The sequence below is a fragment of the Neorhizobium descurainiae genome (assembly GCF_051400715.1).
Classification (GTDB): Bacteria; Pseudomonadota; Alphaproteobacteria; order Rhizobiales; family Rhizobiaceae; genus Neorhizobium.
In genome coordinates this window covers 221,323-277,637 of the sequence record NZ_JBLFFK010000006.1, presented here as the reverse complement: position 1 = coordinate 277,637, position 56,315 = coordinate 221,323, and the positions used below count along the sequence as shown (strand labels likewise).

The following is a 56,315-nucleotide window of genomic DNA, read 5'->3' as shown; positions in this document are numbered from 1 at the left end:
GCGCGGAACTCTCGCTTTCGAAGATGAACGACCTCGCTCTTGAAATTCAGAGCGCGATCCTGACGCTCGGCAATTCCACCGACGCGACGAGCCTCGCGACGGCACGCACGACGATGCAGAACTCGCTCGACGCCTTCACGAGTTTCGCCAACACCGCCGTCCAGGGCGAGTACATCTTTGCGGGCATCAATACCGACGTGAAGCCGATGCAGGATTATTTCGCGCCGGGATCGCCGGCGAAGGCCGCTTTCGACACCGAGCTCAACTATTATATGTCGTCGCACGTCCCGCCCATCCCGAGCATGTCGGCGATGACGGAAGACCAGATGAACGGCTTCCTCGACGACCTCGAGGCAAAGTTCAACGGCACCACGCCGCTCTCGGATCCGCCGCATCCGGGTTTGGGCGGAGAGGATCTCTGGACGACGTATTTCTCTTCCGCCAGCGACGAGAACATGAAGAGCCGCATCAGCCAGGTCGAGGTCGTCGACAGTTCCACCAACGCCAATAGCGCCGGCATGCGGAATTTCGCGTTCGCTTCGATCATCTCGCTGGAGCTCCTGCAGCCCAACATGGACGCCAAGGCTCGCGAGGCGGTGAGCTCGCGGACGAGGTCCGTGATCGCCGAGGCGATGAACGGTGTCGACAGTATTAACCAGCAACGGACTATGGTCGGTGTCTATACCGAACGCGTCTCCAAGGCTGAGGAAAGGCTGGAGGCGCAGAAGGATATTCTGGTGAAGGGTCTCGGAGACATGGAGAATGTCGATCCGGAGGAGGCCGCGACCCGCCTCAACACCATGAAGACGCTTCTCGAGACCGCATACACCGTAACGGCAAAAATTCAGCAGCTGAGTCTAGCCAACTTCCTTTGATGATTAAAGGAAGGCCGTGAAGATGAAGGATACATGAATGTACCAATTTTCATATGCCGAGATCATGGAGGACGGCGTCGCAAACGCCAAGGATCGTGAACGGCAGGCCCTTGATCGCTCCATCGAGATGCTGATCGCAGCTCGCGACGAGGGTAGTTACACGCGCACGACGGTCGAAGCTCTGTTTTACACCCGACGTGTCTGGATTCGCTTCATCGAGGACCTGAAGCAGCCGGATAACGAATTGGCCACCGAACTGCGTGCTGATCTGATCTCGATCGCCATCTGGATATTGAAGGAATGCGAGAAGGTCAGAAAACGCGAATCGACCAATTTCCAGGGCATCATTGACGTGACCACCATCATCAGGGATGGACTTAAATGAAAAGTACGCTTCGTATCTCCTTGAAATCCGGCGAGCGGATCTTCATCAACGGCGCCGTGTTGCGCGTTGATCGCAAGGTCGCGCTGGAATTCCTCAACGACGTCACGTTCCTTCTGGAAAACCATGTTCTTCAGCCGGAGGATGCGACCACGCCGCTTCGGCAGCTCTATTTCATCGCCCAGATGATGCTGATCAACCCCGATGGAAAGGAGCAGTCGATGGCGCTGTTCCGCAAGTCGGTCGCCATGCTGCTCACCTGCTTCCAGGACGACGAGGTGCTGGCGGAATTGAAGCGCATCGACGGCATGGTTGCATCCGGCCGCGCCTTCGACGCCCTCAAGACGATCCGCGCCCTTTATCCGGTGGAAGACCGCATTCTGAACAATCAGGAAATCGCGCCGGCCACCGTCGAGCGCATTCGCAAGGAGATCGCGCCATGGCGGTAGATCCTGTCACATCGGCGGCGGCCAACCCTTGGGCAAACGCCGGTGCATCGACCGATGCGTCCAACAAGGCAAACTTGAACTACAACAACTTCCTGCAGCTCCTCATCGCGCAGATGAAGCATCAGGATCCGACCGATCCGATGGATGCGACCGAGCAGATTTCGCAGCTTGCGACCTTTTCGCAGGTCGAGCAGTCGATCCAGACGAACAATCATCTGAAGAGCATGCTCCAGGCCGAGGCGCTGACCCGCGCCACCGATCTCGTCGGCAAATACATCAAGAGTGCCGACGATACGCTCACGGGCAAGGTCAAGGAAGTCGAGGTCTATGCGGACGGCGTCGTTGCCATTACGGAAAAGAACGACAAGATCCTGCTGCAGGCCGGCGTCGTGTTCTCGGACCAGCCGCTCTCGACCGGCGACGATGATGATGCAACGGACGGATCGACCGAGGGCGACAATAGCGGTACAGATAGTTAACGAATTTTCCGCGAATCGGAGCCAGCTCGATGAATGAAGCTGATGCCCTTGATATCATGCAGGCGGCGATCTGGACGATCCTGATCGCCTCCGGCCCCGCCGTGCTTGTGGCCATGGTGGTGGGCGTCGCCATCGCCTTTCTCCAGGCCCTGACGCAAGTTCAGGAAATGACGCTGACTTTCGTGCCGAAGATCGTCGCCATCATGGTGACGATCGGCATTACGGCGCCGTTCATCGGCGGCCAGATCAATCTTTTCGCCAATCTCGTCTTTTCGCGGGTGCAATCGGGCTTCTGACCCGGCTGCCCCGTTTGCCTTTCGCTCCCCCACTTTCGCGCAAGCTTCGACCGATACTCACGATGGTGAACTGGCAGGAGAACGTCCTGCCGCCATCTCATGAAGAGACGGGAAAGCCATGGCGCAACCACCTGCATTGTCCATACCTAAGGTAACTCCGAGCGGCCGCGATGTCGGTTTTGCGCTCGGCATCGTCGCCATCCTCTGCATCCTCTTTCTGCCGATACCGCCTTTCCTGATCGATATCGGCCTTGCCTTCTCGATCGCATTCTCGGTGTTGATCCTGATGGTGGCGCTGTGGATCCAGCGGCCGTTGGACTTCTCCTCCTTCCCGACCGTCCTGCTGATCGCGACCATGATACGATTGGCGCTCAATATCGCAACGACGCGTGTGATCCTGTCGCACGGCCACGAGGGGCATGGCGCGGCGGGCAACGTGATCCAGGGCTTTTCAAGCCTGGTCATGTCCGGCGATTTCGTGATCGGCGTGATCGTCTTCATGATCCTCGTCACGGTGAACTTCATCGTCATCACCAAGGGCGCCACCCGTATCGCCGAAGTCGGCGCTCGCTTCACCCTCGACGCGATCCCCGGCAAGCAGATGTCGATCGACGCCGACCTGTCGGCCGGCATCATCGACGAGAAGGAGGCGCAGCGCCGCCGCTCTGAGCTCGAAGAGGAAAGCTCCTTCTTCGGGGCCATGGACGGTGCGTCGAAATTCGTGCGCGGCGACGCCATCGCGGGCCTCATCATCACCGCGATCAACATCTTCGGCGGCATCATCATCGGCTATTTCCGCCACGACATGCCGATCGGCGAGGCGGCCGATGTCTTCGTCAAGCTCTCGGTCGGCGACGGTATCGTCTCGCAGATCCCGGCCCTCATCGTTTCGCTCGCGGCCGGCCTGCTTGTCACCCGCGGCGGCACGTCCGGTTCCACCGACAAGGCCGTCATCGATCAGCTCGGCGGTTATCCGCGCGCCCTTTCGGTCGCAGCCAGCCTCATGGGCCTGCTGGCGATCGTTCCCGGCCTGCCTTTCCTGCCCTTCATGGCGCTCGGCGGCTTGATGGGTTTCGGTGCCTGGCTCGTGCCGCGTCGCATCGAGGCGGAGAACAAGGCGCGCCGCGAGGACGAGGAAAAGAAGGTCGTCCAGAACAAGGAGGCGGAGAAGGATTCGGTCAAGTCGGTCCTCAAGACCGCCGAGATCGAGTTGGCGCTCGGCAAGCAGGTCTCGACCCGGCTGCTCGGCGCCCACCAGGAACTCGCCTTTCGGGTCGGCAAGATGCGCAAGAAGTTCGCGACCCAATACGGCTTCGTGGTGCCGGAAATCAAGGTTGCCGACGACATCGCCATTCCGGAAAAATCCTACCAGATCCGCATCCACGGCACGACGATCGCATCGAACGTCCTGCGGGTCGGCGACGTGCTTGTCGTGACGGGATCGGGCCGCAAGCCGAGCATCCCCGGCGACGAAATCCGCGAACCCGCCTTCGGCATGCCGGCGGTCTCTATCCTCGAAACTTTCGCAGAGGACCTGAAGCGCGAGGGATTCCATCCGATCGACAACGTTTCGGTCGTGCTGACCCATCTGTCGGAAGTCATCCGCAACAACCTGCCGCAGCTTCTCTCCTATAAGGACGTCAAGATCCTGATCGATCGGCTCGATCCGGAATACAAGAAGCTCGCCGACGAGATCTGCTCGTCGCACATGTCCTATTCGGGCCTGCAGGCGGTCCTGAAGCTGCTGCTCGCCGAACGTGTCTCGATCCGCAACCTGCATCTCATCCTCGAAGCCGTGGCGGAACTTGCGCCGCATGTCCGCAAGACGGAGCAGATCGTCGAACATGTGCGCGTGCGCATGGCGCAGCAGCTCTGCGGCGACCTTGCCGACAACGGGGTGCTCCGCGTGCTGCGTCTCGGCAACAAGTGGGACATGCTGTTCCACCAGGCGCTGAAGCGCGACAACAAGGGCGAAGTGGTCGAGTTCGACATCGATCCGCGCACGCTGGAAGAGTTCAGCGAGCAGGCGACCAAGGTCATCCGCGAGTTCATGGATCGCGGCCTGCCCTTCGTGCTCGTCACCTCGCCTGAGACGCGCTCCTATGTGCGGATGATCATCGAGCGCCTGTTCGCGACGCTTCCGGTTCTCTCCCACGTGGAGCTCGCCAAGGGCCTCGAAATCAAGATACTCGGCGCCATTTCGTAGTGGAGGGTTTCAGGACCGGATTTCATTCGGCTCTGAAACGCCCTACGGTGTCGGCAAAGGACGATTCTCCCATGATTACCGACCCGCAAGGGACCATTCTCGCGCTTTTCCTTGCGTTCTGCCGCATGGGCGGGTGCATGATGGTTCTCCCGGGTTTCGGAAGCGCCCGTATCCCCCCGCAGGTCAGGCTTTTCGCCGCCGTAGCCCTTTCCATGGCGATGCTGCCGATCCTCTGGGACATGATCTATCCCAAGGTATCCGCCCCCGGCGCCACCTATGTCGGACTTATCTTCACTGAAACCCTGATCGGCATCGTCTACGGTCTGATCGCCCGGCTCTATACGCTGGGCATGCAGTTTGCCGGCGCGATCCTGACCATGTCCATCGGCTTCACGGCGCCCGGCGGCCACGACATTCTGGAAGATACCTCGGAAAACCAGATGACCAACCTCCTGACCCTGAGCGGTCTTCTGCTGTTGTTCATGATGGACTTCCACCACATCGTCTTCCGCGCCCTCGTCGATTCCTATTCGGCGACGCCGGTCGGGGCGGTGATCGATTCGCAGAAGATACTGATCACGCTGACCGACACGTTGCGCGCGTCGACGATGATCATGCTGAGGCTGGCAAGCCCGTTCCTGATCTACGGCCTGATGTTCAACGTGGCGATCGGGCTCATCAACAAGCTTGCGCCGCAGATTCCAGTCTTCTTCATCTCGACGCCCTTCCTTCTGATGGGCGGGCTTTTCCTTCTCTATCTCTCGATCGCCGCGCTCATCCGCCAGTATGCGGACGGCTTCGCGCCGATCTTCATGTCCTTCTAGGGGGCGATCATGGCGGGGCCAGTCAAGCGGTCGGACAAGCTGAAGCGCCTGGTGACGGTGCAGCGGCATATCGAGAAGATGGCCGAGCACGAGCTCGCGGCGACGACCCGCCACCGCGCCGAGGTCAACCAGTCGATGGAGGAGGTCATCGATGCGATCGGCTCGATGGAACCGGTGCACCGGCAGTTCTCGCAGCATTATGCCGAGCGCTTCGGGCGGCTGACGACAAAGGAGCGGCAGCTTGCCGGCGTCCAGCAGCTCCAGGAAATGAAAGTCCTCAAGGAACGCACCAAGGGGGACCGCCTGGAGGAAAACATGAAGGAAGTCCGCGATCACGAAGACCGCGAGGCGGCCGACAATTCCATCTACGAGCTCATCGAGATCACTCTGGGCATCCAGTTGACCAAATAGCTGCGCCAGCCTCCAGCAAGCTTCGAACGGCATAGTTCCCTTCAACGCACTGACCGCCCGGCCGATCGACGCCGGATGGATCATCTGCCGGATTCAAACTGTTGCCGTGTGCCTTGCGTCTTTTGGATGCGGTTCATGGAAGTCATGAAAGGAGCTGACGTGGCGATTTCACCTCCGAGCGATCTGGTTCTGGACGTCGTTCGCGCCGCCGACCCCACTGCCGTTCAAGAGGCGCAGGCTAAGCTGAAGGCGCACAAGGCGGCCTTTGCCGCGACCAGCCTTGCGGATGCCGGCAAGGGTTTCGGCGCCGCCATGGATATCATCGACACGCCGGCCACCAAGGCAGGCCTCGGCAATCCGCAAGCGCCGAAGAAGGCTGCCGAAATGCCGGACGAATACCGGAAGTTCGAGGCCTCGGTACTGCAGACCTTCGTGAATTCCATGCTCCCCAAGGAGACCGAGGAGGTTTACGGCAAAGGATCGGCCGGCGAGTTCTGGAAAAGCATGATGGCCGAGCAGATCGCCGACGAGATGTCCAAGAAGGGCGGTGTCGGCATTGCCGAGCAGATGTATTCGCAGGCGCTCGCCCGGGCCGAACGGCATGGCATGGTCAACGCCAATACCGACGAGAATGACCGCAGCCGCGCAATGAGCATGATTACCGATTTCGAACGTCAGATTCTCGGCGTCGGCAAGAAGAGTGAGGCCTGACATGATTCAGACTGGGGCAGAAAATATGGAAGTCGTTTCGAATGATTATCGCATCAAGACCGTGCTCGGCCGGCTGGAGATGATAATCGACAACGAGAATCAGAGGCTTGGCCGCGATCCGGAATTCGACCTCAAGGTGTCGAACGCCCACAAGAGCCGTTGCCTTTATGAGTTGACCATGCTGTTCCGCGGCACCAATCCGAAGGAACTGGCCGTCGGCTACATCGACCAGATGCACGGCCTGAAGGCAAAGCTGGCCCTCAACGCCCGGCGGGTCGAGGCCCACCTGCATGCTGTACGCGCAGTCGCCGATCTCCTGAAGAGCGCTGCCCGCGACGCCGACGGCGACGGCACCTATACCCAGGAACAGTTCACTTACGGCGAGGCCTGATGGTCAAGCTCCTTCTCACGGGTCTATGGGTCTGCATCGTCACGCTCGGGGCAGTGTATTTCTCCGTGCAGATGTCCGCCGCGCCTGCGCCGGTGGATGAGGAGGCCAGGCGGAAAGAGATGCAGGAACTGGTGCGCGGCGAATCGATCACCATTCCGGTGATCTCGAACGGCGCGATCACCGGTTATTTCCTGAGCCGCGTCTCGTTCATGATGGACAAGGAAAAGATCAGGAACGTCAAGCTTCCCATCACCGAGCTGACGACCGACGGGCTTTTCACGCTGCTGATCGGCAACAAGATGGTCGATCTCAGCAAGCCGGGAGCCTTCGATCTCGAGAAGTTCCGCTCGAGCATCAAGGACGACATGAACAGCAAGCTTGGTGAAGGGCTGGTGGCGGAAGTGCTGGTCGAACAGCTCGACTACCTGTCGAAGGAGGACATCCGCAACAATGCCTCGCGCGGCAACAAGAATCCGAACCCGGGCCAGAAGATCGTCGAAGGCGTGAAGATCGATGCGCCGCAGCAGCCGGCAGCCCACTGAACGGCGTTCCCCAGTTTCGAAGTTCGCAGAGCCGGCCGTCATGGCCGGCTTTTTCATTTCAGCAGTCCCGGAAATACACGGATCGCCGGCATTTTAACGATCGGTTTAAATGAGGGTTCAGGGTGTCCTGCTAGAGGTATCGGGAGATTGCCGCCCCTCAGTGGAACGTATCGATGAACGCATCGGGAGAATTCCTAATTTCCGCGCCGCCCCGAACCCTGTTCGGCCTGCGCGTCTGCGATCTCGGATGGACCGCAACTCTCGGGCTCATTGAAGGTCTGATTTCGCTGCAGGGCAATCGCACGACGCTGGCATTCCTCGACGCGCGGACGGCTTTGCGCCAGGCGATCGATGCCGGCTATCGCGATGAATTGCGCCGCGGGATGCTGTTGCCATCCGGCGGGCGGGCGTTTGGCTTCCTGATGAAGGCGCTGCTGGAAAGGCCGGTGCCGATCCGCTTCTCGGTGAATACATTCGTGCCCGCTTTGCTCACTTTCCTTGAAAAGGGCCGTCGGATCGGCATCGCCGGCGAGGATATCGACCGTATCGAGGCGCTTCGGGATCATTTCGTCCGGCATGCGCCCTGGCACGACATCGTGGCGATCGCTCCGGATCAGGAAACCGGACAGCACTTCGATCTGGTCATCGTCGACGCGCCGCGCTTTGCGGAGGAAAGGCGGATCGGACGCCGGCTTGCGTCGGTCCGCGCCGGGCTAGTAGTGATGGCGGGAGCCGGCTTGTCCGGGTTCATCGCGAGCAAGCCCGCCCGCGCCGCCGAGAACGCGGGGATGACCTCGGTCGAGCCGTCCTTCGCCTGACGAGTTAACTCTTTCTTTGCCATAATAATTTAGACTGCCTTAATCAACAGGCTGTCTGCGGGATGCCGGCAGCCCGGGCTAGCGCGGTCATCCCATGTATCAATCGGCAAAAATCAGCGAAGACCGAAACCTCCAGCCGGCGGCGATGCGCGCCGGGTCCATGCTGGCCGGAATGCGGTCAGCTTTCCTCAAGGCGGGCGCTCTCACATTGGCCGGCGGCCTCCTGCCGCTCCTCTTCGTTGAAGCGGTGCCGCAGAAATTCGAGGCGGAAACCCGTCTGCAGATCGATGCGGCAAGCGAGAGCGCGGTGAGCGATGCCGTGGCGGCGCTGCGTTCGAAGGCGAGCCTCGACAATCTCATCCGCGCGCTCAATCTCGGGCGCGGCAGCGAGTTTTCCGTCGATCGACCGAGTGCGGCGCAGGTCATGTCGGATATCGTCTCCGGCGAGGAAACGACCGTGGCGCAGGCTGAGAGCCGGTTGCGGGATCGGCTTTCACAGGCGATCGCGGCCACCTATGACCGCCGCACCGGTCAGCTTGCCATTTCCGCGACGGCGTCGGAACCGGATATGGCGGCGCGGGTCGCCAACATGGTCGGCGACAGCTTCCACGATCGGATCGCCGCCGCAGGTGCCGGCACGTTTGATCCGTTGGTTGAGAAACTCCGTCAGACGCTTGAACGCGCCGAAGCGGCCCTTTCCGGCTTCATCGGGGAGACGGGCGAACAGAAGCTTTCGGAGCTGCGCCGGGCGGAAAACGAAGGCCGTCAGCTCGCGGCGGAGATCGCCGATGCGGAAGCTCAGCTTGCGGACCTGAAGCAGAAGGCGGCGCAGGCTTCCGCGATGAAGCTGGAGGACGTGCTGAACAAGCCGTTGCCGGATAGTTTGGAATATACCGGCCTCGACTATCAGCGGCAAAGGCATGTCGAGGCCAAGCTCGCGGTCGATCAACTTTCGGGCAATCTCGGCCCGCGCCATCCGCAGCTGCTTGCAGCCCAGGCGGCATTGGAAGCCGCGCGCTCTGATATCCAGACGGCCCTGAAACAGCTTGCGGCGTCGCTTCGCCAGCAGGAGGGCGCCGCCGCAAAGCATCTGGCCGAGCTCAAGGCGAAGCAGGCGAAGAAGCCGAACGACAAGGAGATCGCCGGATCCGCCGCAAGGCTTGCGGCACTCGAAGCCGCGGCCGACGAGGCGCGCCGGAACTATCTTGAAGCGCTTCATCGCTCCGAACCGGGGACCAAAGTGCCCGCCGCAAGGGTTGAAGTTCTGGCCCCGGCCGCCGCCGAAAGCGCGCGGGCGCTTGGTCCCTCGCTCGCCGACATATCCGGCGGCGGGGCGCTGATCGGCTTCTGCCTCGGCGTTGCGCTCGCTTTCTTCACGCGGCGCAAGCCGCTGCCGGCGGACATGGCCGATGAAGCGGAATCCGACCCGGCGGACGACGCGGACTTGGCCATCGACCAGCATTGGCCGGAAACCCTCTCAGAGCAGCAAGGCGCCTTTGCGGATGACGATCCGGTTTCTCGCGAACCGGCGTACAACGAGCCGCAATCGCCTTCGCGTCCGCGCTATCCGGCGCCGGCCAACGACAGCCCGCTTGCGGACCACATCCGGGAAATGCTGATGGCCAATCGCCGGCCTATTCCAGAGGCCGATCTGCCGCCGCTGGTTGCGGCCGCAATATCCGGCCGTTTTTCTGAGACGCCGTCCTACACGATGCCGCGCTTCTCCCATGAGGATAGCCGCAAGGCGGAGGAACTGGAGGAACTCCGCCGCGAGATGGCGGAGTTGCGCGAACGCGTGCAGTTGTATTCAGCCCGCCGAAGCGCGGCGAGAAGATAAGCGCCTGCGACATCGAATCCGCTTGCATTTGCCGTCTGCGACCAGCATAGGCGTTGGCGGGCAGATTTCATCCATGCCCGATGTATACATTGGCAACGGTTTCAAGCGGGAGGCGCGCGTGGCTGTGGTGATCGATGGAAAAGAGGCGGCGGCATCCGTTATCGCGGCCGTGACCGAGGCGGCGGGCACCTTGGAGAAGGAAACGGGCGTCAAGCCGGGTCTCGCGGTGGTCATCGTCGGTCACGATCCGGCAAGCCATGCATACGTCAATTCCAAGAGCAAGATGGCCAAGCAGTGCGGCTTCAACTCGATCCAGCACAGCCTGCCGGAAGAGACGACGCAGGAAGAGCTCGAAAAGCTCGTCGCCGAGCTTAACGCCGATCCCGCCGTGCACGGCATCCTGGTCCAGCTTCCCTTGCCGAAGCATCTGAACGCCGAGCCGGTCATCCTGTCGATCTCGCCGGAAAAGGACGTCGACGGTCTGCACGTCGTCAATGCCGGCAAGATCGCCACAGGTGACCTGGAAACCGGCCTCATTTCCTGCACGCCGGCGGGCGCCATGTTGCTCGTCAATCGTATACACGGCCGTGACCTCTCCGGCCTGAACGCCGTCGTCGTCGGCCGCTCCAATCTGTTCGGCAAGCCGATGGGCCTGCTGCTGCTTGCCGCCAACGCGACCGTCACCATGGCGCATTCGAAGACGAAGGACCTCGCCGCCGTCTGCCGCAACGCCGACATCCTCGTCGCCGCCGTCGGGCGTCCGCAGATGGTGAAGGGCGATTGGGTGAAGCCCGGCGCCACCGTGATCGACGTCGGCATCAACCGTGTCGCCGCCCCCGACAAGGGCGAGGGCAAGACCCGCCTCGTCGGCGACGTCGCCTATGCGGAGGCCGCCGAGGTCGCGGGTGCCATCACGCCCGTTCCGGGCGGCGTCGGTCCCATGACGATAGCCATGCTGATGGCCAATACGGTGATCGCCGCTTATCGCAGCGCTGGTAAGGCGCCGCCGAAATTCTGACGCCGAAGTGGCGCTTTTCCCTATCTTCTTATGACGCTTTCGGAGGGGTTGACTCCTCCGAGAGCGCGTTAAATCTCTTCCCATGTCTTGGAACTCTCGGCAGAGTAGCAAAAGCCGGGGCAATGGGAGGATTATTTCATGAAGACATCATTTTGGATCGGCACGGCGCTCGCGGTTTTGATAGCGGGCAGCGCCGGCGCCCAGGAGCTGAAATTTCCGCCGGGGCAGGACGCGCGTTTCAATTGGAAGAGCTATGAGGATTTCAAGGCCGCCCATGCGGATCTGAAAGGACAAGGCCTGACCCTGTTCGGCCCGTGGCGCGGCGAGGACGAGATCCTGTTCAACAGCGTGCTCGCCTATTTCAATGCCGCGACCGGCGTCGACGGCCGCTATTCCTCCTCGGAAAACTACGAACAGCAGATCGTCATCGATACCCAGGCCGGCTCGCCTCCGAATATCGCCATCATTCCGCAGCCCGGTCTTCTGACGGACCTCGCCGCCAAGGGGTTTCTCACGCCGCTTAGCGATGAGACCGCGAATTGGGTGAAGGAAAACTACGGCGCCGGCCAGTCCTGGGTCGATCTCGGCATGTATCCGGGCAAGGACGGCCAGACGGCCTATTTTGCATTCCCCTTCAAGGCCGACCTGAAATCACTCGTCTGGTATGTCCCCGAAAACTTCGAAGAGGCCGGTTACGAGGTCCCGAAGACCATGGAGGACCTGATCAAGCTCAGCGACCAGATCGTCGAGGATGGCGGGGTTCCGTGGTGCATCGGTCTCGGTTCGGGTGGCGCGACCGGCTGGCCGGCGACCGACTGGGTCGAGGACATGATGCTGCGCACGCAGTCTCCCGAGACCTATGACAAATGGGTGAAGAACGACATCAAATTCGACGACCCGGCTGTCGTCGGCGCCATTGAGGAATTCGGCAAGTTCGCCAAGAACGAGGAGTATGTGAGCGGTGGCGTTGCGGCCGTCGCCTCCACGGATTTCCGCGACAGCCCGAAAGGCCTCTTCGACATCCCGCCGAAATGCTACCTGCATCACCAGGCGTCCTTCATCTCGTCCTTCTTCCCGCCGGACAAGAAGCTGGGCACCGATGCGGACTTCTTCTACCTGCCGACCTATGCCTCCAAGCCGGAGCTCGGCACGCCGGTTCTCGGCGCGGGCACGCTCATCGCCATCACCAGGGATTCGCCTGCCGCAAAGGCGTTCATCGAATTCCTGAAGACGCCGATCGCCCATGAGGTCTGGATGGCGCAGGCCGCCTTCCTCACCCCATACAAAGGCGTCAATCTCGAAGCCTATGCCAACGAGCCGCTGAAGAAGCAGGGGGAAATCCTCACCTCCGCCACCACCTTCCGGTTCGACGCTTCGGACCTGATGCCTGGCAAGATCGGTGCCGGCGCCTTCTGGACGGGCATGATCGATTATGTCGGCGGCAAGGACGCCAAGACGGTCGCGTCCGATATCCAAAAGGCCTGGGACGGCTTGAAATAAGGCTCATTTCACCGCGCCGGGCAGCGCCGGCGCGGCTCTCGCCTACGGATTATTCTTCGATCACAATAGCGAGCGGCAAGCCGCCAACAACCAGCGTCCGATCGGGATAGCTGGACTTAAGGAGGGGACATGATATCGCAGATCGTCTCGGCCGTCGGCGTGGTGATCGCCGGCGTTTTTGCGTGCGCGCTGTATTACTGGCTCTCCGACAAGCTGCTCCAGATCGTCTTCCCGGTACCGAAGGAGAATGTCCGGGCGGCGTCGGTCAACCTCAATCGCCGGGCGGTCGTCCGCCCCTGGCTGTTCATGGGACCGGCGCTGATCCTGTTGGGTGTCTATCTGGTCTATCCGGTCGTCGCGACCTTCATCCTGTCCTTCTACGATCGAGGCGGTGTCAATTTCGTCGGCCTTGCGAATTACCGTTGGGCGATTTTCGACGGGCAGTTCCGCCAGTCGATCTTCAACAACATCCTCTGGCTTGCCGTCGTGCCGGCCGCCTGCACCTTCTTCGGCCTCGTCATCGCCGTGCTGACCGACCGCATCTGGTGGGGCAACATCGCCAAGAGCCTCGTCTTCATGCCGATGGCGATCTCCTTCGTCGGCGCTTCGGTCATCTGGAAATTCGTCTACGAGTACCGCGGCGGCAGCGAGACCCAGATCGGCCTTCTGAACGCTCTCGTGCAGTTCTTCGGTGGCGATCCGCAGGTCTGGATATCGATGCCCTTCTGGAACAACTTCTTCCTGATGGTCATCCTGATCTGGATCCAGACCGGTTTCGCCATGGTCATCCTGTCGGCGGCGCTGCGCGGTATTCCCGAAGAGACGATCGAGGCGGCCGTCATCGACGGCGCCAACGGCTGGCAGATCTTCTGGAAGATCATGGTGCCGCAGATCTGGGGGACGATCGCCGTCGTCTGGACGACCATCACCATCCTGGTTCTGAAGGTCTTCGACATCGTGCTGACCATGACCAACGGCCAATGGAACACGATGGTGCTCGCAAATCTCATGTTCGACTGGATGTTCCGCGGCGGGGGCGATTCCGGCCGAAGTGCCGTCATCGCTCTTGTCATCATGGCGGCCGTGACGCCGATCATGATCTGGAACATCCGCCAGGCGAACAAGGAAATGGGAGGCCATTGAGATGAATGCTGTCGCCAGTCTCCGCCGCGTCGGCCTTCCGCGCCTCATCGTCCATCTGTCGGTGCTGTTGATCTGCATCATCTGGCTGATCCCGACGCTCGGCATCCTCGTCACCTCTTTCCGCGATCCGGTGCAGATCACGTCCTCCGGCTGGTGGACCGCCTTCAGCAGTGCCTCCCAGACCACGGCTTCGCGATTGGCGGACCCCTCCGCCGCCCGGCAGGAGGGGGCGAACTACGTCATATCCGGTTCGGTTTTCGAGGAGGGGCAGGGCGGAACCGTCAGGGCTTTCGGCACCCGCGTCGCCGCACCTGCGGAGTTCGAGGCCGGCCAGGCGGCAGATCTCGGGGAAGGGGAGACGCTTACCGTCAACGAGGACGGCAGCTATACCTATACGAAGAACGGCCCGTTCGAAGGCGAGCGCGGCCGGCGCGTCTACCTGCAGGTCGCGACGCCGCCGACCTTCACCACTCAGAACTACAATACCGTGCTCACCTCGCAGGGGATCGGCCAGGCTTTCGTCAATTCGCTCACGGTTGCCATTCCCTCGACCATCATTCCCATCCTGATTGCCGCCTTCGCGGCCTATGCGCTCTCCTGGATGGAATTTCCCGGCCGCGCGCTGATCATCGCCATGGTGGTCGGGCTGATCGTCGTGCCGCTGCAGATGTCGCTCATCCCGCTGCTGCGCATGTACAACGAGATCGGCGCCTTCTTCGGCGTACCCTCGCGAAGTTACGCCGGTATCTGGCTGGCGCATTCCGCTTTCGGCATGCCGCTCGCCATCTATCTCCTGCGCAATTACATTGCCGGCCTGCCGAAGGAGATCATCGAATCCGCCCGCGTGGACGGCGCGAGCGATTTTGAGATTTTCGTCAAGATTATCCTCCCGCTGTCGTTCCCGGCTCTCGCGTCCTTTTCCATCTTCCAGTTCCTGTGGACCTGGAACGACCTCCTCGTTGCCATGGTCTTCCTCGGGACCAACAGGGAACAGCTCGTCCTCACCGGCGCCCTGAACGCGCTTCTGGGCTCGATGGGTGGAAGATGGGAAATTCTGACCGCTTCGGCCTTCATCTCCATTCTTGTGCCGCTTTTGGTGTTTTTTGGCTTGCAGCGATATCTCGTCCGCGGGCTGCTTGCCGGCTCGGTCAAGGGCGGCTGACCTCGAACAATAGGATTTTGAATGAGCATTTCCGCAGAAGCTTCCGCAGCGCCGGACAAGGACTGGTGGCGTGGAGCCGTTATTTATCAGATTTACCCGCGTTCTTTTCAGGATTCGAATGGCGACGGCATCGGCGATCTCAAAGGCATTACCGCGCGCCTGCCGCATGTGGCCGCACTGGGCGCCGACGCCATCTGGATTTCCCCCTTCTTCCCGTCGCCGATGCGGGATTTCGGCTACGACGTCTCGAACTACACCGATGTCGATCCGATGTTCGGCTCGCTCTCGGATTTCGACGGGCTGATCGCCGAGGCCCACCGGCTCGGCATCAAGGTGATGATCGACCTCGTGATGTCGCACAGCTCGGACCAGCACCCCTGGTTCATCGAAAGCCGCTCGAGCCGCTTCAATCCCAAGGCGGACTGGTATGTCTGGGCCGATGCCAAGCCGGACGGCACGCCGCCCAACAACTGGCTGTCGATCTTCGGCGGGTCCGCATGGGCGTGGGACCCCACCCGCATGCAGTATTTCATGCACAACTTCCTGACCTCGCAGCCGGACCTGAACCTCCATAATCCCGAGGTTCAGGACGCGTTGCTCGACATGACCCGCTTCTGGCTGAAGCGCGGCGTCGACGGCTTCCGGCTCGATACGATCAATTTCTATTTCCACGACAAGGAATTGCGCGACAACCCGGCGCTGGAACCTTCCCGGCGCAACGCCTCGACGGCCCCGGCAGTCAATCCCTACAATTTCCAGGAACATCTATACGACAAGAACCGGCCGGAGAACCTGGAATTCCTGCAGCGCTTTCGCGCCGTGCTGGACGAGTTTCCGGCGATCGCGGCGGTCGGCGAAGTGGGTGACAGCCAGCGCGGTCTTCAGATCGTCGGCGAATACACGTCCGGCAACGACAAGATGCACATGTGCTACGCCTTCGAGTTCCTGGCGCCGGATCCGCTGGTGCCGTCGCGCGTTGCCGACGTGCAGAATGCCTTCTCCGTTGCCGCTCCCGACGGCTGGGCCTGCTGGGCTTTCTCGAACCATGACGTGGTGCGCCACGTCAGCCGTTGGGGGCAGGACGTCCTTGATCGCGACAGTTACGCCAGGATGATCTCCGCCATCCTGATGACGCAGCGCGGGTCGGTCTGCATCTATCAGGGCGAGGAACTGGGGCTCACCGAAGCGGATATCGCCTATGCCGACCTGCAGGACCCTTACGGCATCCAGTTCTGGCCGGAATTCAAGGGACGAGACGGCTGCCGCACGCCGATGGTCTGGGACGCGCAGGCGCTGCAGGCGGGGTTCTCGACCGCTGAAAAGACCTGGCTGCCGATCCCGGTCGAGCACCAGCTCCGGGCGGTCAGCGCCCAATATGGCGATCCGGCCTCGGTGCTGGAGCAATATCGCCGCTTTCTGGCTTTCCGCAAGCAGCATCCGGCCTTCGCCAAAGGTGATATCCTGTTCCTGCCTGAGGACGGCGCGGTGTTGGGCTATAAGCGGCAATATGGCAACGAGACGGTGCTCTGCCTATTCAACATGAGCGCTGCGCCGGCCGTAGCCGATCTGCCGGTCGGCGATTGGGACGTGCTGACCGGCCACGGTTTCGAAAGCGGGCTGGAGGGCAGGCGCGTGGAGCTACCGGCCTGGGGGGCGTTCTTCGCCCGCCACGCATAGAGGAAAAAGGGGAGGAAGATCATGGCTGGCGTCGTTCTGAAGGATATCCGCAAGGCTTATGGCCAGGTGAAGGTGCTGCACGGCATCGATCTGGAAATCAGCCAGGGCGAGTTCGTGGTCTTCGTAGGCCCCTCGGGCTGCGGCAAGTCCACGCTTCTGCGCATGATTTCCGGGCTTGAGAGCATCACCAGCGGCGAGATGCATATCGACGGCCAGCTCGTGAACGAGGTGCCGCCCTCCCGGCGCGGCATCGCCATGGTCTTTCAGTCCTATGCGCTCTATCCGCATATGACGGTCTACGACAACATGGCCTTCGGCATGCGGATCGCCCGCGAGAGCAGGCAGGAGGTCGATCGCCGCGTCCGTTCGGCGGCCGAAATCCTCCAGCTCACGCCCTATCTCGACCGCCTGCCGAAGGCGCTTTCCGGCGGCCAGCGGCAGCGCGTCGCGATCGGCCGCGCCATCTGCCGCGATCCCAAGGTCTTCCTGTTCGATGAGCCGCTCTCGAACCTCGATGCGGCGCTACGCGTCGCGACCCGCATCGAGATCGCCAAGCTCAAGGAGCAGATGCCGGACACGACGATGATCTACGTAACCCACGATCAGGTGGAGGCAATGACGCTTGCCGATCGCATCGTCGTGCTTTCGGCCGGCCGCATCGAGCAGGTCGGCGCTCCGCTGGAGCTCTACGAACGCCCGCAGAACCTTTTCGTGGCCCGCTTCATAGGCTCGCCGGCGATGAACATCATCCCGGCGACGGTCACGGATACCGGCGAGGCGACCACGGTTTCGCTGAAGGGCGGCAAGTCGGTGCGCGTGCCGGTGGCGACCGGCGCCTCTGAAAAGGGCAAGGCGGCAAGCTTTGGCGTGCGCCCGGAAGACCTTTCGGTCGCGACCGGCGAGGATTACCTCTTCGAAGGGCGGATTTCCATCGTCGAGGCGCTCGGGGAGGTGACGCTGCTCTATATCGAGGGCCTCGCCGATCGCGAGCCGATCATCGCCAAGATCCCCGGCATTCTGAATGTAACGAAGGGCGAAACGATACGTTTTTCGGCCGATCCGAAGAAGCTGCATCTTTTCGATGCGGAAGGTAAGACTTTTCGCATCTGAAGGATAACCAACCGTTCACCATATTCGGGCAAGAGTTGGTCACAGTTTTTCCAAGGCTAGACTTCAAAACGCTCTGTTAAAGTTCGCCGGCTAGCCTTTTCTTATTAAGAGAAGGAGGGATGTCGTGGGTGCGGCTCCAGATAACAAAAAGCACTTTTTGAACAAGGAAGAGTCTTTCATGTACGACCGGGAAAACCGGTTCAAGATGGAAGACACGATGAATAACGCTCGTATCGAGTATACGGAGAAGGGCGTGATGAACATGGCGCAGCGCCGCTGCGACATACTGCGCATCTCCCGAAGCGGCGCCGTCATCGGCATCCTCACGCAGTACAACCTGCCGCAGCAGTTCTATCTCGACATCCCGGATGCGCGCATCACCAAGATCGGTTGTCTGCTGATGAAGACCTTCGCCAACAATACGATCGAGGTCCGTTTCCTCCGCTTGCTGTCGGAAAAGGAGATGAACCGCATCTTCGTCTTTTCCACCCACCCGAACCATCGCGACCGGACGATCGATATCCGGGCCTGGTAGGTATCGAACGATTTTCAAGAAGACGATGGGCGGCGAAAGCCGCCCTTTTTGCGTCAGGCAAACACGCTGGCGCCCTGGTCGGCATGGCCGACATTGCGGCGGAAAGCGGCGAAGAGCTCCCGGCCCATGCCGAACTCGTTCTCGGAAAGGTCGGCCGCGGCCGGTGTGCGGGCCGCGAATTCCGCGGCATCCACCAGCACTTCCAGCGTGCCGGCGACCGCGTCGAGCCGGATGATGTCGCCGTCCCTGATCTTGGCGATCGGCCCGCCGTCGGAGGCCTCCGGTGTGATGTGGATGGCCGCCGGCACCTTGCCCGAAGCGCCCGACATGCGCCCGTCGGTGACGAGCGCCACCTTGAAGCCGCGGTCCTGCAGCACGCCGAGGGGCGGGGTGAGACGATGGAGTTCCGGCATGCCGTTCGCCTTCGGGCCCTGGAAGCGCACGACGGCGATGAAATCGCGGTTGAGTTCGCCGCGCTTGAAGGCGTCCTGCAGCTCCTGCTGGCCGTGGAAGACGATGGCTGGCGCTTCGACGACATGGCGCTCCGGCTTGACGGCCGAGGTCTTGATGACGGCCTTGCCGATATTGCCCTTCAGCATCCTGAGCCCGCCGGTCGGCTGGAAAGGCGCGTCGATCGTGGCCAGGACCTTCGCGTCCCCGCTCTTGTCCGGCGCCGGTTCGCGCACTACTTGCCCGTTGGCGTCGAGCTTGGCCTCGACCGTGTAGGCTTCGAGCCCCTGTCCGAAGACGGTGCGGACGTCGTCGTGCAGGTAGCCCTTCTTGAGCAGCTGCTTGATGAGGAAACCCATGCCGCCGGCTGCATGGAAATGGTTCACGTCGGCAAGTCCGTTCGGATAGACGCGGGCGAGCAGCGGCACGACGTCGGAGAGCTCGGAAATATCCTGCCAGGTGAGGTGGATGCCGGCGGCGCGCGCCATGGCGACGATATGCATGGTGTGGTTGGTCGAGCCCCCGGTCGCATGCAGGCCGACGACGCCGTTGACGATCGAACGTTCGTCGATCATCTCGCCGGCCGGCGTGAATTCGTTGCCGAGCGCCGTGATCGCCAGCGCCCGCTTGGCGGCCTCGCGGGTCAGCGCCTCACGCAGCGGCGTGCCGGGATTGACGAAGGAGGCGCCGGGCATATGGAAGCCCATGATCTCCATCAGCATCTGGTTGGAGTTCGCGGTGCCGTAGAAGGTGCAGGTGCCCGGGCCGTGATAGGACTTGGATTCCGCCTCCAGCAGTTCGGCGCGGCCGACCTTGCCTTCCGCATAGAGCTGGCGGATGCGCGACTTTTCGTCGTTCGCAAGCCCGGACGTCATCGGCCCGGCCGGGATGAACACCGCCGGCAGGTGGCCGAAGCTCAGCGCGGCGATGACGAGCCCCGGCACGATCTTGTCGCAGATGCCGAGGAAGACGGCCGCATCGAACATGTTGTGCGACAGGCCGATGCCGGCCGCCATGGCGATCGCATCGCGGGAAAAGAGCGAAAGCTCCATGCCCGGCTGGCCCTGCGTGACGCCGTCGCACATGGCCGGCACGCCGCCGGCGACCTGCGCGATGCCGCCAGCCTCCCGCGCCGCTTCCCGGATGATCGGCGGAAAGGTCTCGTAGGGCTGGTGGGCCGAGAGCATGTCGTTATAGGCGGTGATGATGCCGAGGTTCGGGACGACGTCTCCGGCGAGGGCTTCCTTCTCGGCGGGGGAACAGACCGCGAAGCCATGCGCGAGATTGCCGCAGGAGAGGACGGAGCGGTGCGGACCTCGGGAGGCCGCCCGACGGACGCGGTCGAGATAGGCTTCGCGATGCGGTTTCGATCGTTCGACGATACGGGCGGTGATCGCCTCGATGCTGGGATGGGCGGCCATGGTCTTGTCCTCTCTGGTCAATCCCGGCCTGGGAGAGGCCGCGGACCTTCGAGAAGGCCTTCAAGCCACCGGGATTGCTCCTATTGAAACTCCGATGCCGGGGTCGCCGGCGGATATAGGGGCGTCACGGCGCCCAATAGATCTGAAGCGGCGAAGCGGCGCGGTTCAGCACAGCACGGATCGGCATTTCGGCCTCGTCGGCGCCGGCCTTCGCCTTTTCCAGCACATCCTTCTTGCCCTGGCCTTCGATATGGAGCGCCAGCAGGCGAGCATCCGAAAGGCTTGCGAAGGAGAAGGTGAGCCGCTCTTCGCCGGCCCCTTCCGCCTCCATCGTCAGCACGCCGCGCGGTCCGGAAAGGTCGAGCGCTCGCTGCAGATTGTTGCCGTGCGGAAAGAACGAGGCCGTGTGCCCGTCCGTTCCCATGCCGAGGATCGCCACGTCGAAAGGATTGCCGATATCGGCGGTCTTCTCCGTCGCTATTCTCGCCGCTTCCTCGATCGAGGAACAGTCGTAATAGAGCGGAATGAAGTTCGCCGCTGCCGCCTTGTCCTTCAAGAGATGCGTCGAAACGAGGAGATGGTTGGAGCGCGGGTTGTCGGCCGGCACGAAGCGCTCGTCGACCAGCGTCACGCTCACCCTCCTCCAGTCGATATCGCGGTTCGAAAGCGCCTCGAAGAATTTCTTCGGCGTCGAGCCGCCCGAGACGGCGAGCGAGGCGGTGCCCCGCTCCTCGATCGCGGCGGCAAGGCATTCCACGACCTCGTCCGCCAAGGCGGCGGCGAGTGCTGCGGCATCCGGGAATTCATGCATATTCGCGGTCATTGCCTGCTTTAACCTTCGTGCTCTTAGCCTTCATGCCAGGTGCGGCCGTCGCGCTCGATGAGGGCGATGGCCTGGCTCGGCCCCCAGGTGCCGGCGGTATAACCCTGCACCTGCTGGCCGGTCGCTTCCCAGCCCTTCAGGATCGGATCGACCCAGCGCCATGCGGCTTCCACTTCGTCGCGGCGCATGAACAGCGTCTGGTTGGAGCGGATCGTGTCAGTCAGCAGCCGCTCGTAGGCATCCGGATTGCGTACGGCGAAGGATTCCGCAAAGCTCATGTCGAGCGAGACTTCGCGCAGCCGCATGCCGCCCGGGCCGGGGTCCTTGATCATCAGCGATTGCTTGACGCCCTCATCCGGCTGCAGACGGATGATGAGCTGGTTCGCGGAGATGCGGCCCGCCCCGGAATCGAAGATATTGTGCGGGATCGGCTTGAAGGTGATGACGATCTCGGAGACCCGGTTGGTAAGCCGCTTGCCGGTGCGGATGTAGAATGGCACGCCTGCCCAGCGCCAGTTGCCGATCTCGGCCTTGATGGCGACGAAGGTCTCGGTGTTCGAGACGCCGCCCTCCAACTCGTCGAGATAGCCCTTGACCGGACCGCCGGCGGAAGCGCCAGCCCGGTATTGGCCGCGCACCGTCATCTGCTCGACATTGGCCTCGGTGATCGGCTTGAGGGCGCGCAGCACCTTGAGCTTTTCGTCGCGCACCGATTCCGAATTCATGGAGGAGGGCACTTCCATGGCGACAAGGCAGAGTAGCTGCAGGATGTGGTTCTGCACCATGTCGCGCAGCGCGCCCGCCGTGTCGTAATAACCGGCGCGGCCTTCCAATCCCACCGCTTCGGCGACGGTGATCTGCACATGGTCGATATGCTCGGCGTTCCAGAGCGGCTCGTAGAGGGCGTTGGCGAAGCGCAGCGCCATCAGGTTCTGCACCGTTTCCTTGCCGAGATAGTGGTCGATTCGGAAGATCTGCTCCTCCCGGAAGACCCTGCCGATCGTGTCGTTGAGTTCGAGCGCCGAGGCGAGGTCGCGGCCGATTGGCTTTTCGACGACGATGCGGGTCGATTTGGTGATCAGCTTGTGATCGCGGATCTTCTCCGAGATCGCGCCGAAAATGCCGGGCGCCACCGCGAGATAGAAGACGCGTACGTGGTCCTTGCCGTCGTCGATGATTTTCTTGAGTTCGTCCCAGCCCTGATCCGACTTGGCATCGACCGAGACGTAATAAAGCCGCTGGCAGAACTTCTTGACTTCCGCTTCGTCGAATTCGCCCTTCTTCAGGTGTTCCTTCAGGGCATCCTCCGCGAACTTGCGGTAGTCCTCATGCGAAAGCGCGCTGCGCGAGGCGCCGATGATGCGGGTGGGCTCGGTGAACTGACCCTCGATCTGGCGGTGATAGAGCGCGGGGAGGAGCTTGCGCTCGGCAAGATCGCCGGTACCGCCGAAGACGATACAATCAAAAGGTTCGACTGGGATGATCTGGCTGCTCATCGCTGTTCTTTCGTCCTGCATGGTTGGGGGCATGTTTATTCTAATCGATTTAAAAACGCTAGCCCAAATTGGGCGTTTGAATGGTGCGGCACCCCGTGGACCTCGTCAGAGCCTGTCGCGCAGCGCGAACCACGTGAGGGCAAGGAAAAGCAGCGGAGTCCGCATATGGCGCCCGCCCGGGAAGGCGGGAATTTTGAGCGCGGCGAGGTGATCGAGATCGGTTGCCTTGCCGGCGACCATATCAGCATAAAGCTTGCCACAATAATTTGACAGCATCACGCCGTGGCCGGAATAGCCGCCGATCGAAGTGACGCCCGGCATAACCTCGCGCACGAAAGGCTGGCGGGGCATGGTGATTCCCACATTGCCGCCCCAGGCATGGGTGATCTCCACGTCTTTCAGCGCCGGATAGGTATCGACGATCTGCCTGCGGATGGCGTTCGCCGTATCCTTGGGATCGCGCGAGGAATAGACCTCCCGACCGCCGAAGAGCAGCCGGTTGTCCTTGCTCTTGCGGAAGTAACGCACCACGAAACGCGAATCGGCAACGGCTTCGCCGCCGGGAATGACATGCGGAAAGGCATCGAGCGGTGCTGTGGCGGCGATGAAGGAACCGATCGGCATGATATGCGCGGCTGTTTTCGGCTCCAGATCGCCGATATAGGCGTTGGTGGCGATCAGCACCCGGTCGGCAGTCAGCGTGCCTGCGGGGGTGTCGACCAATGTCTTGCCGCCGGCCTGTCGGATGGCTGTCGCCTTCGTCATCTCATGGATCTGCGCGCCGGCGGAATGCGCGACGCGGGCAAGCCCGATAAGCAGCTTCAACGGGTGGATGTGGCCCGTGCCCATGTCGCGCACGCCGCAATAATACCCCTTCGTGCCGAGCCGCTCGGCGGTCTCCCGGGCATCCATGAAGGAGAGATGCGGATAGCCGTAGCGCTCCGCCGCGATCTCGGCATTCGCCCGGTAGTCCCTGTCGTGGCCCGGCTTATGGGAAACGTTCATCTGCCCCGGCATGTAATCCATGTCGATGCCGTGGGTTTCGGCGAAATCGAGGAGATGCCGCTTGGCGTCCTCCGCCATGTCGAACAGCGCCTTGGAGCGTTCGTAGCCGATTTCCTTCTCCAGGTCCTCGGGCCACCAGCGCTGGCCGGTGCCCATCTGCCCGCCGTTGCGACCGGAGGCGCCGTCGCCGAACCGGCTCGCCTCGATCAGTGCTACGGAAACGCCTGCCTTCGCCAGATTGTAGGCGGCCTGCAGGCCGGTATAGCCGCCCCCGATGATCGCCACATCGACCGTCTTCGAACCGTCGAGGGCCGGATAGGCCGGCCGCTCGCCGACGGTTGCCTGATACCAGGAGATTCCCGGCGCGATCGGGCTCTGCCACGAATCCAAGACACGGCCCTCACACGTTGAGAAGCAGGAATTCCCGCTCCCAGGGGCTGATCACCTGCATGAAGGTCTCGAACTCGCCGCGCTTGACCCCGGCATAGAGGCCGATGAATTCCGGGCTGAAGACATCTGCCAGCGCCGGATCGGATTCGAGCAGCGAGACGGCTTCGAGCAGGCCGCGCGGCAGGTCGATCGCGCCTTCATTCGCGGTATCCTCGGTCGCCGGTCCAGGCTCGACCCCTTTCATGATGCCGAGCAGGCCGCAGCCGAGCGAGGCGGCAAGCGCCAGATACGGATTGGCGTCCGAACTCGGCAGCCGGTTTTCGACGCGCCGGGCGGCGGCATCCGAAACCGGCACGCGGAAGGCGGTGGTGCGGTTGTCGTAACCCCAGGCGGTATTGACCGGCGCCGACATGTCCGGCGTCAGGCGGCGGTAGGAGTTCACATAGGGCGCCATCATCACGAGCGTCTTCGGCACATAGGCCTGCATACCCCCGATGAAGTGGAAGAACTCCTTGGACGGAGAGCCGTCCGGATTTGAGAAGATATTCTTGCCCGTCTTGATGTCGACGACCGACTGGTGGATGTGCATGGCCGATCCCGCCTGGCCCTGCATGGGTTTTGCCATGAAGGTGGCGTAGATGCCGTGCTTCATCGCCGCCTCGCGGATGGTGCGCTTGAACATGAAGACCTGATCGGCGAGCTCGATCGGATCGCCGTGCCGCAGGTTGATCTCGAGCTGCGCCGGGCCTTCCTCATGGATCAGCGTATCGATCTCGAGGCCCTGCTTTTCCGAGAAGTGGTAGATGTCGTCGATCAGTTCGTCGAACTCGTTGATGCCGGCGATCGAATAGCCCTGGCCGCCGAGGATGGAGCGCCCCGAGCGCCCCTTCGGCGGATGGAGGGGGTAATCCGGGTCGTCGTTCTTGGCAACGAGATAGAATTCGATCTCCGGCGCCACGACCGGTTTCCAGCCGCGCTCCCGATAGAGCTTCAGGACATTCTTCAAGACGTTGCGCGGCGTATAGGCGACTGCCTTGCCGTCCGTGTCGACGATGTCGCAGATCACCTGTGCGGTCGGATCGGTTTCCCAGGGCACGACCGACAAGGTCGATAGGTCCGGCATCAGCTTGAGATCGCTGTCGCGCGGCTCGTAGCGGAAATTGCCGGTCTCTTCAGGGTATTCGCCGGAGATCGTATGGCGATAGAGAGCGGACGGCAAAGCCAGCGAAGTGTTCGAGGTGAATTTCGACGATGGCATCATCTTGCCGCGCGGTACGCCCGCGAGATCGGGCGTGATGCATTCCACATCCTCGATCCCGCGCGCTCTCAGCCATGCCGTGGCCTCCCGCCAGTCCGTCACGCCTCGCAGCGAGGTGAGTGTCGGTTGGGCAACGGCAGCTTTCGCCACGGTGCCGATTGCGGGGGCGGGTTTGGATTTCTTCTGCGGCATGACACACCGGGGTGAGGTTGATCGGAACTCCCATCATAATCACGGATTGGCGATTGGCGAGGGGGGAGCAGCCATTGACTTTGACCGGCCGATCGAAAACAGCAACATCTCGGAAACAAGGAGCGCCGGGTGACGCGGAAATTCGATGTGGTGGTTCTGGGCGCCGGCGCGGCAGGCATGATGTGCGCCATTCGCGCCGGCGGGCGCGGGCGCTCCGTACTCGTGCTAGACCATGCGAAGGCACCGGGCGAGAAGATCCGCATCTCCGGCGGCGGACGCTGCAACTTCACCAATATCCATGCGGGCGCGAAGAATTTCCTGTCCGCCAATCCGCATTTCGCCAAGTCGGCACTCGCGCGCTATACGCCGCGGGATTTTCTCGACATGGTCGAGACGCATGGAATCGCCTGGCACGAGAAGACGCTTGGCCAGCTCTTCTGCGACGAAAGCGCCAAGGACATCATCGGGATGCTGCTTTCGGAGATGAGGGCGGCAAACGTCCTCCTCGAACTGCAGAAGCAGGTCACGACGGTGGAGAAAACGCCCGACGGTTTCCGCATAGGCACGTCCGACGGCCCGGTGGAGGCGCAGTCGCTGGTGATTGCCACCGGCGGAAAGTCGATCCCGAAAATGGGCGCAACCGGTTTCGCCTACGACATAGCCCGGCAATTCGGCATGCAGATCGTCGAGCCGCGGCCTGCACTGGTGCCGCTGACGCTCGATCCGAACCTTTTGGAAAAGCTTTCGGCCCTATCCGGCATCGGCGTGCCCGCCGAGGTCCGTCATGGCAAGACCGCCTTTCGCGAAGCCCTGCTCTTCACCCACCGAGGCCTGAGCGGCCCTTCCATCCTGCAGATTTCCTCCTATTGGCGGGAGGGGGACGACATCACGCTCGTCATCGAGCCGGATCTCGATATTGCGGCCGTACTCAAGGCCGGCCGCAAGGCGAACGGTCGGCAGGCGGCGCAGACCGTGCTTGCGGAAGTTTTGCCGAGGCGGCTCGCTCAGTTCTTTGTCGAGAACCGCGACGTCACGGGGCATCTCGCCGATCTTTCCGACAAGGCGATCGAGGGTCTGGCAGGGTCGATCCAGAACTGGACGGTCCGGCCTGCCGGCTCGGAAGGTTATCGCACGGCGGAGGTGACGCTGGGCGGAATCGACACCTCCGGGCTGGATTCCAAGACCATGCAGGCGAAGAGCGTACCCGGGCTTTATTTCATCGGCGAATGCGTGGATGTGACGGGCTGGCTCGGCGGCTATAATTTCCAGTGGGCCTGGGCCTCCGGCCATGTTTGCGGTGAGAATTTGTAAGGCAGGATGATTCAATACTTCTTAATGGGCGTCCGTCATCCTGCCTTAATGCCAGCCAAATCCCATGCTTTAAGGCTGGTATGCGCTGCCTGCCGGGTTGGCAGGGTGCCAAGAACGACAACAACGTGTTTAGGGTTCAAGAACGATGCAGAAAACCCGCCGTGCCCGTGCAATCGCCATCGCTCTCGTCAAGGACGACGCAAAACTGAGGCGGCTCAGGCTTTTGGCAATCGCAATCGGCGCCACGGCAGCGCTTCTTTCGGTTCCGGTCCTGTTCGGCTGAACTGAACTCTCGCCGCGAAGGTGATCTTCCTGATGCAGCGTTTCGCTGATCCAGCGCTGCCGGAATTCACGCACGTCCGCCATATGTCAGAAGATTGACGAGCCAACGCGGCGCCGGATAGGCGAAGCGCTCGTAGAAGCGGTCTTCGGCGCAACGGCCTCCAACTTTGTCCTTCCCTTCGAAATGCGTGAAGAGGATGGCGGCGACGATCTCATACATCGGAAATCTCCGTTTTTCGAAAAGCCATCTCCTCTATTAAACGTAAAAATCTGCTTCTTGTACGGGGTAATTCCGGCTATGCTTTTCACTCATGAAAAACATAGCCTGGGACGCCTACGAGCTTTTCATGCAGGTGGCGCGCCACGGCGGGCTCTCCGGCGCTGCCGGCGCGACCGGGTTGAGCCCCGCGACGATCGGCCGGCGCATGCTCGACCTGGAAGAAGCGATCGGCCGACCGCTCTTCCTCCGCAGCCGGACCGGTTATCGGCCCACCGCCGACGGCTCGGCACTGCTCGCGCAGATTCTGGAAATGGAGGGCGCTGCCCGCCGCATCGAGAGCTGGAAACAGCAAGGCACCGGTTCGCCGCTGGTCCGCGTCGCCTGCGGCACATGGCTCGCCTGGATGTTTACGCGCAATCTTCCGGTGATCCGCACCGATCGCGATGACTTCCGCCTGGATTTCTTCATCGCCGAACGGCGCGCCAGCCTCGCGCATCGGGAAAGCGATATCGGCATCCGCGCCTTCGAACCCGAGGAACCGAACCTCGCGACAACAAAACTGGGTGAGGTCGCCTACGCCGCCTATCGCGCCCGCAGCGCGCATCCCTCCGTTGCCGATCGCTGGCTTGCCGTTTCGGAGGAGGATGCGATCTCCGCCTATCTGCGCTGGCCGCATGAGGAGCGAATGGGTCGGATCGCCGTCACGGTCAACCGGCCGCGTTCGTTGCGCGACCTTGCGCTCGGCGGCGCCGGAACGGCGGTGCTGCCTTGTTTCGTCGGCGATCAGGACATGCGGCTGGAGCGTGTCGGCGAGGAAATTCAGAACCTTCGCCACAGCCAGTGGATCGTGATGAACAACGACGACCGCCACCGGCGGGAGATCCGCACGGTGGTCGATCGCATGGTGAAGTTCATCAAGGGGCACGCCGAGCTTTTTGCCGGCCGGCGGCCTTAGGGATGAACCTGCCGCCTACTGGATGCGGTTGGTGACCACGACCGGGATCATCAGGTCCCCCCAATGGCCGTCGCCGCCGTGGTGGCGGGCCGAGCGCATCAACTCGACCGAGACACCGGCATCCACTGCCTTCATGATGGCGTGGTTGAGGCGGTGCAGATCATTGGCGAGCGTACGGACTGCCGCCTGCTGCTCCTGCGTCATCGCGGTCGCCTGCTCCTCGGCGCGTTCCTTGACATGGGTCTGGATGTTCATGGCATTTCTCCTCTCTTTTAGTCGGGGTTCTTGAAGTTTTGTCCCCCGCATGCGGGGGGCGAATGGTTATTCCGCCGCCGGCCGGAATTGCGCGTGCTCGGTGGATTCCTTCATGGCCGTGGTGGAGGAAAGTCCTCCGGTGATCGCGAGCGAGACGGCATCGAAATAGCCGGTGCCCACCTCCCGCTGGTGTTTGGTCGCGGTATAGCCGCGGACCTCGGCTGCGAACTCCGCCTCCTGCAATTCCGAATAAGCGGCCATCTGCCGGTCCTTGTAGCCGCGGGCGAGTTCGAACATGCCGTAATTGAGCTGATGGAAGCCGGCGAGCGTGATGAACTGGAACTTGTAGCCCATGGCGCCGAGTTCCCGCTGGAACCTGGCGATCGTCGCGTCGTCCAGGTTCTTCTTCCAGTTGAACGATGGCGAGCAATTGTAGGCGAGCATCTTGCCCGGATGCGCCTTGTGGACGCCTTCGGCGAACTTGCGTGCCTGTTCGAGATCGGGCTTCGACGTCTCGCACCAGATGAGGTCGGAATAGGGCGCATAGGCGATCGCGCGGGCGATGCACGGTTCCAGCCCGTTCCTCACCTGATAGAAGCCCTCGACCGTGCGGCCTGCATCGTAGTCGACGAAGGGCCGATCGCGGTCGTCGATGTCGGAGGTGAGCAGCTTTGCCGCTTCCGCGTCAGTGCGGGCGATGACCAGCGTCGGCGTGCCCATCACGTCGGCTGCAAGCCGTGCGGCGGTCAGGTTGCGGATATGCGCGGCGGTCGGGATCAGCACCTTGCCGCCCAGATGTCCGCATTTCTTCTCCGATGCGAGCTGGTCCTCGTAGTGAACGCCGGCCGCACCCGCCTCGATGAAGGCCTTCATGATCTCGAATGCATTGAGCGGTCCGCCGAAGCCTGCCTCCGCATCGGCGACGATCGGCGCGAACCAGGTCTCCACGGAAAGCCCCTTGCCCTCGGCGGTTTCGATCTGGTCGGCACGCTGGAGTGTGCGGTTGATACGCCGGGCAAGTTCCGGCGCGGCATTGGCCGGATAGAGAGACTGGTCCGGATACATGGCGGAGGCCGTGTTGGCGTCGGCCGCGACCTGCCAGCCGGAAAGATAGATCGCCTTGAGGCCCGCGCGGACCTGCTGCATGGCCTGATTGCCGGTCATTGCGCCAAGCGCGTTGACGAAGTTTTCCTTGTGCAGCAGCGACCAGAGCCGGTTGGCGCCCATTTCGGCAAGCGAATAGCGGATATCGGCGGACCCTCGCAGGCGCTTGACGTCCACGGCCGAATAGGGGCGTTCGATGCCTTCGAAACGGTCTTCCGGCGCGCTTGGAACCATTTTGTAAAAATCTGTCATCGCCATCTCTCCCATGGGCTTTTGCTCTCCGCATCGGTGCGGTTTTCATGTGACTGGTTTTACAGGTGGAAATGCTGCAGCGCCACAAAAGATGCGATTTCGGGAAACTGAAAAGGGTTATGATGTCTTGTCTTTCACAAGGGCTTCTGTGAAGATGTCAAAGTAGTAAAAATCGGAACTTGTAAAATTGGTGACAAATGGCGGAGAGGAAGATATTTGCAGGCCCTCGCGTGCGGCGCGTGCGACTGGGGCTCGGGCTGACGCAGACGGCCATGGCCGAGGCGCTCGGCATCTCGCCGTCCTATCTCAATCTCATCGAGCGCAACCAGCGGCCGCTGACCGTCCAGCTCTTGCTGAAGCTGGCCTCCGTCTACAAGGTCGATCTCGATGCGCTGCAGGGCGAGGGCGGCGGCCTGGCAAGCCAGCTCCGCGAGGTGTTTGCCGATCCGCTCCTGTCCGGCGAAATTCCGGGAGATCAGGAAATCATCGAAGTGGCGGAAGCGGCTCCCAACGCGGCGCTGGGGCTGATGAAGCTCTACCGGGCCTATCGCGAACAGGCCGGGCGGCTCTCCGATCTTGCCGATCTTCTGGCGCGGGAGGGGCACGAAACCTCGATCGCCGGCACGCGCCTGCCGATCGACGAGGTGCGCGAGACGCTGGAACGGCGCCCGAATTTCTTTGCGCGCATCGAGGATGCGGCGGAGGTTCTCGCCGCCAGGTTCGGCGCGGGCGATGAGCTTCCGGGCGCGCTGAAGGCATGGCTGAAGAGCGAACACGGCATCGTCGTCCGCACGCTTCCTGTCCATGTCATGCCGAATCTGCGCCGCCGTTACGACCGCCATTCGATGCGGCTGTTTCTGTCGGAACGGCTGTCGCCTTTCGATCGCACGCGCGAACTGGCCATGGAAGTCACGCTCCTGGCATTTGGGGCCGAAATCGCCGCGGAGCTTGAAGAACTCGTCTTCTCCACCAACGAAGCAAGACGTATCGGTCGCTTCGAACTCGCCCGCTATGCCGCCCATGCGCTGATGATGCCTTACGGCGATTTCCTGTCCGCCGCCCAGCGGACCCGTTACGATCTCGATGTGCTTCGCTCCCGTTTCGAGGTCTCGTTCGAACAGGCGGCGAGCCGGTTGACTTCGCTCGCGCGTCCGGGCGCCGCAGGCATTCCGTTTTTCCTGATGGAGCTCGATCATGCCGGCAATGTCATCCGCCGGGCAGGCACGCAGGGTTTCCCGCAGGCCCGGTTCGGCGGGCACTGTCCCAAGCTCGGCATCCACACGGCCTTCACCCAGCCGGGACAGATCCTCGTCGATCGGGTCGAGATGCCCGATGGCGGCGCGTTTCTCACGCTGTCGCGGACGCTCGAAGGACCGCAGGCGGGTTTCGGCGAGCGCGTCCGCCGCACGGGCCTGCTTCTCGGCTGTGATCTGAGCAATGCGGGTGAAACTGTCTATGGGGAGGCGCTGCCGGGTCCGCCCGGCGCCGTGCTCGCCGGCACGGCCTGTCGCCTTTGCGAGCGGCAGGGCTGTCTCTCGCGTGCCGAACCGCCCGTCACGCGCCCGCTCGGACTTGACGAAATGGTGACGGGTCTCAGCGCGTTTGATTTTCAATAGCTTTTGTGGCGGCGCACATTACCTCTTGTGGCGAGAAAAATTCCTTCTTACTCTGCCGGAAAGATAAGGGAACTTATACGCAGGCTCCCCGCTTGCGTAGAAAAACTGGAACAGGAGAGATCATGAAAACCCATTTGCTCCGTCTTGCCGCCGCCGTTGCCGCGACGGTGGTCGCCACCGCTGCCATGGCTCAGGAACGGGTGGTGCATGTCTATAACTGGTCCGATTACATCGACGAGTCGATCCTGGCGGACTTCACCAAGGAAACCGGCATCAAGGTTGTCTACGACGTCTTCGACAACAACGAAATTGTCGAGACAAAGCTGCTCGCCGGCGGCTCCGGCTACGATGTCGTGGTTCCGACCGGTCCTTTCCTCGCCCGCCAGATCCAGGCCGGCGTCTTCCAGAAGCTCGACAAGTCGAAGCTGCCGAACCTTTCCAATCTCTGGCCGGAAATTTCCGAGCGGCTCGCCAAATACGATCCCGGCAACGAATATGCCGTCAACTACATGTGGGGCACCACCGGCATCGGCTATAACGTCGACAAGGTGAAGGCCGCGCTCGGCGATGTGCCGATCGATAGCTGGGACGTGCTCTTCAAGCCGGAAAATGCCGAAAAGCTGAAGGCGTGCGGCATCAACATCCTCGATGCTTCGGACGAGACCTTCGCCATCGCCATGAACTATATCGGCAAGGACCCCGACAGCAAGGAAACCGCCGATCTCGAAGCCGGCGGTGAGGTCTACCAGAAAATCCGCCCCTTCGTGCGCACGTTCAACTCATCCTCTTATATCGATGAGCTTGCCAATGGCGACACCTGCATCACCATCGGCTGGTCGGGCGACGTGCTGCAGGCCAAGACCCGCGCCGAGGAGGCCAATAACGGCGTTCACGTTGAGTTCGTGATCCCGAAGGAAGGCACGTACATGTGGTTCGACAACCTCGCGATCCCGGCGGATGCGAAGAATGTCGAAGAGGCGCATGCTTTCATCAATTATCTGATGAAGCCGGAAGTGATCGCCAAGGCGTCGAACTATGTCCAATACGCCAACGGCAACCTTGCATCGCAGGAGTTCATCGACAAGGAAGTGCTGGAAAATCCCTCCGTCTATCCGCCGGCGGATGTCGTCGGCAAGCTCTTCACCATCTCGCCTTACGGACCGCGCGAGCAGCGGGTGCTGAACCGGGTCTGGACGCAGATCAAGACCGGCAGCTGATTGGAAAGACGGGGCAGGCGGAAGCGTCTGCCCCGAACGCTTGCAGTCTACGATGGGCGAAGTGGGGTAGGGCATGGCGAAATCACTTGGACCGGTAAAGCGCAAATTCTCTCCCTGGACCGATCCATCGGCCGTCCCTTTCATCCGTTTCGAAAACATTACCAAACGCTTCGGCGATTTCACCGCCGTCGACAACCTGACGCTGGACATCTACGAGCGGGAATTCTTCTCGCTGCTCGGCCCCTCCGGTTGCGGCAAGACGACGTTGATGCGCATGCTGGCGGGGTTCGAGGAGCCGACCGAAGGCCGCATCCTTTTGCAGGGCAAGGACATTTCCGGCGTGCCGCCCTATCGCCGGCCGACCAACATGATGTTCCAGAGCTATGCGCTCTTCCCACATATGACGGTGGAGAAGAACATTGCTTTCGGCCTCGAGCAGGACAATCTCCCGAGGGGAGAAATCTCGGCCCGCGTCGAGGAGATGCTGAAGCTCGTCAAGCTCGAGCCTTTCGCCAAGCGCAAGCCGAATCAGCTTTCCGGCGGTCAGCGCCAGCGCGTGGCGCTCGCCCGCTCGCTCGCCAAGCGGCCGAAGGTGCTGCTGCTCGACGAGCCGCTCGGGGCGCTCGACAAGAAGCTGCGCGAGGAAACGCAATTCGAGCTGATGGACATCCAGACCAATCTCGGCCTCACGTTCCTGATCGTCACCCATGACCAGGAAGAGGCGATGACGGTCTCGGACCGTATCGCGGTCATGGACAGGGGCGTCATCGTACAGGTGGCGACGCCGGCGGAAATCTACGAGGCGCCGAACAGCCGTTATGTCGCGGACTTCATCGGCGACATCAACATCCTCGAAGGCACGGTCGTCTCGACCGAGAGCGCTCTTGGCGCGCCGGGCGCCGTGCGGATCGATTGCGATGGCATTGCCGTTGCGGTCGAACAGGAATGCCAGGCGGTGAAGGGCGACAGGGTCGCTTTCGCGGTGCGGCCGGAAAAGGTGCGTATCTCTCCCGACCAGCCGGCCGAGACCTCCGTCAATGCGGTCTATGGCGAGGTCTGGGATATCGGCTATCTCGGCGACTTCTCGGTCTTCCTCGTCAAGCTTGCCGACGATCGCATCGTTCGCGCTGCGCAGGCCAACGTCTCCCGCCTCGTCGACCGGCCGATCACCTTCGGCGACATGGTTTGGCTCACCTGGCCGCTCGATGCCGGCCTCGTGCTCACACGCTAGGGCGGAGGGGAAATGGCGACCGTTTCCGAAACCCACACCGCCAATAAGCCGAGCCCCGCCCGCTGGCTTGTCGTTGCGGTGCCCTATGTCTGGCTGCTGCTCTTCTTTGCCGCGCCCTTCCTGATCATCCTGAAGATATCGCTGTCGGACACGGCGATCGCCATGCCGCCCTATATACCGCTTTTCCAGGGCTTCGGCGCGATCGGCGACTTCGTCTCGAAGCTCGACTTCGAGAACTACCTCTTTCTCACGGATGACCCGCTCTATATCAGGTCCTATCTGTCGTCGCTCAGGATTGCGGTGATCTCCACCTTTCTGCTGCTGCTGATCGGTTATCCGATGGCGCTCGCCATGGCGCGCGCCCCGACGTCGCTCCGGCCGACGCTCGTCATGCTGGTCATCCTGCCGTTCTGGACGTCGTTCCTGATCCGCGTCTACGCCTGGATCGGCATTCTGAAGCCGGACGGTCTTCTGACGCTGCTCCTCCAGACGATCGGTCTTCTGGGGCCGGACGAGCAGGTGCAGATATTCAGGACCGATATCGCCGTCTTCATCGGCATCGTCTATTCCTACCTGCCCTTCATGGTCCTGCCGCTCTATGCGGCGCTGGAGAAGATGGACAACACGCTGCTGGAGGCCGCAAGCGATCTCGGCTGCCCGCCGCTGAAAGCCTTCTGGAAGATCACCTTCCCGCTGTCGCTGCCGGGCGTTGTCGCCGGCTCGATGATCTGCTTCATCCCGATCACCGGCGAATTCGTCATCCCCGATCTTCTGGGCGGCGCCGACACGCTGATGATCGGCAAGACGCTCTGGACGGAATTCTTCGGCAACCGCGACTGGCCGCTCGCCTCCGCCGTGGCGGTGATCCTGCTCGTCATGCTGGTCGTGCCGATCGCCATCTTCCAGAACCAGCAGAAGAAGGTGGCCTGAGATGAGAGCCTCCCGCTTCGACGCCACCGTCCTGACGCTCGGTTTCGCCTTCCTCTACATTCCGATCATCATCCTGGTGGTCTACTCGTTCAACGCGTCCAGGCTGGTCACGGTCTGGGGCGGGTTTTCGCTGAACTGGTACCGCACCATGTGGTCGAACCAGGGGCTGATGGACGCCGCCTGGGTCACGGCGCGTGTCGGCGTCATCAGCGCCACGCTCGGCACGGTGCTCGGCACGCTTGCTGCGCTGGCTCTCGTGCGTTTCTCCCGCTTCCCGGGGCGGATGCTGTTTTCGGGCATGATCTATGCGCCGCTGGTCATGCCCGAGGTTATTACCGGCCTGTCGATGCTGCTTCTTTTCGTGGCGCTCAACATCGACCGCGGTTTCTGGACGGTCATCATCGCGCATACGACCTTCACCATGTGCTACGTGGCGATCGTCGTGCAGTCGCGGCTGCTCACCTTCGACCGGAGCCTGGAGGAGGCAGCGCTCGATCTCGGCTGCCCGCCGGTCAAGACCTTCTTCAAGATCACCCTGCCGCTGATCATGCCGGCCGTCATCGCCGGCTGGATGCTGGCCTTCACGTTGTCGCTGGACGACCTCGTGATCGCGAGCTTCAACACGGGTCCGGGAGCCACGACGCTGCCGATCAAGATCTATTCGCAGGTCCGGCTCGGCGTGACGCCGGAGATCAACGCCATCTGCACCATATTGATCGGGCTCGTGACGATCGGCGTCATCATCGCCTCGATCGGTACGAAGCGCGCCGAAATGCGCCGCATCCGCGACGAGCATGTCGCCGCGCGCGGCACGACGTGACAGCCGCGCCGGAACTACTTATTCCGCGACCTTTGGCGGCGGAGCTTGCGAAACCGACCATATGACCGGGTTCGGCCAGGAGCCGCCGATGAAGACCATCAGTGGTGGTGCAGCACCCGTGACTTCCGCCGGCGGCTGAATGCTGGCGGATAGTGCCAGGCTGTTGTTGACATAGGAAACGAGGCCGGAGAGCGCGATCGTTTCGGCGGGGCCGACGAGCTTGCCTTCGCGGATGTCCACCGAACCGCCCTTCAGATCGGCCGATATGTCGATGCTGTCGAATTCGAGATTGCCGCCGCCGGCTTCGCTCAAGGGAAAATAAGGTTTCTGTGTTGCAAGTTGCCGTATGCCGGCCAGATTGACGCCTGACAGGGAACCCCGCTCCGTTCGAAAGCGGATGGTTCCCTTCGCATTCCGCCATGCCTCGGTCGTCAAGGACCGGTCGGTATCGAGCGACAGCTCCAGTGATCCGCGCGCGGCGGGCAGGGGCCCGGCCAGTCCGAGCTCCTTGACGATGTCGCCGAAATCGGCATTCTGAACGGAAAGGTGCAGGGCAATTCCTCCGGAGGCTCCGCCTTTCGTCGTGGCGATCCGGCCGGTCAGGCGGCCCGTTTCGAAATCGCTGTCGAGAATGTCGATGCGCGATTGTTCCGCCGTGTTCATCACGCTCATCGCAGCTTCCGCAAGCTGGAAGGGGCCAAGCGTCGCCTGTTGCGCGGAAAGCCTCAGATCGAGTTCCGGCCGGTTGCGCGACCCGTTGCGCCGCTCCGCATTGTCGCCGCTGCGCGGCGCGATCGCGGCAAGGACTCCCGAAAAATCCATCCGGTCGAAGGCGAGCGTGCCGGTCAGCCTCGGCAGCCGGTTCGGCGGAAAAACGAGATCCAGAATGCCGGTTGCCCTGGCGTCGTTGAGGCTGAGCGACAGGTTTTCGAAACGAAGGGCTTCGTCATTCGTGGTGAGACGGGCGCTTAAGGAAAGGCTTTTCAACCGTTCCGTGCCATCGAAGTGCACGCCGGACCAGGCCATGGCCGCGGAAAGATCGGGAATCGTAAGTTCGGCATCGCCGGAAAGAAACGCATGCGCCGCAAGGTTGGCAGTGCCGTTGAAGCGCCCGCGCAGAAGGTCCGATTCGACGGAGCCGGAGGCATTTCCGCTTTTGCCCGAGAGCAGCAGAAGAGGTTGCGACGTGCTGATGTCGATTGCCAGCCTGCGGCCGTTCATCTCCCCGTCGGCTCTTATGTTCAGGCCGCGGGAAAGCCAGGGCCAGTGGAGTTCGCCGTTGATCGCGACGAACCGCGTGACACGGCCACTCGCGACATCGGAGACTTCCAGGGTTCCGTTGCTGATCTTGACGTCGCCCATCCGCGCGTCGTCGTCGGCGGATAGGGATTGGCCGCCGCCGTCGGCTTTTGCCTCCCGCACGGCACGGCTGAGCAATCCGTCATTCGCCCAGTCCAGCCGGCCGCTTGCGTCCCGCAGAACATATATTTCCGGGTCCGTGAGGTGAAAATCCTCGAATTCCGGCCGGCCCAGCAGGGCCTCGAAAAGATCGAAGGAGGCGGAAAGCCGCGAGACGCGTCCGAGCATCCGTTCGCTCCCATCGGCCTGTTTGCGGATGGTGATCTCCTTGAGCGTGATCCTGGGTTCCGGCCAGAAGCGGATATCCGGCGTGCCCTCGATCGTCACGTCATGGCCGGTCCATTGGGCGACCGCGCGCTCCATGCTTTCCCGCACCACGGCAGAGGAGATGAGGAACGGCGCGACGATCTGATAGAGCGCGAAGAGGACCAGGGCAACGAGGATGCCGATCAGCAGTCCCCGCCGCCGCCTGCCAAGCGGGCGGCTTGAGATTTTCCGCAGATTTCCGATCCCGTTGCTCAGCATGGTCCACGCGAATATAGGAAATGACAGGTCTGTGCAAATCCGTGCTCCCGTCCTCTGGCTGTCCCCTTTCTCATGCAATGCAACATGCTATACAGGCCGACGTGCCACGGCCTTGTAGCCGAATGCGGACGGATATGTTGGGAGGCCTTCTTCCGGTCGGGATAGGCCTCTTTGGGGTGGAGGAGGAATGGGAATGGGCAACGAACAGCCGCTATGGAGCCCGTCGAAGGAAGCGCAGCAGAAGACGCCGCTGTTTCAGTTCAGCGAATGGTGCGCCGAGCGCTACGGCCGGAAGGCGGACAAGCGATTTCCGGACTACGACGCCTTCTACGCCTGGTCGATCGCCGAGCGCGGTGATTTCTGGTCGGCGGTCTGGGACTTCTGCGGCGTCAAGGGGGAGCGCGGCGTCCGTGCTCTGATCGATGGCGACGACATGCTCGCCGCCCGCTTCTTCCCCGATGCGGCCCTGAACTTCGCCGAGAACCTTTTGAGCGGAACCGGCGCGGGCGATGCACTGATCTTCCGCGGCGAGGACAAGGTGAGCTATCGCTGGTCCTGGGACAGGCTGCGCGAGGAAGTCTCCCGCCTGCAGCAGGCGTTCAGGGAGCTCGGGATCGGCAAGGGTGACCGTGTCGCCGCCATGATGCCCAACATGCCGGAAACCATCGCCTGCATGCTCGCCACCGCTTCGATCGGCGCCATCTGGTCCTCCTGCTCTCCCGATTTCGGCGAGCAGGGCGTGCTCGACCGTTTCGGCCAGATCGGCCCGAAGCTCTTCATCACCTGCGATGCCTACTGGTACAGCGGCAAGCTCCAGGACGTCTCCGCCAAGGTGAAGGCCGTTTCGGAAGTGTTGAAGGCGCCGGTCCTGGTCGTACCCTATGCGGGCGATGCGAAAGCGCTTGCCGCCTCGCTTGCCGGCGGCCGCACGCTTGCGGATTTCACGGCACCCTTTGAGGCGAAGGCGCTGAAGTTCGAGCGTCTGCCCTTTTCGCACCCGCTCTATATCCTCTTCTCCTCCGGCACCACGGGCGTGCCGAAATGCATCGTCCATTCCGCCGGCGGCACGTTGCTGCAGCACCTGAAGGAGCACCGGTTCCATTGCAGCCTTCAGCCTGGCGAGAAGCTTTTCTACTTCACCACCTGCGGCTGGATGATGTGGAACTGGCTGGTCTCGGGGCTTGCGGTCGGCGCGACGCTCTGCCTGTTCGACGGCTCGCCCTTCGCCCCGGACGGCAATGTCCTGTTCGACTATGCGCAGGACGAGAAATTCGCGGTCTTCGGCACCTCGGCGAAATATATCGATGCGGTGCGCAAAGGCGGCATCGTGCCGAAGCAGAGCCACGACCTTTCGGCGCTGCGGCTGATCACCTCCACCGGCTCGCCGCTCTCTCCCGAGGGCTTCTCCTTCGTCTATGAAGGCGTCAAGAGCGACGTGCATCTCGCCTCGATCTCCGGCGGCACGGATATCGTCTCCTGCTTCGTGCTCGGCAATCCGCTGAAACCCGTCTGGCGCGGCGAGATCCAGGGGCCCGGCCTGGGCTTGGCCGTCGATGTCTGGGACGATGACGGCAGGCCGATACGCGGCGAAAAGGGGGAGCTCGTTTGCACCAAGGCTTTCCCGTCCATGCCGGTCATGTTCTGGAACGATCCCGAGGGCCGGAAATATCGCGCCGCCTATTTCGAGCGCTTCGACAACATCTGGTGCCATGGCGACTTCGCCGAATGGACCGAGCATGACGGCATCGTCATCCACGGACGTTCGGACGCGACGCTCAATCCGGGCGGCGTGCGCATCGGCACCGCCGAGATTTACAATCAGGTGGAGCAGATGGAGGAAGTCGCCGAGGCGATCTGCATCGGCCAGGACTGGGACGACGACGTGCGCGTCATTCTCTTCGTGCGCCTTGCCAGCGGCTTGATGCTCGACGACGATCTCGTCAAGGCGATCAAGACGCGCATCCGCATCGGCGCCTCGCCGCGTCACGTGCCGGCCAAGGTGATCCAAGTGGCCGATATCCCGCGCACCAAGTCCGGCAAGATCGTCGAGCTTGCGGTGCGCGATGTCGTGCATGGCCGGCCGGTCAAGAACAAGGAGGCGCTCGCCAACCCGGAAGCGCTCGACCTCTTCGCCGGGCTTGCGGAGCTGAGGAGTTAGTTCCGGCTTCCAGCCTGTGTCGCGACGATACGTTTTCGGCGCAGATTCCAGAAATTGGGCGCCGTTAACTTCGCATTAAGCCGCATTGGTCAAAAGTGGAGCAACATGGTTCCGTCTCGTGTATGGAAGCGCGTAGCCGCGAGCTTTCATAGACATGACGTCTCCACCGACCCTCGTTGGACAGCATTAAACTTCAAAGGCAGCTTCGGCTGCCTTTCTTTTGATCTGGTCTAAAACCAGTGGTTGACGAAGAAAATCTACCGCAATCTGTCCAGCGACCGCGAAACCAGCATGACCGGGGCGAGGCCCGCCAGGATGATGATGATCGCTGCGACGGACGAATCCTCGATCTTCGCGCGCGAGGCATCCTCGTAGACGAGTGTCGCCAACGTGTTGAAGTTGAACGGCCGAAGCAGGATCGTCGCCGACAGTTCCTTCATCGTTTCGATGAAGACGAAGAGTGCCGCGACCAGCAGGGCGGGGCGCATGTTGGGCAACAGAACAGACCGCAGCGTCTGGCGGCGGTTGCGGCCGAGCGCGCGGGCGGCCATGTCGAGATGCGGCGAAAGCTTCTGAAAGCCAGCATCGAGATTGCCCTCCGCCATCGTCATGAACCGCACCGTGCAGGCATAGACGATTGCAAAGCCGGTGCCGGAAAGCAGCAGGCCCGTCGAAATCCCGAGATTGGCGCGCAGAAAACCATCGAGTGCATTGTCGAAGCCGGCGAGCGGGATCAGCACGCCGATTGCCAGCACCGTGCCCGGCACGCCGTAACCGAGCGAGGCGATGCGGACTGCGAATGTCGCAAGCGCCGAATGCTCGCTGCGGGCGGCATAGGAGAGGATGAACCCGAGCGAGACCGCGCAAAGCGCCGCCGCGGCCGAGACGGCGATGCTGCTCCAGAGTGCATCGAGAAGCCGCGGATCGGCAAAGTTCTCGATACGCGCCAAGGCGAAGCGGCCCAGAACCAGGAATGGGATGAGGAACCCGACCGCCACCGGCAGCACGCAGAAGACGGCCGCAAGCCAGCCCCTTGCCCCGGAAAGCCCCGGCCGAGCGCTGGCGTTGACCATCGCCGTCGTCCTGTTGCCGGCAAAACGCTGTTGCCGGCGGGCGGCGCGCTCGACGAGGATCAGGATGGCGACGACGAGCAGCATGACGGCCGCGATCTGTGCCGCACCTGAAAGGCTGCCGCGGTTGAGCCAGGTGTCGTAGATCGAGAAGGTCAGCGTGTTGACGCCCAGGAATTCCACCGCGCCGATATCGTTCAGCACCTCCATCATGACCAGCGTCAGGCCGATCGTGATCGCCGGCCGCGCCATGGGTATCTGGATCCTGAGGAACACCCGAAGCGGTCCGGCGCCGAGCGTGCGGGCGACATCCGCCGCGGCGCGTCCCTGCATCATGAACATCGAACGGCAGGCAAGATAGACATAGGGGTAAAGCACGGAGGAGAGCACGAGCACCGCGCCGCCGAGCGAGCGGATATCCGGAAATGAATAGTCGCGCGCCGTCCTGTAGCCGAAGACCTGCCGGTACCAGGTCTGCACCGGCCCGGTGAAATCGAGAAACTCCCCGAAAGCGTAGGCGGCCAGATACGAGGGGATCGCAAGCGGCAGTACCAGCGCGGCCGAGAGCAGCCGGCGGCCCGGGAATTCGAAGCTCGCCACCAGCCATGCGGTGACGATGCCGAAGAGGGCGGTCACCAGACCGGTGAAGAAAAGCAGCGAAATTGTCCTGCCCGTGGCGCGTGGCACGACATTGGCGATGATATGACGCCAGGTGTCGTCCCCGCCGGAAGCCGCAATCCAGAAGATCGCCAGGATCGGCAGGGCGACCACGGCCGCGATGCCGGCCGCCAGCCAGGAAAGCGACCGGCGCGGCTGACGCGCTCTCGGCGCCGGCATATCGGATGTCGAAACCTGCAAATCCACTCCTCTTTATGGGAGGAGTGCTAACCGCCGCGAAGTCAGTTCGCAAGCACCCGCGGCGAGGGGAAGGTGATTTCCACCAGCGTGCCTTCGTTCGGCGCCGAGGTGATCGCGAAGGAGGCGCGGTTCGCGTCCACCATCGCCTTGGTGAGCGGCAGGCCGAGGCCGGTCCCGTCGCCGCGCTTGCGGGCGCTGCCTGCCACCTGCCGGAACGGTTTCATGGCGAGCTCGAGTTCCGAACGGGTCATGCCGATGCCCGTGTCGCGGACGCGGAGCACCACATTGCCGTTCGTCTCGTAAGCCGTCGAGACGACGATCTGTCCGCCGGACGGCGTGAAGCGGATGGCGTTCGACAGGATGTTCAGCACGATCTGCTTGATGGAGCGGAGATCGGCGACGACCGGCGGCACGGCATGCGAAAGCGCGGTGCGGATAATCACCCGCTGGCTGTTCGCCTGCGGCTGCACCAGTGACACGGCCTCCGACACGGTCTCGTTCAAACCGACGGCGATGAAATCGAGCTCCATCTCGCCCGCCTCGATCTTGGAAATGTCGAGCAGGTCGTTGACGATGTCGAGCACGTGCCGGCCGGAGCGGCCGATGTCATTGGCATATTCCACGTAGCGCGGATGGCCGATCTGTCCGAAGCGTTCGGTCGCCATCATGTCCGCGAAGCCGATGATCGCGTTGAGCGGCGTGCGAATCTCATGGCTCACATGCGCCAGGAACTCGCTCTTGTGGGCATTCGCCGTTTCGGCGGCGCGCTTGGCGGTGCGCAACTCCTCCTCGGTCCGCTTCCACTGGGTGATGTCGCGGATGACGGCGCAATAGCCGTTCGAGGAGGTGAGCTTGCCGATCGTCATGAAGAGCGGCAGGAAGCCGCCGGATGCCTCGCGGCCGATCACTTCGCGGCCGTCGTTCAGCACGCTCGCGACGCCGTGGCCGGAAAGCCCGCTGAGATAATCGAGGATCGCCCGCTGGCTCTCGTGGGCGAAGAGCATGACGAAGGGTTGTCCGTTGATCTCCTCGTTGTCGTAGTTGAAGAGCGCGCTCGCTGCACGGTTCATGGAACGGATGTCGCCTTCCGCCCCGATGATCACGACGCCGTCGGTCGCCGTTTCCAGTATGGCGCGCAGTTCCTCCACCTCGACCTGCAGCCGGGCGAGCTGATCGGCCGGGCGCAGGGCGCGGAGCGGGATGACCTCCGCCGCCCCGCCGCCTTCGGACGATGCCGGGGTTTCGGGTGCAATCGGCATCAAGGCCAGCATCAGCGCGGTCGAATCGTCCCAGCGGACCGATTGCAGGCGCGCCGTCACCGGCACGACGGCGTCGTCGGCGCGCACCACGACCATGCCGCCTGCTTCCGTCGTCTTGCCTTCGAGGTCCTGGCGCTGCAGGAGCGCATCGAGCCCGCCCAGTTTCGCGAGTTCTTCGATGGACGAATAGCCGGTGAGCCGCAGGAATTCCGGGTTGCCGTGGATGAGAGCGTCACCATTGTGGACAAGCAGCGCGATCGGCATCTGGTCGATGATCTCGGTGGAAAGGCCGATCCGTTCGCGCACGGGGATCATCTGGCTCAGGAGCTCGCGATCGGAAAGTCCCGGGGAAGGGCCGGCAGGTTCTTCCGCAGATGCTACGGTATCGCTAGCCGGCTCGACCGGAGCATCGTCGGAAAGCTCCTCCGCCTCTTGTCCGGAAGCTTCGGGAACGTCGCCTTCCGTTTCGGACGTCGGCTCGGAGTCGGTCGCTTCCGCTGCCGGCGCGCTTTCCGCGAGGGCCTCGTCAGTCTCCCCGGATGCCGAGGGCTCCACTTGATCGCCTGGCAATGCTTGCGGACCCTGGCCGGGATCGATCGAGACCTGGTCCAGCGGTTCGGCCTGTTCGGTAACGGACGTTTCGGGCTCGGACGGGTTCTCCGGCGTTGCTTCCTCTTCGCGGCGGCCGACGAAGGTGTCGAGCTGCCGGGCGATCTCGCGGAAGGCGGCCTGTTCTCCCGGCGTCAGGCCGTCGCGCCGGCCGGACCTGCGTTCCTCGAGCTGGATCACCTTGTCGGAATGGCGGCGGCCGGGATTGCCGACGATCTTGAGCGCCGGCCGCTCGCCCTCCGGCCAATCGAGCAGCGAAGGCATCTGTCCGTTTGATACAGGGACCCCTGTCCCTTCCGGCGAGGGCTCTTCCGGGGGCATGTCTTCGGACGTGGCCGCGCCGGAAGCGGCGTCCTCGGCGGCAGCCGGCCGACCGGCCTCGTCGGCGGCCTGCCGGTCTTCGGCAATGGCGGGCTCTTCCTGCTGCTCGGCCGAACTTTCTTCCGACGCCTGCTCCAGCACGTCATCGGGTTCTGATGCGGTCTCCGCTTCCGGCGCGGCGACATCCTCCGGCACGGATCGGGACAGCGTAAGGCCGGCGGCATTCGGGTCTTCCGTCGCATCGCCGATGCGCACGATGCCGAAGCCGCGGAAGCCGTCGAATTCGCGGGTTCGCGTATAGGTGGGCAATGCGGCAAGATCGACCGGCACCATGAGCGAGGTGCCTTCGACGGGCCACCAGATGGTCTTGCCGGACCACGTGTCGCGCTTGTTGAGCAGTTCGGTGATCTTTCCGTCGGGATCGAGATGGAAGAGGGCGGCAAGATCGGTGAAGGCCATGCCGTTGATATCGGCGGCATGCGGGCCGACCGCATCGGCAAATTCGCTCGAAACCTCGCTGAACCGTCCCTCCGCATCGATCTTCCAGACGAAGCGGATGGCGCGCCCGTCGGGGCGGAAGGTAAAGCCCGCAGGCTCCGGCGCGGCATCTTCCGGTGCGGGTGCCAAGGCTTCGGTAGTCTCGGTTCCCGTGTCGTCCCCAGTTTTGCCTTCCTGCGGTTCGGCAGCAAGAGCCTCGGCGTCGGGAATAGCCTCTTCGACAGGTTCTGCCGGCTCTTCAGCGGCAGGCGCAAGCTGGAGGGCTTCGAAGGCTTCGCCGGTTTCGAGCGAGACTTCCTCCTCCGGCTCTTCCGTGTCCTCGATTTCGGAGACGGCGGTGATCACATCGGCATAATCGTCGGGTACGGCCTCGACCGCGAAATCCTGGTTTTCCTGGCCGAAGGCGGGCGCGACGGGTTCCTCTTGGATTACTGCTCCGGCCTGATCGGCATCCGATGCCTTATCTCGAGGCTCAAAACTCTGTTCCGCGGCATTGCGCCCTTGTGCGGTCTCGACCGTGAACAGGAGATGCAGGGCGGGATCGTCGGAAAGCTTGCCGATCGCGGCCGGCAGATAACCCTTGACGGTGGGGATCGGCCGCTTGGCGAGGCGGCTCGGATCGCTGCCGGCCATGGTCGCCAGCATCTTCGCCGTCTGCGAGGTGATGCCCAGATCGGCGAACTCTGCAGAGGCGGCGAGCACGTCACCATCGCCGTCGATCACCGCCATATGCGTATCGGGATCGTCGAACCCTTCGATCATGCGCGCAGCGCAGGCGGTCGGCGATAGCCGGCCTTTTTCCACCGGCGCGCTGAACAGGACGGCCGCTTCCCCCTGGACCTTGATGAGCTCGCAGACCGCCTGCACCGGAATGCGCTGGAAGCCCGAAGCGACACGGATGGTGAAATGCCGGACGTCGCCGTTGGCGCCGAGCTGGCGGGCCGCCGCTTCCGTCTGGCGGAAGGCGATGTCGACGCGGTTCGGTCCCTGATCGAGGAAGTCGTAGATGGAATCGAAGCCGAAGAGATCGGCGCCGCGGCCGTTGGCCCAGAGCGGGCTCCTCATGTCCGGCGAAAACAGCACGATCGCTTCGCCAGCCGCGAAACGGTCGCGTACGCGCTCGTGCACGGCGATGTCGATGAACGGGTACTGGACTGCGGACATGGACGAAACCTACAAGGCCTTTGTAACCGTATTTCTGCGGTTTAACGGATTGTTAATACCCTTCGCGCGCCCTCGGGTCGAGACCGGCGGCACCCCAAACCTGCGATAGGGTTAATTCCGAGACTTGCTTATTGTGCAGCGCACAATGATATTGCAATGCACAATAGGATGGATTATATAACAGGCATGAGGTCTTCGGTACTGCCGAAGAAAACGCCAACGAGGACTTGAACGATGGCATACAAGACCGACGATATCTTTTCCTTTTCCGCTTTCGATCCGGCCAAGCTGACCGAAAGCTTTCGTGAATTCGCCGAAAAGGGCGCCACCCAGTCTCGCGACGCCTATGCTAAGATGAAAGTCGCTGCAGAGGAAGCCACAAAGACGGTGGAAACCACGATGCAGTCGGCCCAGGCCGGTTCCGTCGAGCTCGGATTGAAGGCAATCGACGCCCTGCGCACCAATGCCGACATGTCGCTTTCCCACATGGAAGCGCTGCTCGGCGTGAAGTCCGTTTCCGAACTCCTGGAATTGCAGACCGCCTTCATCCGCAAGCAGACCGAAGTGACCGTCGAGCAGGCCAAGTCCATGCAGGATGCCGCCCGCAAGCTCGCCGAAGAGCTCACGAAGCCGGGCAAGGAAGCTGCCGAAAAGGCCATGGCGACCTTCAAGGCCGCCTGATTCCCGCAGCCTTGTTTTTAGGAGACGGCTGGAGTGCGCTCCGGCCTCTTCTATTTGCGGGAAGGGGCTTGCAAAAAATGTCCGATCGCCGTATGTGACCCGAAATACCGCTTAGGCGGATCCCGTGCGGTTGTAGCTCAGTTGGTTAGAGCGCAGGTTTGTGGCACCTGAGGTCAGTGGTTCGACCCCACTCAACCGTACCATTTTCCACAACATTATACCTCGATCTTGACGCTTTCGCAGGCCTTGCCATCTTTCGACCTGAAATCGAACACATTTTTGTGCACTGCACTATGCGATCTTGTCAGGATCGTTAACATGCCTATCTTTGGCGCAGCGGGTGCCTAAATTTTTGGACTCCTGCGTCTTTTGGGCAACCGCCCCCTTCACCTGTCCGGTTCTCCGGCAGGCCTTTCCAGAAGGAGAGTCATGAGCATGACCATTTCTATCAATAATTTCGCATCCGCGAACGGAACCAAGCTTTCTCCGCAGAATATCGCCGCTGCCGTCGCCGAAGCGCGCCGTGCCGTGGGCTATAGTATCGAGGAGCTTGCTATTACGACTGGCCTCGTCAATGACGAGATCGTTCGCATCGAAAACGGTACGGATGCCGATCCGGCCAAGCTGAAGCGCATCGCGGCAGCCTTGCAGGTCCCGGTTTCGACATTTCTTCCTTCCTGATTTCTCAGGTTTCCGGCCGCTTCGGCGGCCGGTCCCTTCCCCAGCGCCGTTAAGGCTGACAATCCCTTAAATTTCAATGTCCCGCTGCAGGCTCGGTCACGAAGCTCGAGGCTCCGCGCCTCAGGACGAGCTGAAAGGCCAGGTGAAAATCCCGCCTTCCTCGGCCACCAGTTCTTTCAGGAACTCGACAACGGCTCTGAGCCGCATCAGGTCGCGCGTCGTCTCGTGATAGGTGGTCCAGTAGGACCGGCGGATGACGATCTCCGGCAGCACGCGGACGAGTTCCGGATATTGACGAGCCACATAATCGTGCAGGATGCCGATGCCCGCGCCGGAGCGCACCGCCTCGGTCTGGCCGATCGCGCTCGATATCTCGAAGCTCGCATCCCAGTTGCGCATCACTTCGCCGGTGAAGTTGAGGGAAGGGGAGAAGATCAGGTCTTCGACATAGCCGATCCGCGGATGTCCTCTCAGCGCTTCCACCGTCTGTGGGGCTCCGGCCCGGTCGAGATAGGCTTCCGAGGTATAGAGCCCGAGCGTATAGTCGGTGAGCTTGGATGAGACGAGCCGGCCTTGTTCCGGCCGCTCGATGGTGATGGCGACATCGGCCTCGCGCTGGGAAAGCGAGAAGGATCGCGGCACCGGCACGAGCTGAAGCTTCAGTTCCGGATGCCGGCGTGTCAGCCGGCCGAGCCGCGAGGCAAGGAAGGAGACGCCGAACCCGTCCGGCGCGCCGATCCGGACCGTGCCGGCGATCGCCGTGTCGATCCGGCCGGTGCTTGCCTGCGCGGCCAGCATTTCCGTTTCCATCCGCTCGGCGGCACGGAAGAAGACCTCGCCCTCGGCGGTCAGCTCGCAGCCGTTCGTGCGGCGGACGAGGAGGCGCGTGCGCAGATCCTCCTCCAGCGCCGTGATCCGGCGCCCGAGAGTGGCGTGATTGATGCCGAGCCGCCGCGAGGCAGCCAAGATCTGGCCGCTTCGGGCAACGGCGAGGAACATGCGCACATCGTCCCAGTTCATGGGAAACTCCAATGTCGAATTCTGCACAACGGATGCGTAAACTATGGCGTTGCCCTGTGCAATTCTGAGAGTATCCTCGGCTATCCAGAAAAGAGCGCCGCAAAGGCAGGAGGAGCATACCCATGCGTGAGATCGGGCATTTCATCGGCGGCAAGCGCGTCGCCGGCACAAGCGGCCGTACGTCGGACGTCTTCAACCCCGCAACCGGCGAAGTGCAGGCGAAGCTTTCGCTGGCGGGCGTCTCGGAAATCCGCGCCGCAGTGGAAAACGCCAAGGAAGCCCAGCCGAAATGGGCGGCCACCAACCCGCAGCGCCGCGCCCGCGTGTTCATGAAGTTCGTCGACCTGCTCAACCAGAACATGGACGAACTCGCCACGCTTCTCTCCAGCGAGCACGGCAAGACGGTCGAGGATTCCAAGGGCGATATCGTCCGCGGCCTGGAAGTGTGCGAATTCGTGATCGGCATCCCGCATCTGTCGAAGGGAGAGTTCACCGAAGGCGCGGGTCCCGCGATCGACATGTATTCGCTTCGCCAGCCGGTCGGCATCGGCGCCGGCATCACGCCGTTCAACTTCCCGGCCATGATCCCGATGTGGATGTTCGCCCCGGCGATCGCCTGCGGCAATGCCTTCATCCTGAAGCCGTCCGAACGCGATCCGTCCGTGCCGCTTCGCCTTGCCGAACTGATGATCGAAGCCGGCCTGCCCGCCGGCATCCTCAACGTCGTCAACGGCGACAAGGCGGCCGTGGATGCGATCCTGACCGATCCGGATATCGGAGCCGTATCCTTCGTCGGTTCGACGCCGATCGCCCGTTACGTCTATGGAACGGCAGCGATGAACGGCAAGCGCGCCCAGTGCTTCGGCGGCGCCAAGAACCACATGATCATCATGCCGGATGCCGATCTGGATCAGGCCGTCAACGCCCTGATGGGCGCCGGTTACGGTTCTGCCGGCGAGCGCTGCATGGCGGTGTCGGTTGCCGTCCCGGTCGGCGAGGAGACCGCCAACCTCTTGGTCGAAAAGCTGACGCCGAAGATCGAGGCGCTGCGCATCGGTCCCTATACGGACGAGAAGGCCGATATGGGCCCGGTCGTCACCAAGGAGGCGCATGCCCGCATCGAGGGCCTGATCGGCCGGGGCGTCGAGGAAGGCGCCAAGCTCGTGGTCGATGGCCGCGGCTTCAGGCTGCAGGGCTACGAGAACGGCTATTTCGTCGGCGGCACGCTGTTCGACCACGTCACGCCGGAGATGGATATCTACAAGCAGGAAATCTTCGGTCCGGTCCTTTCGGTCGTTCGCGCCCATAACTACGAGGAGGCGCTCTCTCTGCCGATGAAGCACGAATACGGCAACGGCGTCGCGATCTTCACCCGCGACGGCGATGCCGCCCGTGACTTCGCAAGCCGCGTCAATATCGGCATGATCGGCATCAACGTGCCGATCCCGGTACCGCTCGCCTACCACTCCTTCGGCGGCTGGAAGGCTTCCAGCTTCGGCGATCTCAACCAGCACGGCACGGATTCGATCAAGTTCTGGACCAAGACCAAGACGATCACCGCCCGCTGGCCGTCCGGCATCAAGGACGGCGCCGAGTTCGTGATGCCGGTGATGAAATAAACAGCACCATGGCGGAAGGGGCCTCTCTATAGGCCCTTTTCTTTTACTCATTGTCAATTTTTGTGGGTTGCCACAATTGAAAGATGAGTCCTTCGCGCTAGAATTTCCCTGGGCTCTGATCAAGCCGACCATGGCATTTCGGATAGGGGAATTCATTTATGGCAATGTTGGACACGGCGCCTCCGGCACCGGTGGCGGGAAAGTTTGAGCGCGCGTCATTCACCGGCAGCGCGGCGGAATATTTCGGGATCTGGATCGTCAACGTACTTCTGACGATCATCACGCTCGGCATTTATTCGGCCTGGGCGAAAGTTCGGCGCAATCGCTATTTCTACGGCAACACCGTCATTCTCGGCCGTTCCTTCGAATACCATGCCAAGGGCATGCAGATATTCCTCGGGCGGCTGATCGTCATCGGCTGCCTTGTCGCCATCAACATCCTGTCGCTGATCCACCCGTTGTTCTCGGCGCTCACGACGGTTCTCATCCTCGTGGGTCTGCCCTTTCTTTTGAAGCGGGGCATACGCTTCAGCGCCCGGGTGACGAGCTATCGCAACGTGCGCTTCGATTTCGTCGGCTCCGCATGGGGCGCCTTCGTCGCGGTCATGATCGGCAGCTTCGTCGCCGTCATTTCATTGGGCATTCTGGCGCCGCTCGCCAGCCGTTGGCTGTGGCGGTACATCTTCAACAACATGCGTTATGGTGACCGGGAGTTCGTGACCGAAGCCCGGTTGAAGTCGCTTTACGGTGTCTGGTGGCTTCCCGCTCTGATGGTCGTGCTGGGCGCGGCATTGATGGGCATCGTCGCTGCGGGGATTGCCGCCTCGGTAAATGACGTGGAAGGTTCCTCCATGGCATTCAGCCCGATCCATTTCCTCTTCGTCCTGGTCTTCGTCGTTTATGGCGCCGCCGCCCTGATCTACCGCATCGGCGTGCGCAACGTCGTCTGGTCTGCCGCCAAGCTCGACGGCCGTCATCAGCTGTTCAGCGACGTCCCGCGCTGGACCTATGTCTGGATCGCCGTCACGAACGTCATCGTGACGATCATCACGCTCGGCCTGATGCGGCCCTGGGCGGCGGTGCGCATGGCGCGCTTCATCACCGGGCATACCGGCATCACTGTCATCGGCGACCTCGGCGAGGTCCTGTCGTCGATCGAGGCCACCGGCGCGGCGATCAGCGCGGAATATATGGACATGGAAGGGTTCGATTTTGGCTTCTGATGATGGGGTGATTGCGAGAGGCGAATGGCATCCAGCCAATTCCAGCCGCTCCGTTCCCGCCGAGTTGAAGCAGGACGGCCAGAGGATCCTCGCTGCGGAGGCGGCCTTCGTGCTTGCCTCCGCGGTGCCCGAAAGGATCGAATTCAGCCCGCGCGTCGGCTCGATCCCCCGCCGCGTGACGTTCCCCGACGGCTCGGTCTTCGAAACGCGCGAAAACGATGCCGTCGACGCCTACCTTCGGGCGCGGCACGGCGCCCGAAGCGGTTTCATTCACAGCCTCGAGCGTTTTCATCCCCGGCTGATCGTCTTCGCGCTTGCCGTCATTTTGCTGGCGGCGTCCATCTATCGGTTCGCCCTGCCTGTGCTGGTCGAGGTCGCCGTGCTGGTCACGCCACCCTTCGTGCCGCAGATGATCGGTTCGGGCGCACTCGCTTCGCTGGACCGCACGGTCCTCAACCCCTCCCAGCTGCCGGAGGCGCAGCGTAACGAGATTTCCAAGAACTTCTCCAGGCTCGCTGCCTTTTCGGAAGGAGGGGAGGCCGCCTATACCCTCAGCTTCAGGGATGGCGGTGTGATCGGGCCGAATGCCTTTGCCCTTCCCGACGGCACCCTCATTCTCACGGACGACCTGGTGAAGCTTGCCGGCGGCGACGAGGAAATGGTTCTCGCCGTCCTCGGCCACGAGATCGGCCATGTCGAAGGCGAGCACAGCCTGCGCCAGCTCTATCGCGCAGCCGGTGTCGCGGCGCTGGTCATGCTGATCGCCGGTGATGTCGGCTCCGGCGTCGAAGACATTCTCACCCAGGGCGGCGCATTGCTGGCATTGTCCTATTCCCGCTCGGCGGAAGCGGAGGCCGACCGGCGTTCCGTAGAGTTGATGCTGGCGGCAGGTTACGATCCTGCAGCGCTCGCACGCTTTTTTGCCGTGCTGGAGGAAAAGCTGGGGGACCATGGCGATACGAGCATTTTTGCGAGTCATCCCGGTACGCCGCAGCGGCAGCAAGTTATCCGCGCATATGCGGATGAGCTGAAAAATCGACCCAGCGCAAGGTAGATATATCTAATGTAAGGGATATTGACGTCTCTCAAGACTGAACTAATTTAGCCGACGCAGTAGGAGTGGGGAGTTCAGTCCATGGTATACGAGTGGGATGAAAAACGCGCTCGCCGTGCGCATTTGACCAAGATCGGTCTTAGCCTGGTTGCCGCGCTGGTGATCATAGCGGTTCCGGCATGGGTCGCGATAACGCTGGACGTTATCTGAGCCGGTCATCTTTCGATATCCGGAAACGCATCAAGGCCGGTTTTGGCCCGGCCCTGATCCTTTTACGTTTGTTTTTTGCTCGGCTCTGCGGCGCTGGCTCAGCTCTCCGGGCCTTCGTTGAAGCCGACCTTGTCGACCAGTTCCGATGCCTTCTTGCGGTTGGCGGCGATATCGGCGAGCGACAGCGTGTCCGGCTTGATCGTGCCGAAGCTCTTCACGACGGCGGAAGGTTCGGCACCCGGCATGACGGGATATTCGAAGACCTGCTCGGCATAGATCTGCTGTGCTTCGCCGGATGCCAAGAATTCCATCAGCTTCACCGCATTCTCCTTGTTCGGCGAATTCTTGGCAAGCGCCATGCCGGAAATGTTGACATGCGTGCCGCGGTCGGCGGAGTTCGGGAAGATCACCTTGATGGCCTCGGCCCACTTCTTCTGGTCCGGTTCCTTCTGGTTGGTCTGCATCAGGCCGACATAATAGGTGTTGCCGATGCCGATATCGCAGGCGCCGGCGAAGATCGCCTTGGCCTGGTCGCGGTCGCCGCCGCTCGGCTTTTGGGCGAGGTTGTTCTTGACGCCCTTCAACCAGGTTTCGGTATAGGCTTCGCCATGGACGGCGATCATCGAGGCGATCAGCCCGATATTGTAGGAATGCTGGCCGTCGCGGATGCAGATCTTGCCCTTCCACTTCGGATCGGCAAGCTCCTCGTAGGTGATCGCCGTCTCGGTGACACGGTCCTTGGAGGCGTAGACGACGCGGCCGCGGGTCGTCAGCCCGAACCATTCGCCGGCGGGATCGCGCAGGTTGGCCGGAATGTCCTTGTTGATCGTCGCGTTGTCGGTGACGGCTTGCGTCACGCCGCCTTCCTTGGCTTCCATGAGGCGGGTGATGTCGACCGTCATGATCACGTCGGCCGGGGAATTGGCGCCTTCCGCCTGAATGCGTTCGACAAGACCCTTGTCAAGGAAGAGAACATTGGTCTTGATGCCGGTCTGCTGCGTGAAGGTGTCGAGCAGCGGCTTGATCAATTCCGGTTGACGGTAGGAGTAGATGTTGACCTCGCCGTCGGCGGATGCCGCGGTGGTGGTCGCCAGTATCGATGCACCTATAAGTGCAGAAAGCTGGAGCTTGCGCCGGATGAGCATTGAAAATCCTCCTAAGGTTGTTTTTCTTGACGAGAAGGTTCATGATTTTCCTCCTGCGTCAATGGAGGAGGGTTTCTAAAGGGGAGAAAACAGATCACATTTTTCTTATTTTGGAATTGTTCAAAACTAGCGAAGGCCCTATATAGGGTTGATACGACTCTCGGGAGATCAGCATGCGCTTGACCAAACAGACGAACTACGCAGTACGGATGCTGATGTATTGTGCTGCCAACGAAGGCCATCTGAGCCGCATTCCCGAGATCGCACGGGCCTACGGCGTTTCCGAGCTCTTCCTCTTCAAGATCCTCCAGCCGCTCAACAAGGCTGGCCTGGTGGAGACGGTCCGCGGCCGGAACGGCGGCGTGAGGCTCGGCCGCAGTGCCGACCGCATCACGCTTTTCGATGTGGTGAGGGTCACGGAAGACAGTTTCGCCATGGCGGAATGTTTCGAAGAGGGGGTCGTGGAATGCCCGCTCGTCGATAGCTGCGGCCTCAATGCGGCGCTCCGCAAGGCGCTCAACGCCTTCTTCGACGTCCTTGCGGAATATACGATCGACGACCTCGTCAAGGCGCGTCCGCAGATCAATTTCCTGCTCGGTCTCGACAATCTGCACATGCCGAAGATCGCGGCCCCCGCCGCCTGAGCTTTTGCCGATCTTTTTGGATGGGAGCGCCGGTCGAAAGCCGGCGCTTTTGTTTTGCCATTGGCATCGCGCGAGGTTGACCTTCCTCGCATTTGCAATAGAAGGGACCAGGCATTCGGCCTTCCGGCCATCCTTTCCTGTGGCGCCTCGCGCCGCGTCCCAAACCTAACCGTCCACAGGCTCCAGGGGATGTTTCTTTCGGAATTGCGCGGCTTTGCGCTGACTGCGCTGATCGGCACCGCCGGCGCATTGATCGCGATCGCCGTCGCTTTTCCCGCGCCCTACCTCATTGGCCCGGCCGTCGCCGTCACCCTGGCGGGCCTTGCCGGCGTGCAACTGTCGATCCCAAACATGGTGCGCAACGTCTGCTTCGTCATCATCGGCGTGTCGATGGGAACCACCGTGACGCCTGAGGTGATCGTCGCCGCACGCACCTGGCCGCTCAGTTTCGTCATGGTGCTGGTCGCGGTCGTCATCCTGCTTTACGCCAGTTGCTGGGTGCTGCAGAAGTTCTTCCGCTATGATCGGGTCACCGCCCTTCTTGCCTCCTCGCCCGGCCACTTGGGCTATGTCCTGAGCCTTGCGGCGGAAACCCGTTGCGACTTGCGCACCGTCAGCGTGGCCCAGAGCGTCCGCGTTCTCGCGCTGACCATCACCGTTCCGCTGATCGTCGATATGCTCGGCCTGGTGGGGGCGGATCCGGTCGTTCTGCCCGAGGCGATGAGCACGCCGATCCTCATCGCGACGCTCGTGGTCTCTGGCCTGTTCGGCATGCTTTTCCTGCGCTGGAGGTTTCCGGCGGCTCTCCTCCTCGGCGGCGTCGTGGTGTCGATCGGCACGCACGTGACCGGTTTCGTCGGCGGCGGGATGCCGAATTGGCTGCTCACGCCGACCTATGTCATCCTCGGCGCTGTCATCGGAACGCGTTTCTGCGGCGTTTCGGTCGGTGAATTGCGCACGGCCTTCGTGGCGGGCGGCGTGGTGACGATCGTCGTCACCGTGCTTGCTGCGGCGATCGCCGGCGGCGTGTCCTATCTGACAGGAGTGCCGCTCGATGCGGCATTGATCGCGTTCGCCCCCGGCGGGCTCGAAACCATGTCGGCCATGGCGGTGATGCTGCACGCGGACCCGACCTATGTGGGCGCCCATCACGTGCTGCGGTTGATGTTCCTCTCGGTGCTGATGCCGCTGGTGCTTGGCAAGGATGCCCGGCAGCGGTGAGATTGTGGACATTTCCAAGCCTCGGGGCTTGTGATGCATCGGCAAGGACGGATATCCGTGACTGATCCGGGAATACGAGAAGGGTGTGATTGATCCTCATGAATCTGAAAAAACCGGCAGCCATCGTGGTCATGGGCGTCAGCGGATCGGGCAAGACCTCGATCGGCGAACGGCTGGCCGAGCGGCTCGGCTGCGCTTTCGTGGAGGGCGACCGGCTGCATCCGGCGGCGAACGTCGCCAAGATGGCGGAAGGCATTCCGCTCACCGACGACGACCGCTGGCCCTGGCTTGACCTCGTTGGACGTGAACTCGCCGGGGCGAGGGGACGGGGTGAGAGCGTGGTGGTCTCGTGCTCCGCGCTCAGGAAGTCCTATCGCGACCGGTTGCGGCAGGCGAGCGGCGGCATTCTCTATTTCGTCTTCCTCACGGGCGATCCCAAGGTGCTCGAGGAACGGATGGGCGCCCGCACCGGCCATTTCATGCCCGCATCGCTGCTTCGGAGCCAGCTTGCGACGTTGGAAAGCCCGGAGGGCGAGGCGGACGTTGTGACCGTCGACATCGATGCAAGCCTGGATCACATCGTCGGCGAAGCTTTCGACGGGCTCGCGAAGATGTGGCGGGCTTGATAGCGTGATTCCTGCTCCTATTTCCCTCCGCATTGTGTCTTGCGCATAGACGGGGAAGTATTTTCAGAAAAATTAACAGGTTGGGTGATCCGAAACTCTTCCTGCGCCGTATAAAGAAACACGTTTTGTGTCTGTGCAATTCGCCGGCCTTTCGGAATTCCGTGGCCTGCGAAATACAGCGATTGGCAGGTGTTTGAGGAGACGGTTTGCGGATGTCAGATTCGACGCGAGGACCGGGGCAAGGTTCCCTTCGGCGGGTGCCGAAACAGGAAAGGAGCCGCGAGCGTATCGATGAGATCCTAAAAGTATCGATGGAACTGATCGGCCGGAAGGGTATCGATGCCGTGACCATGAAGGAGATAGCGGCTCTTTCCGGCGGGCCGATCGCATCGGTCTACCAGTATTTTCCGAACAAATCCGCCATCATCGCAATGCTCTACGAACGTTATGTCGAAGAGGTGCGTTCGTTCGTCCAGGAAGAGATCGAGAAGATCGCGACCACCGAAGACGCCTTGCGGGCGACGGAAGCGCTTTTCGATCTATATTACCATAAAATGCGCCATGAGCCTTCGACCCAGGATCTTCTGAACGCCATTCAGGCGGACAAGGCGCTGGCCGATCTGGACATCGCGGAAACGCGCTTTCAGGCGGATGTGTTCTACAACGCCACGGAGCAATTCGTCGGAGAGCCCCTGCGCGAGAGTTATTCGCGCACGCTGCTCGTCATGTTCCACATGGCCGGGGCGACGCTCCGCTTGGCTCTTGTGGTGCCGGAG

General features: G+C 62.1%; 52 protein-coding genes and 1 tRNA gene (2 of these 53 only partly in view). 40 read left to right on the top strand and 13 right to left on the bottom strand.

Going from position 1 to position 56,315, the window contains the following annotated elements:
* From ACMGE0_RS13950 to ACMGE0_RS13855, 20 genes are all read left to right on the top strand, one after another.
* Positions 1-875: the 3' portion of a flagellar hook-associated family protein gene (locus ACMGE0_RS13950; RefSeq protein ID WP_436816451.1), read on the top strand. It extends 232 nt beyond the left edge of the window; the window shows 875 of its 1,107 coding nt (coding positions 233-1,107); the start codon falls outside the window, past its left edge; it ends in the stop codon at positions 873-875.
* A 37-nt stretch (positions 876-912) separates the two neighbouring features.
* The gene (flaF, locus tag ACMGE0_RS13945) at positions 913-1,260 is read left to right on the top strand and encodes a flagellar biosynthesis regulator FlaF (protein ID WP_436816450.1); all 348 of its coding nucleotides are present in this window, start codon (positions 913-915) and stop codon (positions 1,258-1,260) included.
* Positions 1,257-1,706, top strand: a complete 450-nt coding sequence (flbT, locus tag ACMGE0_RS13940; protein ID WP_436816449.1) for a flagellar biosynthesis repressor FlbT — start codon at positions 1,257-1,259, stop codon at positions 1,704-1,706. Before flaF ends, flbT begins: the two co-directional genes overlap by 4 nt.
* A complete protein-coding gene (gene flgD / locus ACMGE0_RS13935; protein WP_436816448.1) occupies positions 1,697-2,185 on the top strand; it encodes a flagellar hook assembly protein FlgD in 489 nt (162 codons plus the stop codon). Before flbT ends, flgD begins: the two co-directional genes overlap by 10 nt.
* A gap of 29 nt (positions 2,186-2,214) precedes the next feature.
* On the top strand, positions 2,215-2,481 hold the full coding sequence (gene fliQ, locus ACMGE0_RS13930) for a flagellar biosynthesis protein FliQ (RefSeq protein WP_436816447.1): 267 nt from the start codon (positions 2,215-2,217) through the stop codon (positions 2,479-2,481).
* A 118-nt stretch (positions 2,482-2,599) separates the two neighbouring features.
* Positions 2,600-4,687 (top strand): flagellar biosynthesis protein FlhA, encoded by a 2,088-nt coding sequence (gene flhA / locus ACMGE0_RS13925; RefSeq protein ID WP_436816446.1) that lies wholly within the window; start codon positions 2,600-2,602, stop codon positions 4,685-4,687.
* 71 nt (positions 4,688-4,758) lie between these two features.
* Positions 4,759-5,511 (top strand): flagellar biosynthetic protein FliR, encoded by a 753-nt coding sequence (gene fliR / locus ACMGE0_RS13920; protein ID WP_436816445.1) that lies wholly within the window; start codon positions 4,759-4,761, stop codon positions 5,509-5,511.
* 9 nt (positions 5,512-5,520) lie between these two features.
* Positions 5,521-5,922 carry a hypothetical protein gene (locus tag ACMGE0_RS13915; protein WP_436816444.1) on the top strand — a complete coding sequence of 134 codons (402 nt, stop codon included), beginning with the start codon at positions 5,521-5,523 and terminating at the stop codon, positions 5,920-5,922.
* A 159-nt stretch (positions 5,923-6,081) separates the two neighbouring features.
* Positions 6,082-6,633 carry a rod-binding protein gene (locus ACMGE0_RS13910; RefSeq protein ID WP_436816443.1) on the top strand — a complete coding sequence of 184 codons (552 nt, stop codon included), beginning with the start codon at positions 6,082-6,084 and terminating at the stop codon, positions 6,631-6,633.
* 25 nt (positions 6,634-6,658) lie between these two features.
* A complete protein-coding gene (locus tag ACMGE0_RS13905) occupies positions 6,659-7,024 on the top strand; it encodes a hypothetical protein (protein WP_436816442.1) in 366 nt (121 codons plus the stop codon).
* Positions 7,024-7,566: a hypothetical protein gene (locus ACMGE0_RS13900; RefSeq protein ID WP_436816441.1), complete on the top strand. Its 543-nt coding sequence runs from the start codon at positions 7,024-7,026 to the stop codon at positions 7,564-7,566. The genes ACMGE0_RS13905 and ACMGE0_RS13900 overlap by 1 nt, the downstream gene beginning before the upstream one ends.
* A 173-nt stretch (positions 7,567-7,739) precedes the next feature.
* Positions 7,740-8,384, top strand: a complete 645-nt coding sequence (locus ACMGE0_RS13895) for a hypothetical protein (protein WP_436816440.1) — start codon at positions 7,740-7,742, stop codon at positions 8,382-8,384.
* Between the two features lie 94 nt (positions 8,385-8,478).
* Entirely contained in the window at positions 8,479-10,221 is a 1,743-nt protein-coding gene (locus tag ACMGE0_RS13890) for a GumC domain-containing protein (protein WP_436816439.1), read from the top strand.
* Positions 10,222-10,339: 118 nt separating this feature from the next.
* Positions 10,340-11,239: a bifunctional methylenetetrahydrofolate dehydrogenase/methenyltetrahydrofolate cyclohydrolase FolD gene (folD, locus tag ACMGE0_RS13885; RefSeq protein ID WP_436816438.1), complete on the top strand. Its 900-nt coding sequence runs from the start codon at positions 10,340-10,342 to the stop codon at positions 11,237-11,239.
* A 138-nt stretch (positions 11,240-11,377) separates the two neighbouring features.
* Positions 11,378-12,739, top strand: a complete 1,362-nt coding sequence (locus ACMGE0_RS13880) for an ABC transporter substrate-binding protein (RefSeq protein WP_436816437.1) — start codon at positions 11,378-11,380, stop codon at positions 12,737-12,739.
* 129 nt (positions 12,740-12,868) lie between these two features.
* Entirely contained in the window at positions 12,869-13,882 is a 1,014-nt protein-coding gene (locus ACMGE0_RS13875) for a carbohydrate ABC transporter permease (RefSeq protein WP_436816436.1), read from the top strand.
* A gap of 1 nt (position 13,883) precedes the next feature.
* Complete coding sequence (locus ACMGE0_RS13870) at positions 13,884-15,044, top strand: carbohydrate ABC transporter permease (RefSeq protein ID WP_436816435.1); 1,161 nt, start codon at positions 13,884-13,886, stop codon at positions 15,042-15,044.
* A 21-nt stretch (positions 15,045-15,065) separates the two neighbouring features.
* Complete coding sequence (gene bglA, locus ACMGE0_RS13865) at positions 15,066-16,721, top strand: beta-galactosidase BglA (RefSeq protein WP_436816434.1); 1,656 nt, start codon at positions 15,066-15,068, stop codon at positions 16,719-16,721.
* A gap of 21 nt (positions 16,722-16,742) precedes the next feature.
* Positions 16,743-17,831 carry an ABC transporter ATP-binding protein gene (locus ACMGE0_RS13860; RefSeq protein WP_436816433.1) on the top strand — a complete coding sequence of 363 codons (1,089 nt, stop codon included), beginning with the start codon at positions 16,743-16,745 and terminating at the stop codon, positions 17,829-17,831.
* Positions 17,832-18,009: 178 nt separating this feature from the next.
* The gene (locus ACMGE0_RS13855) at positions 18,010-18,366 is read left to right on the top strand and encodes a hypothetical protein (protein WP_436816432.1); all 357 of its coding nucleotides are present in this window, start codon (positions 18,010-18,012) and stop codon (positions 18,364-18,366) included.
* A gap of 53 nt (positions 18,367-18,419) precedes the next feature.
* On the opposite strand, the gene edd is transcribed toward ACMGE0_RS13855, so the two are convergent.
* The 5 genes from edd to ACMGE0_RS13830 all read right to left on the bottom strand — a co-directional run bounded on the left by edd (position 18,420) and on the right by ACMGE0_RS13830 (position 25,401).
* The gene (gene edd / locus ACMGE0_RS13850) at positions 18,420-20,237 is read right to left on the bottom strand and encodes a phosphogluconate dehydratase (protein WP_436816431.1); all 1,818 of its coding nucleotides are present in this window, start codon (positions 20,235-20,237) and stop codon (positions 18,420-18,422) included.
* 124 nt (positions 20,238-20,361) lie between these two features.
* Positions 20,362-21,060, bottom strand: a complete 699-nt coding sequence (gene pgl, locus ACMGE0_RS13845; RefSeq protein ID WP_436816430.1) for a 6-phosphogluconolactonase — start codon at positions 21,058-21,060, stop codon at positions 20,362-20,364.
* Positions 21,061-21,083: 23 nt separating this feature from the next.
* On the bottom strand, positions 21,084-22,556 hold the full coding sequence (gene zwf, locus ACMGE0_RS13840; protein ID WP_436816429.1) for a glucose-6-phosphate dehydrogenase: 1,473 nt from the start codon (positions 22,554-22,556) through the stop codon (positions 21,084-21,086).
* Positions 22,557-22,661: 105 nt separating this feature from the next.
* Positions 22,662-23,951, bottom strand: a complete 1,290-nt coding sequence (locus ACMGE0_RS13835) for an NAD(P)/FAD-dependent oxidoreductase (RefSeq protein ID WP_436816428.1) — start codon at positions 23,949-23,951, stop codon at positions 22,662-22,664.
* A 10-nt stretch (positions 23,952-23,961) separates the two neighbouring features.
* Positions 23,962-25,401 (bottom strand): glutamine synthetase family protein, encoded by a 1,440-nt coding sequence (locus ACMGE0_RS13830; protein WP_436816427.1) that lies wholly within the window; start codon positions 25,399-25,401, stop codon positions 23,962-23,964.
* Between the two features lie 177 nt (positions 25,402-25,578).
* On the opposite strand from ACMGE0_RS13830, the gene ACMGE0_RS13825 reads away from it, so the two are divergent.
* A complete protein-coding gene (locus ACMGE0_RS13825; protein WP_436816476.1) occupies positions 25,579-26,712 on the top strand; it encodes a BaiN/RdsA family NAD(P)/FAD-dependent oxidoreductase in 1,134 nt (377 codons plus the stop codon).
* A 145-nt stretch (positions 26,713-26,857) separates the two neighbouring features.
* Positions 26,858-26,995, top strand: a complete 138-nt coding sequence (locus ACMGE0_RS13820) for a hypothetical protein (RefSeq protein WP_200814079.1) — start codon at positions 26,858-26,860, stop codon at positions 26,993-26,995.
* 66 nt (positions 26,996-27,061) lie between these two features.
* Here ACMGE0_RS13820 and ACMGE0_RS13815 read toward each other — a convergent pair whose 3' ends face one another.
* A complete protein-coding gene (locus ACMGE0_RS13815) occupies positions 27,062-27,214 on the bottom strand; it encodes a hypothetical protein (RefSeq protein ID WP_436816426.1) in 153 nt (50 codons plus the stop codon).
* A gap of 91 nt (positions 27,215-27,305) precedes the next feature.
* Between ACMGE0_RS13815 and ACMGE0_RS13810 the strand changes: the two genes are divergently transcribed.
* Positions 27,306-28,169, top strand: coding sequence for a LysR family transcriptional regulator (locus tag ACMGE0_RS13810; protein ID WP_436816425.1), 864 nt, complete (start codon positions 27,306-27,308; stop codon positions 28,167-28,169).
* A 15-nt stretch (positions 28,170-28,184) separates the two neighbouring features.
* Here ACMGE0_RS13810 and ACMGE0_RS13805 read toward each other — a convergent pair whose 3' ends face one another.
* Positions 28,185-28,424 carry an SMc00767 family acetate metabolism repressor gene (locus ACMGE0_RS13805; RefSeq protein WP_436816424.1) on the bottom strand — a complete coding sequence of 80 codons (240 nt, stop codon included), beginning with the start codon at positions 28,422-28,424 and terminating at the stop codon, positions 28,185-28,187.
* A gap of 66 nt (positions 28,425-28,490) precedes the next feature.
* The gene (gene aceA, locus ACMGE0_RS13800; RefSeq protein WP_436816423.1) at positions 28,491-29,780 is read right to left on the bottom strand and encodes an isocitrate lyase; all 1,290 of its coding nucleotides are present in this window, start codon (positions 29,778-29,780) and stop codon (positions 28,491-28,493) included.
* A gap of 197 nt (positions 29,781-29,977) precedes the next feature.
* Between aceA and ACMGE0_RS13795 the strand changes: the two genes are divergently transcribed.
* From ACMGE0_RS13795 to ACMGE0_RS13775, 5 genes are all read left to right on the top strand, one after another.
* Positions 29,978-31,396 carry a helix-turn-helix domain-containing protein gene (locus ACMGE0_RS13795; protein ID WP_436816422.1) on the top strand — a complete coding sequence of 473 codons (1,419 nt, stop codon included), beginning with the start codon at positions 29,978-29,980 and terminating at the stop codon, positions 31,394-31,396.
* A gap of 122 nt (positions 31,397-31,518) precedes the next feature.
* On the top strand, positions 31,519-32,613 hold the full coding sequence (locus ACMGE0_RS13790; protein ID WP_436816421.1) for a polyamine ABC transporter substrate-binding protein: 1,095 nt from the start codon (positions 31,519-31,521) through the stop codon (positions 32,611-32,613).
* A gap of 73 nt (positions 32,614-32,686) precedes the next feature.
* A complete protein-coding gene (locus tag ACMGE0_RS13785) occupies positions 32,687-33,844 on the top strand; it encodes an ABC transporter ATP-binding protein (protein ID WP_436816420.1) in 1,158 nt (385 codons plus the stop codon).
* Positions 33,845-33,856: 12 nt separating this feature from the next.
* Entirely contained in the window at positions 33,857-34,774 is a 918-nt protein-coding gene (locus ACMGE0_RS13780; RefSeq protein ID WP_436816419.1) for an ABC transporter permease subunit, read from the top strand.
* A 1-nt stretch (position 34,775) separates the two neighbouring features.
* Entirely contained in the window at positions 34,776-35,594 is an 819-nt protein-coding gene (locus ACMGE0_RS13775; RefSeq protein WP_436816418.1) for an ABC transporter permease, read from the top strand.
* Between the two features lie 18 nt (positions 35,595-35,612).
* On the opposite strand, the gene ACMGE0_RS13770 is transcribed toward ACMGE0_RS13775, so the two are convergent.
* Positions 35,613-37,478: an AsmA family protein gene (locus ACMGE0_RS13770; RefSeq protein ID WP_436816417.1), complete on the bottom strand. Its 1,866-nt coding sequence runs from the start codon at positions 37,476-37,478 to the stop codon at positions 35,613-35,615.
* Positions 37,479-37,671: 193 nt separating this feature from the next.
* Between ACMGE0_RS13770 and ACMGE0_RS13765 the strand changes: the two genes are divergently transcribed.
* Positions 37,672-39,636 carry an acetoacetate--CoA ligase gene (locus ACMGE0_RS13765; RefSeq protein ID WP_436816416.1) on the top strand — a complete coding sequence of 655 codons (1,965 nt, stop codon included), beginning with the start codon at positions 37,672-37,674 and terminating at the stop codon, positions 39,634-39,636.
* A gap of 257 nt (positions 39,637-39,893) precedes the next feature.
* Here ACMGE0_RS13765 and ACMGE0_RS13760 read toward each other — a convergent pair whose 3' ends face one another.
* The gene (locus ACMGE0_RS13760) at positions 39,894-41,543 is read right to left on the bottom strand and encodes an ABC transporter permease (protein WP_436816475.1); all 1,650 of its coding nucleotides are present in this window, start codon (positions 41,541-41,543) and stop codon (positions 39,894-39,896) included.
* Between the two features lie 62 nt (positions 41,544-41,605).
* On the bottom strand, positions 41,606-45,415 hold the full coding sequence (locus ACMGE0_RS13755) for an ATP-binding protein (protein WP_436816415.1): 3,810 nt from the start codon (positions 45,413-45,415) through the stop codon (positions 41,606-41,608).
* A 234-nt stretch (positions 45,416-45,649) separates the two neighbouring features.
* On the opposite strand from ACMGE0_RS13755, the gene ACMGE0_RS13750 reads away from it, so the two are divergent.
* The 3 genes from ACMGE0_RS13750 to ACMGE0_RS13740 all read left to right on the top strand — a co-directional run bounded on the left by ACMGE0_RS13750 (position 45,650) and on the right by ACMGE0_RS13740 (position 46,777).
* On the top strand, positions 45,650-46,096 hold the full coding sequence (locus ACMGE0_RS13750) for a phasin (protein WP_436816414.1): 447 nt from the start codon (positions 45,650-45,652) through the stop codon (positions 46,094-46,096).
* Between the two features lie 126 nt (positions 46,097-46,222).
* A tRNA-His gene (locus tag ACMGE0_RS13745) sits at positions 46,223-46,299 on the top strand.
* A gap of 232 nt (positions 46,300-46,531) precedes the next feature.
* A complete protein-coding gene (locus tag ACMGE0_RS13740; protein ID WP_436816413.1) occupies positions 46,532-46,777 on the top strand; it encodes a helix-turn-helix domain-containing protein in 246 nt (81 codons plus the stop codon).
* Positions 46,778-46,897: 120 nt separating this feature from the next.
* Here the strand turns inward: ACMGE0_RS13740 and ACMGE0_RS13735 are convergent, their stop codons facing one another.
* On the bottom strand, positions 46,898-47,797 hold the full coding sequence (locus ACMGE0_RS13735; RefSeq protein ID WP_436816412.1) for a LysR family transcriptional regulator: 900 nt from the start codon (positions 47,795-47,797) through the stop codon (positions 46,898-46,900).
* 122 nt (positions 47,798-47,919) lie between these two features.
* On the opposite strand from ACMGE0_RS13735, the gene ACMGE0_RS13730 reads away from it, so the two are divergent.
* The 4 genes from ACMGE0_RS13730 to ACMGE0_RS13715 all read left to right on the top strand — a co-directional run bounded on the left by ACMGE0_RS13730 (position 47,920) and on the right by ACMGE0_RS13715 (position 51,903).
* Complete coding sequence (locus ACMGE0_RS13730; protein WP_436816411.1) at positions 47,920-49,416, top strand: CoA-acylating methylmalonate-semialdehyde dehydrogenase; 1,497 nt, start codon at positions 47,920-47,922, stop codon at positions 49,414-49,416.
* Between the two features lie 158 nt (positions 49,417-49,574).
* Positions 49,575-50,639, top strand: a complete 1,065-nt coding sequence (locus tag ACMGE0_RS13725) for a YjgN family protein (RefSeq protein ID WP_436816410.1) — start codon at positions 49,575-49,577, stop codon at positions 50,637-50,639.
* Positions 50,629-51,693 (top strand): M48 family metallopeptidase, encoded by a 1,065-nt coding sequence (locus tag ACMGE0_RS13720; protein WP_436816409.1) that lies wholly within the window; start codon positions 50,629-50,631, stop codon positions 51,691-51,693. Before ACMGE0_RS13725 ends, ACMGE0_RS13720 begins: the two co-directional genes overlap by 11 nt.
* 81 nt (positions 51,694-51,774) lie before the next feature.
* On the top strand, positions 51,775-51,903 hold the full coding sequence (locus ACMGE0_RS13715; RefSeq protein ID WP_436816408.1) for a hypothetical protein: 129 nt from the start codon (positions 51,775-51,777) through the stop codon (positions 51,901-51,903).
* A 98-nt stretch (positions 51,904-52,001) separates the two neighbouring features.
* Here ACMGE0_RS13715 and ACMGE0_RS13710 read toward each other — a convergent pair whose 3' ends face one another.
* Positions 52,002-53,048: a Fe(3+) ABC transporter substrate-binding protein gene (locus ACMGE0_RS13710; RefSeq protein ID WP_436816407.1), complete on the bottom strand. Its 1,047-nt coding sequence runs from the start codon at positions 53,046-53,048 to the stop codon at positions 52,002-52,004.
* A gap of 173 nt (positions 53,049-53,221) precedes the next feature.
* On the opposite strand from ACMGE0_RS13710, the gene rirA reads away from it, so the two are divergent.
* From rirA to ACMGE0_RS13690, 4 genes are all read left to right on the top strand, one after another.
* A complete protein-coding gene (gene rirA / locus ACMGE0_RS13705) occupies positions 53,222-53,692 on the top strand; it encodes an iron-responsive transcriptional regulator RirA (RefSeq protein WP_436816406.1) in 471 nt (156 codons plus the stop codon).
* A gap of 189 nt (positions 53,693-53,881) precedes the next feature.
* Positions 53,882-54,913, top strand: a complete 1,032-nt coding sequence (locus tag ACMGE0_RS13700; protein WP_436816405.1) for an AbrB family transcriptional regulator — start codon at positions 53,882-53,884, stop codon at positions 54,911-54,913.
* Between the two features lie 98 nt (positions 54,914-55,011).
* Positions 55,012-55,539: a gluconokinase gene (locus tag ACMGE0_RS13695; RefSeq protein WP_436816474.1), complete on the top strand. Its 528-nt coding sequence runs from the start codon at positions 55,012-55,014 to the stop codon at positions 55,537-55,539.
* A 212-nt stretch (positions 55,540-55,751) separates the two neighbouring features.
* Positions 55,752-56,315: the 5' portion of a TetR/AcrR family transcriptional regulator gene (locus ACMGE0_RS13690; RefSeq protein ID WP_436816404.1), read on the top strand. 93 nt of this gene lie beyond the right edge of the window; 564 of the gene's 657 nt are visible here — the first part of the coding sequence; its start codon is at positions 55,752-55,754; its stop codon lies beyond the right edge, outside the window.

What these genes read in the sequence shown, in the direction of transcription:
- fliQ (WP_436816447.1), top strand. Translation starts at nt 2,215, where the DNA reads ATGAATGAAGCTGATGCCCTTGATATCATGCAGGCGGCGATCTGGACG.
- ACMGE0_RS13700 (WP_436816405.1), top strand. Translation starts at nt 53,882, where the DNA reads ATGTTTCTTTCGGAATTGCGCGGCTTTGCGCTGACTGCGCTGATCGGC.
- ACMGE0_RS13875 (WP_436816436.1), top strand. Translation starts at nt 12,869, where the DNA reads ATGATATCGCAGATCGTCTCGGCCGTCGGCGTGGTGATCGCCGGCGTT.
- ACMGE0_RS13775 (WP_436816418.1), top strand. Translation starts at nt 34,776, where the DNA reads ATGAGAGCCTCCCGCTTCGACGCCACCGTCCTGACGCTCGGTTTCGCC.
- ACMGE0_RS13755 (WP_436816415.1), bottom strand. Translation starts at nt 45,415, where the DNA reads ATGTCCGCAGTCCAGTACCCGTTCATCGACATCGCCGTGCACGAGCGC.
- pgl (WP_436816430.1), bottom strand. Translation starts at nt 21,060, where the DNA reads ATGACCGCGAATATGCATGAATTCCCGGATGCCGCAGCACTCGCCGCC.
- edd (WP_436816431.1), bottom strand. Translation starts at nt 20,237, where the DNA reads ATGGCCGCCCATCCCAGCATCGAGGCGATCACCGCCCGTATCGTCGAA.
- ACMGE0_RS13710 (WP_436816407.1), bottom strand. Translation starts at nt 53,048, where the DNA reads ATGCTCATCCGGCGCAAGCTCCAGCTTTCTGCACTTATAGGTGCATCG.
- ACMGE0_RS13715 (WP_436816408.1), top strand. Translation starts at nt 51,775, where the DNA reads ATGGTATACGAGTGGGATGAAAAACGCGCTCGCCGTGCGCATTTGACC.
- ACMGE0_RS13780 (WP_436816419.1), top strand. Translation starts at nt 33,857, where the DNA reads ATGGCGACCGTTTCCGAAACCCACACCGCCAATAAGCCGAGCCCCGCC.
- flbT (WP_436816449.1), top strand. Translation starts at nt 1,257, where the DNA reads ATGAAAAGTACGCTTCGTATCTCCTTGAAATCCGGCGAGCGGATCTTC.
- ACMGE0_RS13895 (WP_436816440.1), top strand. Translation starts at nt 7,740, where the DNA reads ATGAACGCATCGGGAGAATTCCTAATTTCCGCGCCGCCCCGAACCCTG.
- flaF (WP_436816450.1), top strand. Translation starts at nt 913, where the DNA reads ATGTACCAATTTTCATATGCCGAGATCATGGAGGACGGCGTCGCAAAC.
- flhA (WP_436816446.1), top strand. Translation starts at nt 2,600, where the DNA reads ATGGCGCAACCACCTGCATTGTCCATACCTAAGGTAACTCCGAGCGGC.
- ACMGE0_RS13815 (WP_436816426.1), bottom strand. Translation starts at nt 27,214, where the DNA reads ATGTATGAGATCGTCGCCGCCATCCTCTTCACGCATTTCGAAGGGAAG.
- ACMGE0_RS13915 (WP_436816444.1), top strand. Translation starts at nt 5,521, where the DNA reads ATGGCGGGGCCAGTCAAGCGGTCGGACAAGCTGAAGCGCCTGGTGACG.
- ACMGE0_RS13870 (WP_436816435.1), top strand. Translation starts at nt 13,884, where the DNA reads ATGAATGCTGTCGCCAGTCTCCGCCGCGTCGGCCTTCCGCGCCTCATC.
- ACMGE0_RS13760 (WP_436816475.1), bottom strand. Translation starts at nt 41,543, where the DNA reads ATGCCGGCGCCGAGAGCGCGTCAGCCGCGCCGGTCGCTTTCCTGGCTG.
- ACMGE0_RS13805 (WP_436816424.1), bottom strand. Translation starts at nt 28,424, where the DNA reads ATGAACATCCAGACCCATGTCAAGGAACGCGCCGAGGAGCAGGCGACC.
- ACMGE0_RS13810 (WP_436816425.1), top strand. Translation starts at nt 27,306, where the DNA reads ATGAAAAACATAGCCTGGGACGCCTACGAGCTTTTCATGCAGGTGGCG.
- ACMGE0_RS13880 (WP_436816437.1), top strand. Translation starts at nt 11,378, where the DNA reads ATGAAGACATCATTTTGGATCGGCACGGCGCTCGCGGTTTTGATAGCG.
- ACMGE0_RS13825 (WP_436816476.1), top strand. Translation starts at nt 25,579, where the DNA reads ATGATGTGCGCCATTCGCGCCGGCGGGCGCGGGCGCTCCGTACTCGTG.
- ACMGE0_RS13770 (WP_436816417.1), bottom strand. Translation starts at nt 37,478, where the DNA reads ATGCTGAGCAACGGGATCGGAAATCTGCGGAAAATCTCAAGCCGCCCG.
- ACMGE0_RS13855 (WP_436816432.1), top strand. Translation starts at nt 18,010, where the DNA reads ATGTACGACCGGGAAAACCGGTTCAAGATGGAAGACACGATGAATAAC.
- ACMGE0_RS13725 (WP_436816410.1), top strand. Translation starts at nt 49,575, where the DNA reads ATGGCAATGTTGGACACGGCGCCTCCGGCACCGGTGGCGGGAAAGTTT.
- ACMGE0_RS13785 (WP_436816420.1), top strand. Translation starts at nt 32,687, where the DNA reads ATGGCGAAATCACTTGGACCGGTAAAGCGCAAATTCTCTCCCTGGACC.
- ACMGE0_RS13900 (WP_436816441.1), top strand. Translation starts at nt 7,024, where the DNA reads ATGGTCAAGCTCCTTCTCACGGGTCTATGGGTCTGCATCGTCACGCTC.
- ACMGE0_RS13890 (WP_436816439.1), top strand. Translation starts at nt 8,479, where the DNA reads ATGTATCAATCGGCAAAAATCAGCGAAGACCGAAACCTCCAGCCGGCG.
- ACMGE0_RS13695 (WP_436816474.1), top strand. Translation starts at nt 55,012, where the DNA reads ATGAATCTGAAAAAACCGGCAGCCATCGTGGTCATGGGCGTCAGCGGA.
- fliR (WP_436816445.1), top strand. Translation starts at nt 4,759, where the DNA reads ATGATTACCGACCCGCAAGGGACCATTCTCGCGCTTTTCCTTGCGTTC.
- ACMGE0_RS13735 (WP_436816412.1), bottom strand. Translation starts at nt 47,797, where the DNA reads ATGAACTGGGACGATGTGCGCATGTTCCTCGCCGTTGCCCGAAGCGGC.
- ACMGE0_RS13765 (WP_436816416.1), top strand. Translation starts at nt 37,672, where the DNA reads ATGGGCAACGAACAGCCGCTATGGAGCCCGTCGAAGGAAGCGCAGCAG.
- ACMGE0_RS13730 (WP_436816411.1), top strand. Translation starts at nt 47,920, where the DNA reads ATGCGTGAGATCGGGCATTTCATCGGCGGCAAGCGCGTCGCCGGCACA.
- ACMGE0_RS13905 (WP_436816442.1), top strand. Translation starts at nt 6,659, where the DNA reads ATGGAAGTCGTTTCGAATGATTATCGCATCAAGACCGTGCTCGGCCGG.
- ACMGE0_RS13860 (WP_436816433.1), top strand. Translation starts at nt 16,743, where the DNA reads ATGGCTGGCGTCGTTCTGAAGGATATCCGCAAGGCTTATGGCCAGGTG.
- ACMGE0_RS13790 (WP_436816421.1), top strand. Translation starts at nt 31,519, where the DNA reads ATGAAAACCCATTTGCTCCGTCTTGCCGCCGCCGTTGCCGCGACGGTG.
- ACMGE0_RS13750 (WP_436816414.1), top strand. Translation starts at nt 45,650, where the DNA reads ATGGCATACAAGACCGACGATATCTTTTCCTTTTCCGCTTTCGATCCG.
- zwf (WP_436816429.1), bottom strand. Translation starts at nt 22,556, where the DNA reads ATGAGCAGCCAGATCATCCCAGTCGAACCTTTTGATTGTATCGTCTTC.
- ACMGE0_RS13830 (WP_436816427.1), bottom strand. Translation starts at nt 25,401, where the DNA reads ATGCCGCAGAAGAAATCCAAACCCGCCCCCGCAATCGGCACCGTGGCG.
- bglA (WP_436816434.1), top strand. Translation starts at nt 15,066, where the DNA reads ATGAGCATTTCCGCAGAAGCTTCCGCAGCGCCGGACAAGGACTGGTGG.
- ACMGE0_RS13795 (WP_436816422.1), top strand. Translation starts at nt 29,978, where the DNA reads ATGGCGGAGAGGAAGATATTTGCAGGCCCTCGCGTGCGGCGCGTGCGA.
- flgD (WP_436816448.1), top strand. Translation starts at nt 1,697, where the DNA reads ATGGCGGTAGATCCTGTCACATCGGCGGCGGCCAACCCTTGGGCAAAC.
- ACMGE0_RS13740 (WP_436816413.1), top strand. Translation starts at nt 46,532, where the DNA reads ATGACCATTTCTATCAATAATTTCGCATCCGCGAACGGAACCAAGCTT.
- rirA (WP_436816406.1), top strand. Translation starts at nt 53,222, where the DNA reads ATGCGCTTGACCAAACAGACGAACTACGCAGTACGGATGCTGATGTAT.
- ACMGE0_RS13820 (WP_200814079.1), top strand. Translation starts at nt 26,858, where the DNA reads ATGCAGAAAACCCGCCGTGCCCGTGCAATCGCCATCGCTCTCGTCAAG.
- aceA (WP_436816423.1), bottom strand. Translation starts at nt 29,780, where the DNA reads ATGACAGATTTTTACAAAATGGTTCCAAGCGCGCCGGAAGACCGTTTC.